Annotated in this window: 45 protein-coding genes; 22 read left to right on the forward strand and 23 right to left on the reverse strand. The window is 67.0% G+C overall.

Annotated features, from left to right (window positions below; genetic code table 11):
* Positions 1-65 precede the first annotated feature (65 nt).
* Positions 66-905 (forward strand): pirin family protein, encoded by an 840-nt coding sequence (locus H5V43_RS21155; RefSeq protein WP_200887622.1) that lies wholly within the window; start codon positions 66-68, stop codon positions 903-905.
* Positions 906-1025: 120 nt separating this feature from the next.
* Here H5V43_RS21155 and acs read toward each other — a convergent pair whose 3' ends face one another.
* The 3 genes from acs to H5V43_RS21170 form a co-directional block, all read right to left on the reverse strand.
* Positions 1026-2978 carry an acetate--CoA ligase gene (acs, locus tag H5V43_RS21160; RefSeq protein ID WP_025549447.1) on the reverse strand — a complete coding sequence of 651 codons (1953 nt, stop codon included), beginning with the start codon at positions 2976-2978 and terminating at the stop codon, positions 1026-1028.
* A gap of 9 nt (positions 2979-2987) precedes the next feature.
* A complete protein-coding gene (locus H5V43_RS21165; protein WP_025549448.1) occupies positions 2988-3455 on the reverse strand; it encodes a pseudoazurin in 468 nt (155 codons plus the stop codon).
* A gap of 61 nt (positions 3456-3516) precedes the next feature.
* Positions 3517-4059 carry a rhodanese-like domain-containing protein gene (locus H5V43_RS21170; protein WP_025549449.1) on the reverse strand — a complete coding sequence of 181 codons (543 nt, stop codon included), beginning with the start codon at positions 4057-4059 and terminating at the stop codon, positions 3517-3519.
* A gap of 105 nt (positions 4060-4164) precedes the next feature.
* Here H5V43_RS21170 and H5V43_RS21175 point away from each other — a divergent pair, with 105 nt between their 5' ends.
* The 3 genes from H5V43_RS21175 (at position 4165) to H5V43_RS21185 (ending at position 6154) form a co-directional block, all read left to right on the forward strand.
* Positions 4165-4938, forward strand: a complete 774-nt coding sequence (locus tag H5V43_RS21175) for a quinoprotein dehydrogenase-associated SoxYZ-like carrier (protein ID WP_037482691.1) — start codon at positions 4165-4167, stop codon at positions 4936-4938.
* Positions 4935-5882 (forward strand): quinoprotein relay system zinc metallohydrolase 1, encoded by a 948-nt coding sequence (locus H5V43_RS21180; protein WP_025549451.1) that lies wholly within the window; start codon positions 4935-4937, stop codon positions 5880-5882. Before H5V43_RS21175 ends, H5V43_RS21180 begins: the two co-directional genes overlap by 4 nt.
* A gap of 65 nt (positions 5883-5947) precedes the next feature.
* Positions 5948-6154: a hypothetical protein gene (locus tag H5V43_RS21185; protein WP_025549452.1), complete on the forward strand. Its 207-nt coding sequence runs from the start codon at positions 5948-5950 to the stop codon at positions 6152-6154.
* Here H5V43_RS21185 and H5V43_RS21190 read toward each other — a convergent pair.
* The 6 genes from H5V43_RS21190 to H5V43_RS21215 form a co-directional block, all read right to left on the reverse strand.
* Complete coding sequence (locus H5V43_RS21190; protein ID WP_025549453.1) at positions 6151-8454, reverse strand: TonB-dependent receptor; 2304 nt, start codon at positions 8452-8454, stop codon at positions 6151-6153. The genes H5V43_RS21185 and H5V43_RS21190 overlap by 4 nt on opposite strands.
* A gap of 117 nt (positions 8455-8571) precedes the next feature.
* Positions 8572-9960, reverse strand: coding sequence for a porin (locus H5V43_RS21195; protein ID WP_044661022.1), 1389 nt, complete (start codon positions 9958-9960; stop codon positions 8572-8574).
* 271 nt (positions 9961-10231) lie between these two features.
* On the reverse strand, positions 10232-12013 hold the full coding sequence (locus H5V43_RS21200; protein ID WP_025549454.1) for a sensor domain-containing diguanylate cyclase: 1782 nt from the start codon (positions 12011-12013) through the stop codon (positions 10232-10234).
* 66 nt (positions 12014-12079) lie between these two features.
* Positions 12080-13546 carry an FGGY family carbohydrate kinase gene (locus H5V43_RS21205; protein ID WP_044661021.1) on the reverse strand — a complete coding sequence of 489 codons (1467 nt, stop codon included), beginning with the start codon at positions 13544-13546 and terminating at the stop codon, positions 12080-12082.
* Positions 13543-15051 carry a glycerol-3-phosphate dehydrogenase gene (locus tag H5V43_RS21210; protein WP_025549455.1) on the reverse strand — a complete coding sequence of 503 codons (1509 nt, stop codon included), beginning with the start codon at positions 15049-15051 and terminating at the stop codon, positions 13543-13545. The genes H5V43_RS21205 and H5V43_RS21210 overlap by 4 nt, the downstream gene beginning before the upstream one ends.
* Before the next feature lie 219 nt (positions 15052-15270).
* On the reverse strand, positions 15271-16485 hold the full coding sequence (locus tag H5V43_RS21215; protein ID WP_025551366.1) for a phospholipase D-like domain-containing protein: 1215 nt from the start codon (positions 16483-16485) through the stop codon (positions 15271-15273).
* A gap of 119 nt (positions 16486-16604) precedes the next feature.
* On the opposite strand from H5V43_RS21215, the gene rpoZ reads away from it, so the two are divergent.
* A complete protein-coding gene (gene rpoZ, locus H5V43_RS21220; RefSeq protein WP_007688625.1) occupies positions 16605-16949 on the forward strand; it encodes a DNA-directed RNA polymerase subunit omega in 345 nt (114 codons plus the stop codon).
* 223 nt (positions 16950-17172) lie between these two features.
* Here rpoZ and H5V43_RS21225 read toward each other — a convergent pair whose 3' ends face one another.
* A complete protein-coding gene (locus H5V43_RS21225; protein ID WP_025551364.1) occupies positions 17173-18144 on the reverse strand; it encodes a PQQ-dependent catabolism-associated beta-propeller protein in 972 nt (323 codons plus the stop codon).
* Positions 18145-18312: 168 nt separating this feature from the next.
* On the opposite strand from H5V43_RS21225, the gene pedF reads away from it, so the two are divergent.
* The 8 genes from pedF to H5V43_RS21265 all read left to right on the forward strand — a co-directional run bounded on the left by pedF (position 18313) and on the right by H5V43_RS21265 (position 26232).
* Positions 18313-18738 carry a cytochrome c-550 PedF gene (gene pedF, locus H5V43_RS21230; RefSeq protein WP_025551362.1) on the forward strand — a complete coding sequence of 142 codons (426 nt, stop codon included), beginning with the start codon at positions 18313-18315 and terminating at the stop codon, positions 18736-18738.
* A 5-nt stretch (positions 18739-18743) separates the two neighbouring features.
* The gene (locus H5V43_RS21235) at positions 18744-19601 is read left to right on the forward strand and encodes a substrate-binding periplasmic protein (RefSeq protein WP_025551360.1); all 858 of its coding nucleotides are present in this window, start codon (positions 18744-18746) and stop codon (positions 19599-19601) included.
* Positions 19602-19743: 142 nt separating this feature from the next.
* Entirely contained in the window at positions 19744-21486 is a 1743-nt protein-coding gene (locus tag H5V43_RS21240) for a methanol/ethanol family PQQ-dependent dehydrogenase (protein ID WP_044661020.1), read from the forward strand.
* Between the two features lie 13 nt (positions 21487-21499).
* Positions 21500-22276 carry a response regulator gene (locus tag H5V43_RS21245; protein ID WP_025551358.1) on the forward strand — a complete coding sequence of 259 codons (777 nt, stop codon included), beginning with the start codon at positions 21500-21502 and terminating at the stop codon, positions 22274-22276.
* A 100-nt stretch (positions 22277-22376) separates the two neighbouring features.
* The gene (locus H5V43_RS21250; RefSeq protein ID WP_025551356.1) at positions 22377-22910 is read left to right on the forward strand and encodes a GNAT family N-acetyltransferase; all 534 of its coding nucleotides are present in this window, start codon (positions 22377-22379) and stop codon (positions 22908-22910) included.
* A gap of 178 nt (positions 22911-23088) precedes the next feature.
* Positions 23089-23553, forward strand: a complete 465-nt coding sequence (locus H5V43_RS21255) for an aminoacyl-tRNA deacylase (RefSeq protein WP_025551354.1) — start codon at positions 23089-23091, stop codon at positions 23551-23553.
* A 162-nt stretch (positions 23554-23715) separates the two neighbouring features.
* Positions 23716-25938, forward strand: a complete 2223-nt coding sequence (gene katG, locus H5V43_RS21260) for a catalase/peroxidase HPI (RefSeq protein WP_025551352.1) — start codon at positions 23716-23718, stop codon at positions 25936-25938.
* A 132-nt stretch (positions 25939-26070) separates the two neighbouring features.
* Positions 26071-26232, forward strand: a complete 162-nt coding sequence (locus H5V43_RS21265; protein ID WP_162195987.1) for a hypothetical protein — start codon at positions 26071-26073, stop codon at positions 26230-26232.
* Positions 26233-26347: 115 nt separating this feature from the next.
* Here H5V43_RS21265 and H5V43_RS21270 read toward each other — a convergent pair whose 3' ends face one another.
* From H5V43_RS21270 to H5V43_RS21315, 10 genes are all read right to left on the reverse strand, one after another.
* Positions 26348-27040, reverse strand: a complete 693-nt coding sequence (locus tag H5V43_RS21270) for a phytanoyl-CoA dioxygenase family protein (protein ID WP_025551350.1) — start codon at positions 27038-27040, stop codon at positions 26348-26350.
* Between the two features lie 116 nt (positions 27041-27156).
* Positions 27157-29364 carry a hybrid sensor histidine kinase/response regulator gene (locus tag H5V43_RS21275; protein ID WP_193666839.1) on the reverse strand — a complete coding sequence of 736 codons (2208 nt, stop codon included), beginning with the start codon at positions 29362-29364 and terminating at the stop codon, positions 27157-27159.
* On the reverse strand, positions 29361-30503 hold the full coding sequence (locus H5V43_RS21280) for an FIST N-terminal domain-containing protein (protein WP_044661018.1): 1143 nt from the start codon (positions 30501-30503) through the stop codon (positions 29361-29363). The genes H5V43_RS21275 and H5V43_RS21280 overlap by 4 nt, the downstream gene beginning before the upstream one ends.
* Positions 30504-30551: 48 nt before the next feature.
* Complete coding sequence (locus H5V43_RS21285) at positions 30552-30941, reverse strand: DUF779 domain-containing protein (RefSeq protein ID WP_044661017.1); 390 nt, start codon at positions 30939-30941, stop codon at positions 30552-30554.
* Positions 30942-31189: 248 nt separating this feature from the next.
* The gene (gene adh / locus H5V43_RS21290; RefSeq protein WP_044661016.1) at positions 31190-32710 is read right to left on the reverse strand and encodes an aldehyde dehydrogenase; all 1521 of its coding nucleotides are present in this window, start codon (positions 32708-32710) and stop codon (positions 31190-31192) included.
* Between the two features lie 110 nt (positions 32711-32820).
* Positions 32821-33504, reverse strand: coding sequence for a hypothetical protein (locus H5V43_RS21295; protein ID WP_025551455.1), 684 nt, complete (start codon positions 33502-33504; stop codon positions 32821-32823).
* A gap of 82 nt (positions 33505-33586) precedes the next feature.
* The gene (locus tag H5V43_RS21300; protein WP_025551453.1) at positions 33587-33889 is read right to left on the reverse strand and encodes a hypothetical protein; all 303 of its coding nucleotides are present in this window, start codon (positions 33887-33889) and stop codon (positions 33587-33589) included.
* Positions 33890-34033: 144 nt separating this feature from the next.
* Positions 34034-34192, reverse strand: coding sequence for a hypothetical protein (locus tag H5V43_RS21305; protein WP_157009794.1), 159 nt, complete (start codon positions 34190-34192; stop codon positions 34034-34036).
* Positions 34193-34254: 62 nt separating this feature from the next.
* The gene (locus H5V43_RS21310) at positions 34255-34545 is read right to left on the reverse strand and encodes a DUF1330 domain-containing protein (RefSeq protein ID WP_025551451.1); all 291 of its coding nucleotides are present in this window, start codon (positions 34543-34545) and stop codon (positions 34255-34257) included.
* A 69-nt stretch (positions 34546-34614) separates the two neighbouring features.
* Entirely contained in the window at positions 34615-35325 is a 711-nt protein-coding gene (locus H5V43_RS21315; RefSeq protein WP_025551449.1) for a GntR family transcriptional regulator, read from the reverse strand.
* A 196-nt stretch (positions 35326-35521) separates the two neighbouring features.
* On the opposite strand from H5V43_RS21315, the gene kce reads away from it, so the two are divergent.
* The 4 genes from kce (at position 35522) to H5V43_RS21335 (ending at position 38634) form a co-directional block, all read left to right on the forward strand.
* Positions 35522-36451, forward strand: a complete 930-nt coding sequence (gene kce, locus H5V43_RS21320; protein WP_193666840.1) for a 3,5-dioxohexanoate:acetyl-CoA acetone transferase — start codon at positions 35522-35524, stop codon at positions 36449-36451.
* A gap of 162 nt (positions 36452-36613) precedes the next feature.
* On the forward strand, positions 36614-37795 hold the full coding sequence (locus H5V43_RS21325) for a thiolase family protein (RefSeq protein WP_025551447.1): 1182 nt from the start codon (positions 36614-36616) through the stop codon (positions 37793-37795).
* Positions 37796-37826: 31 nt separating this feature from the next.
* Positions 37827-38246, forward strand: coding sequence for a PaaI family thioesterase (locus H5V43_RS21330; RefSeq protein ID WP_226870507.1), 420 nt, complete (start codon positions 37827-37829; stop codon positions 38244-38246).
* A gap of 130 nt (positions 38247-38376) precedes the next feature.
* A complete protein-coding gene (locus tag H5V43_RS21335; RefSeq protein ID WP_044661013.1) occupies positions 38377-38634 on the forward strand; it encodes a hypothetical protein in 258 nt (85 codons plus the stop codon).
* A gap of 5 nt (positions 38635-38639) precedes the next feature.
* Here the strand turns inward: H5V43_RS21335 and H5V43_RS21340 are convergent, their stop codons facing one another.
* Positions 38640-39305: a TetR/AcrR family transcriptional regulator gene (locus H5V43_RS21340; RefSeq protein WP_025551441.1), complete on the reverse strand. Its 666-nt coding sequence runs from the start codon at positions 39303-39305 to the stop codon at positions 38640-38642.
* A gap of 253 nt (positions 39306-39558) precedes the next feature.
* Between H5V43_RS21340 and H5V43_RS21345 the strand changes: the two genes are divergently transcribed.
* From H5V43_RS21345 to H5V43_RS21355, 3 genes are all read left to right on the forward strand, one after another.
* The gene (locus H5V43_RS21345; protein ID WP_025551439.1) at positions 39559-39774 is read left to right on the forward strand and encodes a hypothetical protein; all 216 of its coding nucleotides are present in this window, start codon (positions 39559-39561) and stop codon (positions 39772-39774) included.
* A 120-nt stretch (positions 39775-39894) separates the two neighbouring features.
* The gene (locus H5V43_RS21350; RefSeq protein ID WP_025551437.1) at positions 39895-40731 is read left to right on the forward strand and encodes a TIGR00266 family protein; all 837 of its coding nucleotides are present in this window, start codon (positions 39895-39897) and stop codon (positions 40729-40731) included.
* 414 nt (positions 40732-41145) lie between these two features.
* Positions 41146-42723, forward strand: a complete 1578-nt coding sequence (locus H5V43_RS21355; protein WP_025551435.1) for a glycoside hydrolase family 16 protein — start codon at positions 41146-41148, stop codon at positions 42721-42723.
* A 131-nt stretch (positions 42724-42854) separates the two neighbouring features.
* Here the strand turns inward: H5V43_RS21355 and H5V43_RS21360 are convergent, their stop codons facing one another.
* Positions 42855-44195, reverse strand: coding sequence for an anti-phage deoxyguanosine triphosphatase (locus H5V43_RS21360; protein ID WP_025551434.1), 1341 nt, complete (start codon positions 44193-44195; stop codon positions 42855-42857).
* Positions 44196-44394: 199 nt separating this feature from the next.
* Here H5V43_RS21360 and H5V43_RS21365 point away from each other — a divergent pair, with 199 nt between their 5' ends.
* Entirely contained in the window at positions 44395-45591 is a 1197-nt protein-coding gene (locus H5V43_RS21365) for an AAA family ATPase (protein ID WP_013054122.1), read from the forward strand.
* A gap of 53 nt (positions 45592-45644) precedes the next feature.
* Positions 45645-46754 (forward strand): ParB/RepB/Spo0J family partition protein, encoded by a 1110-nt coding sequence (locus tag H5V43_RS21370; protein WP_044661012.1) that lies wholly within the window; start codon positions 45645-45647, stop codon positions 46752-46754.
* A gap of 91 nt (positions 46755-46845) precedes the next feature.
* Here the strand turns inward: H5V43_RS21370 and H5V43_RS21375 are convergent, their stop codons facing one another.
* On the reverse strand, positions 46846-47013 hold the full coding sequence (locus H5V43_RS21375) for a hypothetical protein (RefSeq protein ID WP_157009793.1): 168 nt from the start codon (positions 47011-47013) through the stop codon (positions 46846-46848).
* Positions 47014-47142: the final 129 nt, after the last annotated feature.

The following is a 47142-nucleotide window of genomic DNA, read 5'->3' on the forward strand; positions in this document are numbered from 1 at the left end:
GCATCCCGATTCCCGCCGCCATAAATCATCGTCTCGATCGCTGCGGAGCAGGAACAGGAAGCATTATGGCAACCCTTCATGGAATGATGGCCGGCACGGCGGCCCCCCGCCCGGTCGTTCATCGCACGCGCGGCAGCGGACATGGTTCGATCGTCCGGCTGATGAGCCCGTCCGATCTGGGCCGCTATCTGAAGCCCTTCGTGTTCCTCGACCTGTTTGCAGGCGACATGCGGCAGCTTTCCGCCGCCATGCCGCTGCATCCCCATTCGGGCATCGCGACCGTCACCGTCTTCACCGAAGGGGACGTGACCTATGACGATCCGCAGGCGGGCACCGGCACGCTGGCCTTCGGCGGCGTGGAATGGATGCGCGCGGGCGGCGGCGTCTGGCACGGGAAGGAACTGTCCGCCGGACGCTCGGCGCTGATGCAGGGCTTCCAGCTCTGGATCGCCCTGCCGCCCGAACTGGAGAACGGACCGGTCGACAGCCAATATATAGAGGCGGACCATATGCCCATGGCCGGCCCCGCTTATGTGATCCTGGGCCGACACGCGGGCGCGCAGAGCCCGGTCCGCGCGCCTGACGGGATCACCTATCTGCTGGTCCGCCTGCAAGCCGGGGAAAGCTGGACCTACGCACCGCCCCCCGGCCATTCGCTCGCTTGGGCGGCGGTAGCGAAGGGCGGTCTTTCCGGCTCCGCCCCGATAGCGCAGGGCGAGATGGCGCTGTTCGAGCCGGGAGAGGAGGCGATCACGCTCCAGGCGGGCGATGCGGGCGCGATCTTCGTCCTGGGTCCGCACGGCCGCATCCCCATCCGCTTCACCTCGGTTCCTATTCGGTGCACACGACAGCCGCCGCCCTTGCGGAGGGCGAAGGGCGGATCGCGGAGATCGCCCAGCGGCTGAGGCAGGAGGGCCCTGCAAGGACGGCATCGGGAAGCGTGCCGGTCTTCCGCTAGAGCGATTTCCAGACGATCGGAACCCGCCAAGGCTGCGGGTTTCGATGAGACCCAGGGGCCGAAAGCATCACCGGGCCCGGTTCCGGATCAATTCCTCCACAATGGCCGGCTCGGCCAGCGTCGATATGTCCCCCAGCGCCTGGGGCGACACCTCGCCCTCCGCGATCTTGCGCAGGATGCGGCGCATGATCTTGCCCGAACGGGTCTTGGGCAGGCCGGGGGCAAACTGGATCACGTCGGGCGTCGCGATCGGCCCGATCTCGCTGCGCACCCATTTCACCAGCGCCTGACGCAGTTCGTCGGTCGCTTCCTCGCCGCTGTTCAGCGTCACATAGGCGTAGATGCCCTGTCCCTTTATGTCGTGCGGGAAGCCCACCACCGCCGCCTCCGCCACCGCCTCGTGCAGCACCAGCGCGCTTTCCACCTCCGCCGTGCCCATGCGATGGCCCGACACGTTGATCACGTCGTCGACGCGCCCCGTGATCCAATAGTCCCCGTCCGCGTCGCGCCGGCAGCCGTCGCCGGTGAAGTACAGGCCCGGATAGGTGGTGAAATAGGTCTGGAAGAAGCGCTCATGATCGCCCCACACGGTCCGCGCCTGCCCCGGCCAGCTCCGCGCGATGCAGAGATTGCCTTCCCCCTCGCCCTCCACGGCGACGCCATTGCCGTCGACCAGCAAGGGCTCGACCCCGAAAAAGGGCTTGGTCGCCGCGCCCGGCTTCAGGTCCGTCGCGCCCGGCAGCGGCGTGATCATGTGGCCGCCCGTCTCCGTCTGCCACCAGGTATCGACAATGGGGCAGCGCCCCTCGCCCACCACCTCATGATACCAGCGCCAGGCTTCGGGATTGATCGGCTCCCCCACCGTGCCCATCAGCCGCAGCGAGGCGCGGCTGGTGCGGGTCACATGTTCGTCCCCCTCCTTCATCAGCGAACGCAGCGCCGTCGGCGCGGTGTAGAGCGTCGTCACCCGATGCCGGTCGACCACTTCCCAGATGCGGCTGGGCGTCGGCCAGTTCGGCACCCCCTCGAACATCAGCGTGGTGCCGCCATTGGCGAGCGGTCCATAGACGATATAGCTGTGGCCTGTGACCCAACCGACATCGGCGGAGGACCAGAAGACCTCGCCCGGCCGATGGTCGAAGGCAAGGTCGAAGGTCATCGCCGCCCAGAGCAGATAGCCGCCGGTCGAATGCAGCACGCCCTTGGGCTTGCCCGTCGATCCGGAGGTGTAGAGCAGGAACAGCGGGTCTTCCGCCGCCATCGCCTCTGCCGGACAGTCGGCGGAGACCTCAGCGGCCAGTTCGTCATAATAGGCGTCCCGCGCGGGGTCCATCGCGACGTCCCCGCCCGTCGCCCGGACGACAATCACGCGTTCCAGCCCCGGCGCCAGAGCCGCCGCCGCGTCGACATTGCGCTTCAGCGGCACGATCCTGCCGCCCCGCCGCCCCTCATCGGCGGTGATGACGATCCGGCTGTCGCAATCGCTGATCCGTCCCGCCAGCGCCTCGGGCGAGAAACCGCCGAACACCACCGAATGGATCGCCCCGATCCGCGCGCAGGCGAGCATGGCGAAGGCCGCCTCCGGAATCATCGGCAGATAGAGCGTCACCCGGTCGCCGCGCCCCACGCCCGCGCCTTTCAGCACATGGGCGAAGCGGCACACCTCTTCATGCAATTGCCGGTAGGTGAAGCGCCGCGCCGGTTCCTCCGGATCGTCCGGTTCCCAGATGATCGCCGCCTGATCGCCGCGCGTCTCCAGATGGCGGTCCACGCAATTGGCCGACACGTTGAGCATGCCGTCGCTGAACCAGCTTATGCCGAAATCCCCTTCCGCAAAGCTGCTCTCGTCGGCGCGGGTGGGTTCGCGCAGCCAGTCCAGCCGCCGCGCCTGCTCCAGCCAATAGGCGTCGGCGTCATCCAGCGATCGGCGATAGCCCGCGGCATAGGCGGCGGCATCGACCTTCGCCTCCGCCGACCAGGCCAGCGGCACGGGATAGACAGGGGGAGCTGTTGTCAGCATCGGCGGATCTCACTTCACTTTGGCGAGCGCGGCGGTCATCCGCCTGGCGGCGAAGGGCGGCAGCTTCACCGCCTTGGCCGCCGCGAGATCGGCCGGGGCCACCTTGCCCACCTGCACCAGCGCGACCATGCCCATCGAATAATGCGGCATGCACTTGATGCCGTAGAGGCCGGGCTTGGTGACGGTCAGCACCGCCTCCTTGTTCATCGCGCCCTTCATCGGGGTCGCGCCGGCCGGCAGCATGTTCGCGATGGTTTCGGCATTATGGCTGGGATTGGTCGGCTGGAAACGGATGGTGTCGCCCACCGCCGCCTTCACGAAGGACGGCTCGAACACCATGGCGCCGTCCGCGCCCTGGTTCTTCATATGGACGACGATGTCCTTCGCCTGCGCCGACAGCGGCGCCAGCGTCAGGAGCGCGGCGGCGGCAACGCCGCCCAGGGTGATGCGAATGCGGATCAAGGCTCTCTCTCCCATGCAAACATGCTTGGGCAAGTGATGACGCAGCGCAGCGGACCCCCGCAATGGGCCATTGGTCCTAGGGCGCGCGCCCCTCCGGCGCCACTCGAACCAAGGGCCGCCCCAGGTCGCGCCAGCCGTCCGTCCCCTCCGCCAGCCACCAGACATTGCGATAGCCCATGGCGCGCAGCCGCCGCGCCGCGTTCCAGCTCATCCAGCAATCGGACCGGCAGAAGACGACCAGCATGCGATCGCGCCGGCCACCCGTCAGCCGCCGCACGCCGGCCGCGAACCAGAGCGCGATGTCGGGCTCCGGCACGCCCCTTCCCGCTTCGGGGAACCAGCGAGCGCCCGGAATGCTCTCATGCTGCGCCGCCAGCCGCCAGCGCCCGTCGCTCTCCCGATGCCCGCCCTCGGCCGGCAGGACGTCGAGGAACAGCGCATCCCGGCCCGGCCGCAGGGCTGCGGCGGCGGCCGGCGCGATCCGCCCGACCCCGGCGGGCGGGCGGGAGACCGGCGCGCGATAGGCGGCGATCCGATAGCCGTCAGGCGCGAACAACGGCTCCGCCGCCACGGGCGCCGCGCAAAGCAGCAGAGCACCGGCCCAGATCGTCCTCCTCATCCCGCTTCCCTCCCCATCCGACCCAAGGACCAATGGTAGCGCATTGCGCCAGCCTTTAGACCTGCACCAAGGGAGAAGGATGTGAAAAGGCGAAGCTACGCAGCCATGACCCTGGCCCTGCTCGCGCTGGCGGCGGGGGCGGGCGCATCCACGCCCGCCGATCCGCTGGAATCGCCGATGTGGGAAGCCCATGCAAAGCTGCTGTTCGGCAACGATCCGGTCCGCTTCGACCCGCGGGTGAAGGTCGATTTCCCCCAGATCGCGGAGAACCAGCGCAGCTTCCCGGTCGCCATCGACGCCCGCGCGATCCCCGGCGTCCGGCGCATCGTCCTGATGGCGGACCTCAACCCGATCCCGATCGCGGTCGACTATCGCCCGACGGACAGCGAAGCCTATCTCGCCACCCGCATCAAGCTGGACCAGCGCACCCCCGTGCGCGGCGCGGTGCAGTTGGCGAGCGGCGAATGGCTGGTGTCGGGCGGCTGGATCGACGCGGCGGGCGGCGGCTGCTCGACGCCCCCGGTCAGCCGGGTCAAGGGCGACTGGGCGGACCATCTGGGCGAGATCAGGGGCGAGGCCTGGCCCGTCGCGGGGCCGGTCGACGCCAGCCGCCTTCGCCTCAACTTCCGGCACCCGATGGACACCGGGCTGGTCGACGCCATTCCCACCTATCATCTGGAACGACTGACCGTCAGCGACGCCGCCGGTCGCGAACTGGGCCGGATGGAAATCTGGGCCTCGGTCGCGGAAGATCCGGCCATCACCCTGATCCCCCATGCGGCGGCGGGCGACATGCTGGCCGTCGATGCCCGCGACACCAATGGACGCGATTATCACGCGGCGCTGGCCGTCGCGCGCCAGTCGCCCCTGCCGCGATGATGCTGACCCGGCGCAGGCTGATCGCGGGGAGCATGGCGCTGGCCGCCATGCCCGCGCAGGCGCGGCGCAGCTATGCGATTGCCCCCGTCCCGGTCGCGGACGGCATCTGGATGATCCACGGCGCGGACGCCCCCATAGAACCGGCCAATGGCGGCGCCATCGCCAATATCGCCATCATCGCCACGCCCGCTGGAACAGTGCTGTGCGACTGCGGCCCGTCGCTCGCCTATGGACAGGCGCTGCGCAAGGTGGCGGAGGGACTGACCGGCCAGCCGGTGGTCCGCGTCTATGTCACCCATCTGCATCCCGACCATGGCATGGGCATCGCCGCCTTCGATCCCCGGATCGTCGCGGCCCTGCCCGGCACGATAGAGGCTCTGGCGCGTGAGGGGCGCGGCTATTTGGACGCCATGTACCGGCTGCTGAACGACTGGATGCGCGGCACCGAACTGGTGCTGCCGGGCCGGCCGATCGCCGCCGGACGGGAGGAGTTCGGCGGGCGAGGGCTGCGGCTGCTGGCGCTTTCAGGCCATAGCGGCGCGGACCTGGCGCTGCTCGACGAACGCAGCGGCGTGCTGATCGGCGGCGACCTCGTCTTCCACGACCGCGCGCCCAGCACCCCGACCGCCGACCTCCCCGGCTGGCGCGCCAGTCTCGACCGGCTGGCGCGGGAACCGCATGGCGGCCTGATCCCCGGCCATGGCCCGTTCGATCCCAGCGGCCGGGCCGCCATTGCCCAGACCCGCGACTGGATCGACTGGCTGGACGAGGCGCTGACGCAGGCGGTGCAGTCGGGCCTCGACATGGTGGAGGCGGGCGAACTGCCGATACCGGCGCGCTTCTCCACCATGGCGGCGGCGCGCTATGAGCTGCAACGCAGCGTCTCCCACCTCTATCCGGGACTGGAGGCGCGGCTGCTGCCCCGCATCGACCGGCCCGGCTGATCCGCCCCCGGAACTAACGCCCCGTTCGCGCGTTCGGGCGCTGGTTAAAAAGGGGGGAGGATGCGATGCCCACGTCGGAATTCTTCAGGGAACAGGCGGAATTGTGGGAACGCCGCGCGGGCGCCGAAATGTCCCGCCACGCGCAGGACGCCGCCCTGGCCGCCGCGCGCAAATGGCATGACGACGCGAACTTCGCGGAGATGATGACGATCGGCCTCGTCGCCACGCCGCAGCCGGAAGCCCTCGTCGACCAGCCAGTCATCAAGGCCTAGAACCGCGCCTTCACCCCCGCATACCAGCGGCGCGGCGCGCCCGGCCCATAGGCGCGCGGATTGGACGCATCGGGGGCCTGCGCCATCTCCACCTCCCCGACGTCGCTGAACGTGCCGAAGGTCGCATATTTGCGGTCGAACGCATTGTGCAGTTCCCCGAACAGCGTCACCCCCGGCGCCATGTCGATCCCGGCGCGCAGGTTGACCAGCGCATGGCCTTTCAGCCGCGGCTGGTCATTGCCCTCGTCACCCACCAGATATTGCCCCGTCCGCGCGATCAGGTCGCCGCCGACCGACCAGCCGCGCCCGGCATAATCCAGCGACAGCGTCGCACTGTGGCGCGGAATGCCGGGCAACCGGTCCCCCGGCTGGACAAAGATCACCCCGTCCCCGTTCGCCGCCGGATTGGCGGGGCTGGAAAGCGCCAGGTCATGACGGTAGGTCGCATCGGTGAAGGCATAGCTGAACGCCCCCGAAAGGCCGCCGCGCACCGCCTTCAGGGTGAATTCCACGCCCTGCCGCCGGGTCGCGCCGATATTGCGGAACCAGGCGCGCCCCCGAATCGCCGACGCGACAAACTGAATGTCGTCGCGGTTGCGCGTGCGATAGGCGGACAACAGCCATTCCAGTCGGAACCCGCCCCATCGGCCCCGCCCGCCCGCGCCCGCTTCCCAGCTCCTGGCGACGATCTGCTTCAATGGCGGATCGGCGATGAAGAAATTGGCGAGGCTGCACGGCGCATTCTCGTCGGCGCAGGACAGTTCGGCCGGCGTCGGGGCGCGATTGCTCTCCGCATAGCCCACCCTCAGGTTCAGCCCCTCCGTCAGCCGGTAATCCAGTTCCAGCCCGGGGTTCAGCCGCCTGAACCGATGATCGCCGTTGAGCGCCGTGCCGATCCGGTCGCGCATCGCAATCACCACATGATTGTAGCGCAACCCGATCTCCGCCGAGAGCCGGTCGGTCAGCGGCAGCCGGTCCTGCGCGAACAGCCCCCAATAGCCGGCATGGGCGACCAGACCCACCGGCCCGATCGCGCCGTCCGCCTGCACGATGGCCGGCCCCAGCCCCTCGACGCCGCGATCCTCCGTCAGCGCAGCCAGTTCGGTCGAGGCGCCGAAGCGGCTGCGGCTCGTGTCATAGCTCATGCCGATGGCAAGGTGATTGCGCCCGCCCCACAGCGGCCGCTCGTCGATCATCTGGACCAGCACGCCCATCGCCCGGCTGTCCAGCCTTCCCCGATTGAGCACGCCATAGCCCTCGCCGCCCAGCACATCGGCAATCGTGCGGCCGTCCGCATCGGTCAGCAACGCCTCGTCCGCCCCCTCGACGGTCTCCAGGCAGAGCAGCCCGTCTTCGCACCCCTCTATGTCGGCGGCGTCGCCGTTCACCGTGCGCAGCTTCAACCGTTGCGCATAGAGCGTGCCCTCGATCCGCATCCCTTCCCCCAGCGCGACCCAGGGATGCAGGCTGATCCGGCCATAGCGCGCCCTGGCATTGTCCGGCCAGGTGAAGACGGCGCGCCGGTCCACCGCCAGCAACTCGACCGGCGCGACGCCATTGCCCGTCAGGTCCGTGTCGGCGCCGATCCACTTCAGATGCAGCCCGCCGCTCGCGGTGTCGAAACCCAGATCGGCATAGCCATTATGGAGGGTGGAGGGCGAATGGTCGCGCCAGCCATCCTCATGGCTGTACTGGAACGCGCCGAATGCGCTGAAATCGCCCTTCCGGAACCCGCCCGCCACGCTCGCCTCCCGCGAACCGAAGCGTCCGCCGGTCAGGCTCGCCTCCAGCCCCGGATCGCTGGTCCCGGTCTTGGTGTCGATCACCATCGCCCCGCCCAGCGCGTTCAGGCCATAGACGGCGCTGCTGTCGAACAGGGTAAGGCTGCGGATCGCCGCCTCCGGCAACAGGTCGAAGGCGACCGTGTCGCCAAAGGGCTGGTTGAATCGCGCGCCGTCGAGATAGACCGCCAGCCCCTGCGCCTGCCCCTGCAGCGGGGAGGCGGTGAAGCCGCGATAGACCAGATTGGGCTGCCACGGATTGCCCTGCGCGTCCTGCAGGGTGACGCCGGCGATGGACCGGGTGAGCGCGCCCAGCAGATCGGGCGTTCCCGCGCGGCTGATGTCCGCGCCGGTCAGGCGCAGCGCATCGTCGGCATCGATCGCGCCGCCGGGGGCCGTGACGACGATCGGCTGCCGGTCCGCATCGGCGCCGGCGGTATCCGCCCATGCGTTCTGCGCGGTGGCCTGCCCCGCCAGAATCGCCCATGCCGCGCCGGCCAGCCACATGCCCTTCCTCATCCCCGTGCCTCTTCTTCTTTGTTCCCCAACGGCCAGGCCATTGTCCAGCCATGAAAATGGGGCCGCATCCCTGTTAGGATGCGGCCCCGCCCCGTGACATTGTTCCTTCGGTCGGGATCAGAAGAACAGGATGGCCCCCGCCGCGATGGCGTCGGAACTGGCCTGATTGCCGTTATGCGCTTCCGATCTGGTGTGGACATATTCGCTCAGCAGCGTGACCCAGCTTGTGAGGCCGTAGCGGACCTGCCCCACCCAGCTCGAATTCTTGTCCACCAGCGTCGGGTTCGCCAGCGCGTCGGCGGCATTGGCATAGTCGAGATTGCTCTCGCCATAGCTGCCCCCGACAGAGAATTTTCCGAAGCTCGCCAGCCCCTGCAGATAGAAGCCATGGCTGTCGCGCTTGTTGCCCAGCCCATCGGTGTCGAACAGGTTGAGCGCCGTCGTGCCAAGGCCCGAAGCGTCATAATAGGTGCCGACCAGCGTCAGCGGCCCCACCGTCACCTTCGCGCCCGCGTCCCAGCCCCAGCTCGTATAGTCCGGCCCGGCGATCACATCATGCTTCTGCCGGATGCCCGCCGCCCACAGGCGGGTGCCCACGCCGCCGAACTTGCCGTCATAGACCAGCTTGCCCTGGAAGCCCGGCTCCTTGTTGGCCTCGTCCGGTCCGGTCAGCGAGGACAAGGGCTCGAAAATGCCGATGCTGGCGGTGAAGCCGCTGAAGCTGGGCGTGGTATAGGTGATCTGCGGCTGGAAATCGGTGTAGATATAGCCGACGCCGATCCGCCCCAGCGTGGTGTTGGACGGCGCGACATTGCCCGCCGGCGTGCCCGACGACAGCAGGGTGATGTCGTTCAGGATCTGCTCCGAGGCGAACAGGCCGATGTCGCGGCCGATCTTCACCTCGCCAAAGCCCGGACGGCCGAAGGTCAGGTAGGTCTGGCGGAAATCGATGCCCGCCGTCTGGAGCCCGCGCGGATTGCCGGGGCTGTTCGCGCCGCTGCCCGCATAGCTGACGGAGTTGATGCCCGGATACATGCCGAAATGCGCGCCGACGTCCCAGCCGCCCTGCCTGGTCATGACCTCCACCTTCAGGAAGCCGGGCAGCAGACCGTTGCGGATGGCCGAACTCTTGCCACCCACCGTCGCCACGCCGCCGACGACGCTGTTGGTGGCGCTGGGCGCCTCGCCATTGTCATGGACGTAGAAGCCATTGACCGATCCGGAGAATTTGAGCGTGACGTCGCCCATTTCGAAGCCGACACCGCTGTCGGTCATGCGGACGCTCCGACCGCCGCCCGACGCATCCGGCGTCACCGGCGGCGCGGCCGGCGCGGCAGCGGCCTCCGCGCTCTCATTCTTCAGCAGTTCCTGATATTCCTCGTCGGAGAGGATTCCCTTTTCATGCAGCCGCTTCAGCAGATCGGCGGTGGTCCCGGCCATCGCCGGCGTGGCAGTCGCGCAAAGCAGCCCCATGGCCGCGCTCGCGAGGAGCAGCGTCCTTTTCATAACATCCTCCCTCTTTTGTGCCGGTCAATGCCCCCGGCTGAAGAGAGATTGAGGCCGGCAGGGCGCGGCGGAAATTGGACTTAGGGCCTCCTCCCTTGGGAGGAAGGGACGCATGGCTCCAGGCCGCAGGCGGCGCCTGCGCGGACGCTCGAAGCAAGGGCGCGGCGCGCAAGAGCCCGGTTCAGACAGGAGGAATCAGGCACTACTTTGGTCGAAGGGCGCATGGATGTTCGCGCGGAGAGCATCCGCGGCAAGGGTCAGGATCTTGACCTTACGCCGCCAATCGCAGGCAGTTGCGTCCGCTATGCTTGGCGTTGTAGAGCGCCTTGTCCGCGGCCTCCAGCACGGCCTGCCCCTCGCTCTGGCCGCCCAGCGCCACCAGTCCCGCGCTGAACGTCACCGGGATCACCTCGCCCGAATCGATCTGCACCGGATGGGCCGTGACCATTTCGCGCAGCCTTTCGCAGATCATGCTCGCCCGCACGACGTCGGTGCCGCTCAGCAGGATGGCGAATTCCTCCCCGCCCAGACGGCCGATGCTGTCGACGCTGCGCAGTCCGGGACGCAACCGCTCGACGAAGCCCGCCAGCACGCGGTCGCCCGCGCCATGGCCGTAGCCGTCGTTGACCGCCTTGAAATGATCGATGTCGATCAGCAGCAGGCAGGCCCGCGCGCCATGCCGGACGCGCAGCATCTCCTCCTCCAGCTTTTCGAGGAAGGCCCGGCGGCTGTCCGCCCCGGTCAGCGAATCCAGCGCCGCCACCTGCTGAAGCGCGCGTTGCCGCGCCTTGTGCCGGGACATGTCGCGGATCGTGCTGACAAGGCCGGTGGGCAGGCCGCGCTCGTCGACCACGGCGCGGGCCACCATCTCGCACCAGTCGCTGCCTTGCGCGGAAATGAAGGGGCGGAATTCCACCGTCTGCACCTCGCCCGGCTGCTCCAGCGCCCGGTCCAGCGTCGCGATCACCTGTTCCCGGTCCGCCGGGTCGACCAGATTGGCCGCGTCCTGCCCGACCAGCAGTTCCGGCGCGCAGCCGATCTGTTCGGCCGCCGCGGGGGAGGCATATTCGATCACGCCGCCAACGCTGATGTTGAGCACCACGTCGCCGCTATTTTCCGCAATGGCGCGATAGCGGGCCTCGCTTTCCTGCAACATCTGGAACAGGCGGCGGCGGCTGTTCAGCTCCGCAGCGATCGGCATCGACAGCAGGAAACTGAAGGCCAGGAAGAGCTGGAAGAACTGCATCCGCTCGCCCAGCGTGCCGGGGATCATGTACAGCGGCCCATGACCGGTCATGGTCGCCATGCCGCCGATGATGGCCAGGATCATGACCGAAGCCGCCGCGCCCAGATTGCCCAGGCGGAAGACCATCGCGACCATCGGCAGCAGCAGCGCGAACAGCATCGGATAGCGCGCCGCGTAGAAGACGAAGGCGGTCGCCAGCGCGAACAGCAGCAGCAGCGCCAGCGCTTCCCACTTGCCCCTGCGCGAAGTCTGGCCGAACCAGCGCCGCAATTCGCCCTGCATCAGCATCATCAGGATCGGCGTGCAGGTCAGCGCGCCCAGCACATGCCCGGTATACCATTGCAGCAGCGATGCGCCGAAGGACACCGTCGTCAGCGCCGACGCGACAGTGGCGGCGGCCAGGCCCGCGATCAGATTGGCCGGACCGCACAGCGCCAGGATGAAGACGAACAGCGGCTGCATCGAACCGGCGAACTTCCCGCCTCGCGCGAAGCGGCGGCAGATCAACGCGACGATCAGCGCTTCCAGCAGGTTGATGCCCGCCATCGGCACGGCGGCGAGCGTCCCCATCCCCCACAGCGCGGTCGACAGCGCGCTGGCCATGCCGCAGGCGATCAGCGCCCACGGCCAGGAAGCGGTTCGCGATGTCAGCAGATAGGCCATCAACAGCGCGTTGGCGCCCCAGATGAAGGCCAATCCCCCTTCGAATCGTGAACTGGCAAGCGCCAGCGACGCCGCCAGGAAATAGGCGCAACCCAGGGCAACCGGTTCCACGCGGGAAGAAGGATGTCGAAGAGACGTCTGCATGTTCGCCCCGCCCTAGACGCTTATCGTTAAGATATACTCACGATGATGATTTTACACAGGGGAAAATCATGCCGACGCCAGCAATGCCTGCCATCGCCCCAGCCTTTCGCCTCTGACATCGTCCGGCAGGGCCGGGGCGAAGCTTCGCCGTTCCGCCCCCATGGCCCCCGCCGCCTCGGCAAGGGAGGGAAACAGGCCCGCGCCCACCGCCGCCAGCATCGCCGCGCCCCGGGCGGTCGTCTCCACATCGGCGGGGCGATCCACGCGCAGCTGCAGAATGTCCGCCAGGTCCTGCGCGATCCAGTCATTGGCGCTCATTCCTCCGTCGATGCACAGGGCGCGCCAGGGCATGCCGTCGGCCGCGAATGCGCCAGCCAGGTCGTGAAGCTGGTGCGACAGCGATTCGAGCGCCGCGCGCACGATATGCGCCCGCTTCGTGCCCAGCGTCAGGCCATGGATCGCCCCCCTGGCGTCGGCGCGCCAGTGCGGCGCGCCCAGCCCCGCCAGCGCGGGCAGCATGGCGACGCCGCCGCTGTCGGGCACCGAACGGGCCATCGCTTCGCTTTCCTCCGCCGTTGCGATCAGGCGCAGTTCGTCGCGCAGCCACTGGATCAGGCTGCCCGCGACGAACAGCGACCCTTCCAGCGCATAGCTCGTCTCGCCCGGCAATCGACAGAGCAATGTGCCGAGCAGGCGGTGCCGCGATACCGGCACGCTACTCCCCATATGGGCAAGGACGAAGGCGCCGGTGCCCAATGTCGCCTTGGCGTCGCCGGGGGTCAGGCAGGCCTGGCCGATGGTCGCCGCCTGCTGATCCCCCATCAGTCCCCGGATCGGGATCGGCCGGCCGAACCATTGGTCCTGCGTCTCGCCAAAGGGGCCGATATTGTCGACGATCTCCGGCAGCGCATGCGGCGGCACGCCGAACAGGTCGCACAGCCCCCGGTCCCAATCGGCGGCGTCGAGCGCCATCAACTGGGTGCGGCTGGCGTTGCTGGCATCGCTGACATGCAGGCCGCCGGTCAGCTTCCACATCAGCCAGCTTTCGACCGTGCCGAAGGCCAGCGCGCTGCCCGCCGCCGCCACGGCGGGCGCATGATCGAGCAGCCAGCGCATCTTCGTCGCGGAGAAATAGGGATCGATCACCAGCCCCGTCCGCCGCTGGATCGCCTCCTCCTTGCCCGCCTCGCGCAGGGCGGCGCAATGATCGGCGGTGCGGCGGTCCTGCCAGACGATGGCGGGGGCCAGCGGCTCGCCCGTCCGCCGGTCCCACGCGACCACGGTCTCGCGCTGGTTGGTGATGCCGATGGCGGCGACACGGTCGGCCCCGCCCGCCAGCGCCACCATGTCGCGCGCGCAGGCCAGGGTCCTGTCCCAGATCTCCGCCGCATCATGCTCGACCCAGCCGGGCCGCGGATAATATTGGCTGAGGTCCGCCTGCGCCATGCCCAGCCGCCGCCCGTCCGGCGCATAGAGCATGGCCCGCGTCGACGTCGTGCCCTCGTCCAGCACCAATATCGGCCGTTCGCTCATGCCTTCTCCCCCAGCCATTCCCGGACATGCGCGGTCTGGCGCGCATCCAGACGCAGCCCCAGCTTCGTCCGGCGCCATAATATGTCGTCGGCCGTCATCGCCCATTCCCGCGCCACCAGATAGCGCAGCTCCGCCTCGGTCAGGCCATGACCGAAATGCGCGCCCAGCGCCGCCATGTCCCGCGCCCCGTCCAGCCACTCCCAGGCGCGGGTGCCATAGGCGCAGGCGATCCGCTCCGCCGAGGCATAGTCCAGGAAAGGATAGTCGCAGCCCAGGTCCGCGATCAGCCGGTCGCGCCCCTGCATCGGGAAGTCGCCGCCCGGCAGCGCCGCCTTCGCGGTCCAGTCGCCGCCCGACAGGCTGGGGAGAAAGGGCTTCAGCATCGCCACCGCCTCCGCGGCGAGGTGGCGGTAGGTGGTGATCTTGCCGCCGAACAGGCTCAGCAGCGGCGCCTCTCCGTCCGGCGCATCAAGCTCCAGCCGATAGCCGCGCGTCGCCGCCTCCGGTCTTCCCGAACCGTCGTCGACCAACGGGCGGACCCCGGCATAGGACCACAGCACATCCTGCGGCGCGATGCTCTTCCGGAAATAACGGTTCGCCCCTTCGCAGAGATAGGCGATCTCGTCGGGATCGGGCCGGACATCGTCGACCGGTCCCCGATGATCGCGATCCGTGGTGCCGATCAGGGTGAAGTCCCGCTCATAGGGCAGCGCAAAGAAGATGCGGCCATCGGGCAGTTGGAAGAAATAGGCGAAGCCATGGTCGAACAGGCGCGGCACGACGATATGCGATCCGCGCACCAGCCGCATGTGGCGGTCCGTTTCGCCATGGGCGCGATGGAGCAGGTCCAGCGCCAGCGGCCCGGCGGCGTTGACCACGGCGCGCGCGCGGAAGCGCGGCATCGTTCCGTCCGCCGCCCGCGCATATATGGTCCAGCCGCCGCTTTCCCGTTCCAGCCGCCGCACCTCCGTCCGGCTGTGCACCTCCGCGCCCCGGTCGGCGGCATCGCGGGCGTTCAGGATGACCAGGCGCGCATCGTCCACCCAGCCGTCGGAATAGACGAAGGCCGTGCCGAAGCCGGTTTTCAGGGGCCGGCCCGCCGGATGACGGCGCAGGTCGACGCTCTCGGTCGGCGGCAGGGCGCGTCGGCCGCCGATATGGTCATAGAGGAAGAGGCCAAGCCGCAGCATCCAGCGCGGCCGCAGCCCCGGCACCCAGGGCAGCACGAAGCGCAACGGATGGACGATATGCGGCGCGATCGCCCAGAGCCGCTCGCGCTCCGCCAGCGATTCGCGCACCAGCCCGAATTCCCGATGCTCCAGATAGCGCAGCCCGCCATGGATCAGCTTGGTGGAGGCGGAGGAGGTGCCCTGCGCCAGATCGCCGCGCTCCAGCAGCAGCACCCGCGCACCCCGACCGGCCGCATCGCGCGCCACGCCGCAGCCGTTGACGCCGCCGCCGATCACGGCAAGATCATGGGCCGCCGGGTCCTTATCCCTTGTCACGCCGCCACCCTAGCGCGCTTCGGGGACGGGGGGAACCGAAACGGACCCGCCCCGGACAAGAGGCCGGTTCCGATGCTAGAGCCAATCGACATTCAGCCCTGACGGCTTGCAAATGACGCTTTTCCGTGCTTCCGGTGCTCACATACCTTGAGTAGGCTGCGCGCCGGGTCACGGAAAACCACCATTTTCGGCTCGTCATCATCTGAATGTCGATTGGCCCTAGTCGGCATCCGGATCGCGGAAATTGAGCCGGCGGGTCACGGTATAGTCCAGCACGCCGACCAGGAAATAGCTGATCCACTGCTTGACCAGCGTCGGCAGGCTGCGCTGGGCGCGGTGCGTTTCCAGCGTGATCTGGCGGCTTTGCGCGACCCGCCGGTCGATCAGGGCGCGCATATCCTGCGCGAAACCGGCGTCCTCGACGCGCAGCATGATCTCCAGGTTGAGGAACAGGCTGCGCATGTCGAAATTGGCCGATCCGATATAGACCGCGTCGTCCACCACGATCAGCTTCATGTGCAGCTTGCAGGGCTGATATTCCCATATCTCCACCCCGCGCCTCAGCAGCGGGCCATAGAGCAGGCGGGCCGCCGCGACGGTCGCGCCATTGTCGGACCTGGAGGGCAGTACGAGGCGCGACCCCTTTCGCCGCGCCGCCCGGGCGATGCGCTTCAGCATGCCGCGACCCGGCGAGAAATAGGCCTCCACCATGTCGAGCCGCCGCGCCCGCTCAAGGTCATGCTTCACAAGCTGCGCCCAGGGACTGAGCCGGCGGGTGGGACCGCCGATCACCCAGCGCATCGGCTCGCCCGGCGCGGTGTGGAGAGGGCTGTGCCAGTTGCGCACCATGCGGCGCAGCGTGCGGAATCGCTGCTTGCGCGTCGACACCCAGCGCCAGAGCTGGCCGTACCAGCTTGTCATCGCCTGCACCTGCGGCCCTTCCACCAGCAGGCCCAGGTCGTGCCAGCAATCCTCCGCCGGAATCCCGAAATAGCCGTCCTCGACGTTGAAGCCGCCCGTCAGCAGCCGCCGGTCGTCGGCGATCGCCAGCTTCTGATGGTTGCGGATCAGGTAGCGCGTCGAGCGCCGCGCCCCGAAGCGGCCGAAATGCCCGCCCGCCGCCACCAGCGGATCGAAGAAGGCAAGCGGCGTCGATCCCGATCCGAAGGCGTCGATCATCAGCGTGACCGCAACGCCGCGCCCCCGCGCCGCGATCAGCCGGTCGAGGATGAGTTGCCCGCTGCCGTCGGCGGCGAAGATATAATAATAAAGCTTCAGGCTCTCCCGCGCGCCGTCGATCAGGTCGACCAGGGCCTGCCGCAACGCCGGTCCCGTCTCGATCACGCGCAGGCGGTCGGCGTGCAGCGACAGGCCGATCTGTCCCTCGCCCTCCCACCCGCCATCACCCGGCCCTGCCTGCTGGATGCTCGCCATATTCCGTTCATGCCCGCATTCGGGGCGGCTGGCCACAGTTTATGGGCTTTTCATTGACTCTTAAGGCCTGCGCTGTTAGGCGCGCATTTCACCATTTCTCTTGGTTCAGGAGCGCCCGTTTGGCCCGCGTTACCGTCGAAGATTGCGTCGACAAGGTTACCAACCGTTTTGACCTCGTCCTGCTTGCCGCGCAGCGCGCCCGTGAGATTTCGGGCGGCGCCGAGCTGACTCTGGACCGTGATCGCGATAAAAATCCCGTCGTCGCCCTGCGCGAGATCGCGGAAGAGACCGTCCTGCCGGTGGATCTGCATGATTCGCTCGTCGCCTCGCTGCAGAAGGTGCAGATCGATGACGACGACACGCCGGACGAAATCGGCTCGATCGCCCAGTCGGCGGAGGCCCTGCGCCTGACCGCCGCCGCCCCGCCGCGCAACCAGAATATCGGCGGCGACTACGACGGCTGATCCAGTCACCAGTTTGGAGAGGGAATGAGGCCCGGCCTGCGCAAGCAGGACCGGGCCTCACCGTTTTGGATGCAGCTGGGCATGGCGTGCTTGGCCAATTGTCGCCACGGGTCGGTATGGCTCCTGCGAAGGCAGTGGCTCAGCGCCGCTTCCCGGGACTGCCTTGTGCGATCAGCCTCTAATGGGCCAAAACTCTCCTCCGAATGCCGGCGCAGCCGCCATTTCAGGGAACCGCCACGATCCCCCACGGCGCCGCCCCCACCGGGATCGTTCCCGTGACCTCGCCCCTGGCCAGATCGATCACGCTCACATTGTCCGAAAGGCCATTGGCCGCATAGGCCCGCGCCCCGTCGCCGCTGACCGCGACATGCCACACCCGCTTGCCCACGGGAACATAGGCGCGCACCTTGCGGCTCGCCACGTCGACCAGCGCGACATGATCCGCCCGCCCCAACGCCACCACCGCCGTCCGGCCGTCCGGCGTGAAACGGATGCCGCAGGGCAATATGCGATGCTCCGCCACGCCCGGAATGGCGAAATGCAGGGTCTCCACCACCTTGCGGGAGGCCGTATCGACGATCTGCACCGTCCCGCCCACCTCCGCCGCGACCCACAGCTGCGCGCCATCGCCCGTGAACTCCACATGCCGCGGGCGCAGGTCGACGGGCGTCGCGTCGATCATCTCCTTCTTCGCCACATCGACCCAGTTGACGACATTCTCCTCCTCCGAAGTCACCGCGACCCACCGGCCGTCCGGGCTTTGCGCCACGCCCTCGGGCTCGCCGCCGACGTCGACCTGGAAGGCGACGGTCCGGTTCGCCAGGTCGATGGCGGTCAGCGCAGCATTGTCCTCATTGGCGACGAACAGCGTCCCGCCATCGCGCGAGAGGAAGAATTGCTCCGGGTCCTCCCCGGACGGCAGCTCCGCCACGACCTTCCCCGTCGCCCGCTCGATCACCTGCACCGCATGATCTGTCGATGCGCAGAGATAGATATATCTGCCGTCCTTCGACACGGTGATCCCCCGTGGCCGGCCGCCGACCGCCCAGGTCGCGATCACCTTCGCGCTGGCCGCATCGATCACGGTGACGCTGTTGCCCCGCTCGTTGGAGACATAGAGCGTCTCCGCCCACGCGCTCACTGGCTGCGCGCTCATCGGAACCAGCATCAACCCCGCCAGAATGATGCGCTTCATATGCCCCGATCCTCTCCGCCGTGCCTCGTTATGCGTCATGTTCCTGCGCATAAGCGCTTATGGCTCTATAGCGCGCACAGCGTCACCGGGATTGTACCAACGGCCAATAGGGACGCAAAGCGCGCTGCCCTACACTCGCCCCAATCAATTCGGGTGAGGATTTCGAGCATGAATCTGGGACGCATTTCGCTGCTGGGCGCCATCGCCATATTGGGCGCGACCACGGCAACCGGCCTGATGGCGCACGGCAATGTGACGCCACAGGCCGTCGACACCTCCGCCCTGCCGGACATTGGCGAGGAATGGCTTGCGAAAAACCCCTATAGCGGCAATGCCAAGGCGATAGAGATCGGCCAGTCCGCCTATGGCCAGAATTGCGCCCGCTGCCATGGGCTCGACGCGGAAAGCGGCGGCATCGCGCCCGACCTGCGCTATCTCGAACAGGGCGAATCGGGCGACCAGTGGTTCGTCGAACGCTTCCGCCACGGCTCCAGCCATGATGGGAAGGTCTATATGCCGCCCTTCGGCGACGTGCTGGGCCAGAAGGCCGGCTGGGCGATCCGCGCCTGGCTCGAAACCAAGTTCCAGGGCTAAAGGCCATGCTCAGCCGGCGTGGCCTGATCGGCGGAGCGGGCGCGGCGATGGCGCTGGGGCTTTGCCCCGGCATGACCCACGCCGCGCCGCTGGGCAAGGTCAAGGAACTGGGCGTGCTGCGCGTGGTGGTCTACAAGGACAACCGCCCCTGGTCCTGGGAGGAGGGCGGGAAACTGGTCGGCCTCGACGCCGACCTGGCGAGCGCCATTGCCGGGAAACTGGGCGTGCGCGCCGACCTCGCCCAGCTCGTAGCGGATGAAAGCGCCGACGACGATCTGCGCCATGGCGTGTGGAAGGGCGGGCTGCTGGGCTTCGCGCCGGGCGACCTGATGTTGCACGTCCCCTTCGACCGGACCTTCGCCGCCCGCAACGACCAGGTGGCGATCATCGCGCCCTATTATCGCGAAAGCTTCCGTTTTGCGGGTACGCAAAACGCCATCGATCTGGAAGCGCCGCCCACCGGCTGGCGCGGGCACAGGCTGGCGGCCGAACTCGACTCCATCCCCGATTTCTACCTGATCGGCTCCTTCGGCGGCATATTGGCGAAGGATGTGGCGCATTATCCCAGCGGCTCCGACGCGGTCGCGGCGGTGGCGGCGGGCAAGGCGGACGCCGTGCTCGCCAGCCGCGCCCAGATCGAGGAAGGGCTGCACCGCGGCGCGAAGGGCCTCACCCTGCGCAAGGGGCCGCTGCCCGCCTTCACCTCGCCCGGCTGGGACATCGGCATGGCGGTCAAGGAAAACAGCCGCACATTGGGCGATGCGGTGGAGGAGATTGTCGCCGCCATGGCCGCAAGCGGCGAGATGAAGGCGCTGTTCGCCACCTATGGCGTGCAGTGGACGCCCGCGCTGGCGGCAGGATGAACCCTGCCCTTTCCCTCCTCTGGAGGGGAAGGAGCCAAAGACGGAAGGACCGACCCAAGGTCCAATTGCTGCGCACAACGGGTGCAATAATCTGAAACAGTCGGGGGCGCGGAGCACGCCCTTTCAACAGAGGGAGGATGGAATGAAAGGACGTTTGACGCGAGCCCTGTCCGGCGCCGCGATCCTGGGCCTGGCGATTGCCGCCGCGCCATTGCTGGCCGAAGGCCCCACCGATGCGGACCTGATGAACGACGCGGCGACGCCCGGCGACGTCCTGACCTATGGCATGGGTCCGCAGGCGCAGCGCTTCAGCCCGCTGAAGGCGATCAACGCCTCCAACGTCGCGAAGCTGGTCCCCGCCTTCGCCTCCTCGCTCGGCGGGGAAAAGCAGCGCGGGCAGGAAGCGCAGCCGATCGTCTATGACGGCACCATCTACGTCACCGGCAGCTATTCGCGCCTCTTCGCCTTCGATGCGCGCACCGGCGAGGAAAAGTGGCAATATGACGCCCGCCTGCCCGAAGCGATCATGCCCTGTTGCGACGTGGTGAACCGGGGCGCGGCGATCTATGGCGACAAGATCATCTTCGCCACGCTGGACGCGCACATGGTCGCGCTCAACCGCCACACCGGCAAGGTCATCTGGAACAAGCAGACCGCCGATTATCAGGCGGGCTATTCCGCCACCGCCGCGCCGATGATCGTCAAGGGCAAGGTGATCTACGGCAACTCCGGCGGCGAATTCGGCATCACCGGCGCAGTGGAGGCCCGCGACGTCAACACCGGCGAACTGATCTGGCGCCGCCCGACGATCGAGGGCAATATGGGCACCCTCAACGGCAAGGATAACGGCATCACCGGCAAGACCAACGCCAGTTGGCAGGGCGACCTGTGGAAGACCGGCGGCGGCGCGACCTGGCTGGGCGGCACCTATGATCCGGAAACCAACCTGCTCTTCTTCGGCACCGGCAACCCCGCGCCCTGGAACAGCCATCTGCGCCCCGGCGACAATCTCTACACCAGTTCCACGCTGGCCATCGACCCCGACACCGGCGTCATCAAATGGCATTTCCAGACGACCCCGCATGATGGCTGGGACTTCGACGGCGTCAACGAATTCATCCCCTTCGACGCCACGATCAACGGCAAGCCGATGAAGCTGGGCGCGAAGGCCGACCGCAACGGCTATTTCTTCGTTCTGGACCGCACCAACGGCAAGTTCATCAGCGCCAACAAGTTCGTCGCGCAGACGACCTGGGCCAATGGCTTCAACAAAAATGGCCGTCCGAACTATAACGACGCCAACCGTCCCGGCGCGCCGGGCGAAGCGGCCAAGGGCCAGTCGGTCTTCGCCAGCCCCAGCTTCCTGGGGGGAAAGAACTGGATGCCCATGGCCTACAGCCAGGACACCGGCCTCTTCTACATTCCGTCCAACGACTGGGGCATGGACATCTGGAACGAGCCCATCGCCTACAAGAAGGGCGCGGCCTATCTGGGCGCCGGCTTCACCATTAAGCCCATTGCCGAGGATCATATCGGCGCGCTGCGCGCCATGGACCCCAAGACCGGCAAGATCGTCTGGGAATATAAGAACAAGGCGCCGCTCTGGGGCGGGGTGCTCTCGACGGCGGGCAACCTGGTCTTCACCGGCACGCCGGAGGGGTATCTGAAAGCCTTCGACGCGAAGACGGGCCAGGAATTGTGGAAGTTCCAGACCGGCTCCGGCGTGGTGGGCAGCCCCGTCACCTGGGAACAGGATGGCGAGCAATATGTGGCGGTGATGTCCGGCTGGGGCGGCGCGGTGCCGCTCTGGGGCGGCGAAGTCGCCAAGAGCTTCAAGGACATAAACCAGGGCGGCGCGCTCTGGGTGTTCAAGCTGCCCAGATAAGAGGACAAGAACGATGATCGTCATGGGACGCGGCAACCACATGCACTCCATTCCGGCGGTTCCGCCCGGCGCGATGCGGCTTGCCACGGCCCATGACTTGTCCGATGATCCGGGTCGAGGGGTGGGCCAGTATATGGGTGGCGAGGCAATCATGGAGCGGGTGCTGATCGTCGACGATCACCCCCTCGTGCGCGACGGGCTGCGCAGCGTGATCGCGATCAGCTTCGACAATTGCGACATCTTCGAGGCGGCAAGCATGGACGAGGCCGTCTCGCTGCTGGAGAAGCAGGATAATTTCGACCTCATCCTGCTCGACCTCAACATTCCCGACGTCCGCCGCCTGGACGGCCTGAAACTGCTGCGGGACCGTTTCCCGATCCTGCCGGTGGTGATGGTGTCGGGCGCCTTCGACCGCGCCATCGTGCAGGAGGCGCTGGCCGCCGGCGCGGCGGGCTTCATTCCCAAATCGCTGAAGCGCAGCGCCATCGTCGATGCGCTCCATCGGGTGGTGTCGGGCGAAATCTATCTGCCGGAGGCCATGGGAGAGAATGTCGCGCCCACGGCGGAGGAGGATGAGATCGCCCGCCGCATCGACAGCCTGACGCCGCAGCAGAAGACGGTGCTGGCGCATCTGGTGCGCGGGCGGCTGAACAAGCAGATCGCGCACGATCTGGGCGTGTCGATGACCACGATCAAGGCGCATGTCTCCGCCATCCTCCAGAAGCTGGGCGTGCTCAGCCGCACCCAGGCGGTGATCAAGGCCAATCAGGTGCATTTCCGCGCCGATTGAGCCCTTTTCCCCGATTTCTTCCCTTCTTCTCCAGCCGGTGGCCGGTTGTGTCGCCGCCCGGCGTCGGGCAGGATGGCGAAATGGTGGAGGCGACAGGGCAATGAGCGTCACGGTCCGGAAGGCGACGGTCGGGGATGCGGCCGCCATCGCCGCCATCTATGCGCACCATGTCCTGCACGGCACCGCCAGCTACGAGCTCGTGCCGCCGTCCGTTGCGGAGACAGTGGCCAGGATCGAGCGCGTGACCGGCCGGGGCTGGCCCTTCCTCGCGGCGTGCGACGGGGCGGAGGTGGTCGGCTATTGCTATGCGACGCAGTTCCGCGACCGGCCCGCTTATGCCTTTGCGTGCGAAAACAGCATCTATGTGGCGCAGGACCGGCGCGGCGGCGGCATCGGCCGGGCGCTGCTCGATGCCCTGCTGGACGCGGCCGGGGCTTTCGGCTTCCGCCAGATGGTGGCGGTGATCGGCGGCGGCGAACCCGCTTCGGTCGCGCTCCACGCCGCCTGCGGCTTCCGGCAGGTGGGCCGCCTCACCGGCATGGGCTGGAAGGCGGGCCGCTGGCTCGACACCGTCTACATGCAGATCGCGCTGGGCGGCGGCAATGCCACCGCGCCCGACGCCGCCCGGCCGTAACCGCGCGGCGGAGGGGGCAGCCGGGGCGATTGGTTATCGGCCGCAAATCTGCTATTCCTGATCCTATCGACGGCATTGGCCAGACCCGCCGCCCGCCCTTGTGCCGGCACCCGTTCCCGGCACCGCGCACGACGCCCCCCTGACCCATGTCCGCGGGCACAGGCCGATGGAGGATGTCATGGCGATTTCCCAAAGATTGCGCGGCTATATGGACCGCTGCGGCACCAGCTTCGACGAATGGCCGCATGAACCCTCGGCGGAGATGGCGCGGGCGGCGCAGGCGGCGCATGTCCCCGGCCGGCAGGTGGCGAAAGCGGTGCTGGTGCAGGCCGGCGACGAATATCTGCTGGCCGTCCTGCCCTCCTCCAAGCATGTCAGCTTCAACTTCCTGCAGCAATGGCTGGCCCGCGACGTCTCGCTGGCGGAGGAACATACGACCGCGGCGCTGTTCCCCGACTGCGAACTGGGCGCGCTTCCGCCGGTCGGCGCGGCCTATGGGCTGAAGACGATCATCGACGACGACATGCTGATGGATCAGGATGTCTGGTTCGAGGGCGGCGACCATCACACCCTCGTTCATATGAATGCGGAAAACTGGCGGCGGCTGCAAAAGGGCTCCGGGCATTTCGCGTTCAGTATTTAGAGAGGAAGGGGTGCCCCCTCCCGCGGCGGGAGGGGAGTCATGGTCCCCTTTCATCTAATAAATTCCACACTGTTATCGGAAAAATAACATGGCCTTCGCAGTTCCCCCTTCGCGGGGCATGGCCTAGAATCCGGTCCCGGAGAAGCTGAAAGGAATCGTGCAATGGACGCAAAGACGAGCAATGATCCGCTGGCCTGCCCCGTGAAGGAGCCTGCGGCGCTGCGATCCCTGCTGGGGCGCACCAACCGCGACTGGTGGCCGAACCAGCTCTCGCTCGACATCCTTCAGCAGAACGGCCTGTCCGGCAATCCGCTGGGCGACGATTTCGATTATGCGGCCGCCTTCAAGTCGCTGGACTATGACGCGGTGAAGAAGGACCTGACGGCCCTCATGACCGACAGCCAGCCCTGGTGGCCGGCGGACTATGGCCATTACGGCCCCTTCTTCATCCGCATGGCCTGGCACTCGGCGGGCACCTACCGCACCGGCGACGGGCGCGGCGGCGCCTCCTCCGGCTCGCAGCGCTTCGCCCCGCTCAACAGCTGGCCGGACAACGCCAATCTCGACAAGGCCCGCCGCCTGCTGTGGCCGGTCAAGCAGAAATATGGCCAGAAGCTGAGCTGGGCGGACCTCATGATCCTGGCCGGCAATGTCGCCATTGAATCGATGGGCGGCCCGGTCTTCGGCTTCGGCGGCGGCCGCGCCGACGTGTTCGAGCCGGAAAAGGACGTTTATTGGGGCACGGAGGAGTTCTGGGTCGGCCAGGAGGGCAATGAAACCCGCATCCAGCCGGAAAAGAACATGGTCCTCGAAAGCCCGCTGGCCGCGATCCAGATGGGCCTCATCTACGTCAATCCGGAGGGGCCGGGCGGCAACCCCGACCCGCTGCAATCGGCCCGCGACATTCGCGAAACCTTCCTGCGCATGGGCATGAACGATGAGGAGACCGTCGCGCTCACCGCCGGCGGCCACACCTTCGGCAAGGCCCATGGCGCGGGCGATGCATCGAAGGTCGGCAAGGAACCCGAAGGCGCCGACATCGCGCAGCAGGGCCTTGGCTGGCAGAGCGGCTATGAAAGCGGCGTGGGCGATCACACCATCACCAGCGGCATCGAAGGCGCGTGGACGCCGACGCCCCGGGCCTGGGACCACAGCTTCTTCCACATGCTGCTCGACTATGAATATGAGCTGGTGCGGAGCCCGGCGGGCGCCAAGCAGTGGCAGCCGGTGAACCAGAAGCCCGAAGACCTGGCCCCCGGCGCGCACAGCCCCGACAGGCGCGTGCCGACGATGATGACCACGGCCGACATGGCGTTCAAGATGGACCCGGAATATCGGAAAATCTCCGAGCGGTTCCGCAACGATCCCGCCGCGTTCGAGGATGCCTTCGCCCGCGCCTGGTTCAAGCTGTGCCATCGCGACATGGGACCGAAGGCCCGCTATCTCGGCCCCGAAGTCCCCGCCGAAGACCTGATCTGGCAGGACCCGATTCCGGCGGTCGACCATCCACTGGTCGACGCTTCGGACATCGCCGCGCTCAAGCAGAAGATATTGGCGTCCGGCCTCAGCGTCGCGGAACTGGTGACGACCGCCTGGGCGTCGGCCTCCACCTATCGCGGGTCGGACCATCGCGGCGGCGCCAATGGCGGGCGCATCCGGCTGGCTCCGCAAAAGGACTGGGACGTGAACCAGCCCGAACAGCTTTCCCGCGTCCTCTCCGTACTGGAGAAGATCAAGGCCGAGTTCGACAGTGCGGGCGCGAAGAAGATTTCGCTCGCCGACCTGATCGTGCTGGGCGGATCGGCCGCGATCGAGAAGGCGGCGGCGGATGGCGGGCGCAGCATCGAGGTGCCCTTCACCCCCGGCCGCGCCGACGCCTCGCAGGAACAGACGGATGTGCAGAATTTCGAGGTGCTGGAGCCGAAGGTCGACGGCTTCCGCAACTATCTGCCCGTGCCGTTCAGCGTGCCGGTCGAGGAACTGCTGATCGACCGCGCCCAGTTGCTGACCCTCAGCGCCCCGGAAATGACGGTGCTGGTCGGCGGGCTGCGGGTGCTGGGCGCCAATCATGGCGGGTCCGGCCATGGCGTGTTCACCGACCGTCCGGGGACGCTCAGCAACGACTTCTTCGTCAACCTGCTCGACATGGGCACGGCGTGGAAGGAGGTGGAGGGTCACAAGGACATCTTCACCGGCACCTGCCGCAAGTCCAATGAACAGAAATGGACCGGCACGCGGGTCGACCTGGTGTTCGGATCGAACGCGCAACTGCGCGCCCTGTCGGAAGTCTATGCCTCCGCCGACGCGGGCGACAAGTTCGTGAACGACTTCGTCGCCGCCTGGACCAAGGTGATGAACGCCGACCGTTTCGACCTGGCGGCATAAGGGGTCGGGCCGCTCCTTCGGGGGCGGCCCTTTCCACGGCGCCCTGCATGGGGTCGACGCTAAGCCTTTCGCTGAATTGAGCTTGCCCGCTTTTCATGCGACAGTGCCGCCGCCATGATGCGGAGACTCGCCGTGCATGATCATCTGAAGGATGCTGCCGAGGCAGCGGCCCTCACGGACAAGGAACTGGCCGCCATCCGCCGCAGGATGGGCGACCCGAAGAACCCGTCCGGGTTCGAGCAGGCCGTGCTGGACGAAATGGAAAGACGCCATCTGCAACCGCGCCACTGGTGATCGCCCCGGCGCTTGCTCCTGCGCCATGCTATTCCGCCAGGACGGTGCGCGGCGCGATCCCCAGCCCGCGCTTGATCGCGCGTTCCATCCGGCCGAAGCGGCTGAACTGGATGATCTAGGCTCCCCGCGCCCTGGGCGTAAGGTTGGCGCCGGTATAATGCAGGGTAAGCGGCGTATGGATGGTCAGCCCACCCGCCTCGATCGGGCATGCGACCCGCTCGCCGGCTTGCGGAACCGCCGCCTCCCGGCCCAAAGTGCCCGATATGCGCGTAAAGGGCCGATGCGGCATGACCCCGGCGCGATGGCTGCCGGGGACGAACTCCATGCAACCTTGCTCAAGGCTGGTGTCCTGAAGCGGAATCCACAGGTGGAGCCGGGCAAGGCCCCCGGCATGCGCCCCGCCGCCCAGCTTCCGATAGGCGATGTCCTGATGCCATGGCGTGGTCGTGGCGGAATGCCCGGGCTTGAAGATGATATGGTCGAAGGCGAAGTGCATCGGCCCCGCAATGGCATCGACCAGCCGCTGGCTCCGCACGAACACCTCGGTCGCCATCAGGCGCGGCGCCAGGTTGGAGGCATAGCGTATCTCATGCTGGCTGAGCCGCGCAGGGCCGGCGCCCGCCAGCCCGCGCCCCATGTCCATCCGGAAACGGTCGCCGGGACGGACAGGATCATCGAGCGCCGCGACCAGCAAGCGGTGGATTTCGACGATCTCCTCCACGGAACGGGCGGAATAGGCGTCCCTGATCACGGTGAACCCATCCCGGATCAGTGAGGATCGAGCCGTCGCGACGTCGAAAGCGCTCATAGCCCGCTCCATGATGTGGGGGATTCAGCCTATCACCGATGGCAAGGACGGGCGATCAGTGGGAACACCTAAAGCATCCGACCGGATCGACTTTCAGCCCCGACAGAAACAACCGCCTATTTCAACATCGTGCGCAGCAAGGCGCGCAGTTGCGCAGGCTTCACCGGCTTGCCCAGCAGCGGAATGCCCCAGCCGTCCATCCGGGCCTTCAGCGCCTCGCCCCGGTCGGCGGAGATCATCACCGACGGCACCGCCCGCCCGAAATGGCCGTGCAACCGCTCGATCACGGCATCCCCTGTCTCGCCGTCGTTCAGATGATAGTCGACCAGGATGACATCGGGCGCCTCGCCTTCCGAAAAGGCGGCGACCGCCTCCGCGAATCCCCCGGCCGTCGCCACGGTACAGCCCCATCCGCCCAGCAGGGTCGACATGCCGGTCTGGATCGCCCGCTCATTGTCGACCACCAGCACCTTCAGCCCGCGCATCGACCGGTCGCTGCGCGGCGCGCTGCCCCCATCGCCCTCTTCCACCACCGCCTCGCCCTGCGGCACGCGGATGGAGAAGGTCGCGCCCTGCCCCGGCACCGATTCCAGCGTCACTTCATGGCGCAGCATGTCGCTCGCCCGGCGGACGATGGCGAGGCCCAGCCCCTTGCCGCCCGCCCCCCTGCCCCCCGGCGTGTCGAGGCGGCGGAATTCCTCGAAGATCAGTTGCTGCTTGTCGACGGGGATGCCGGGACCGCTGTCGGCGACGCTCAGCCTTATCCCATCCGCCTCCGCGACGCAGGCGACGCGCACCGACCCGCGCTGGGTGTAGCGCAGCGCATTGGACAGGAAATTCTGGAGAATCCGCCGCAGCAGCCGGATGTCGGAGCGGACCCAGACCGGGGCCGTCTCCACCGCCAGCACCAGCCCCGCCGAACGCGCCATCGGCGCGAATTCCGTCCGCAGCGTATCGAGCAGCCGATCGATGCGGAAATCGCTGATCTCCGGCTGGATCGCGCCCGCGTCGAGGCGGCTGATCTCCAACAGCGCCTCCAGCAGATCCTCGACGGAATCCAGCGCGGTGGACGTCTGGTTGACCAGCGCCCGCGTCGGCAGCGCCAATCGCCGGTCGCCCAGCGCCGCGACGAACAGCCGCGCCGCGTTCAATGGCTGCAACAGATCATGACTGGCCGCCGCCAGGAAGCTGGTCTTGGACAGGTTCGCCTTCTCCGCCGCCGTCTTGGCGTCCATCAACTGCGCCTCGATCTGGCGCCGCTCGGCCACCTCCGCCTCCAGTTCGGAGGTGCGCTCCGCCACCCGCCGCTCCAGCGTCTCCGCCGTCTCGCGCAGCGCCGCCTGCGCGCGCAGCATGTCGGTCACGTCGGTGAAGCCGATCACCTGCCCGCCCCGCTCCATGGCGTTGCTGCGAATCTCGAAGCTGCGCCCCCCGGCATGGACCAGTTCGCTGCGATGGCGCGCCCCGCCCCGGTCGAGGCAGCCCCTGTCGTCCATCCCCAGATTGCCCCGGCACCAGTCCAGCAGCGCGGCATGGCTATCCCGCTCCTGCGCCCAGTCCTCCGGCAGTTCCAGCAGCCGTTGCAGCGCCTCGTTCCACGCCGCCAGCCGCCCCTCGGCATCGAACAGGCACACGCCTTCGGAGAGGTTGTCGAGCGTCGCCTGCAGCACAATGTTGCGCTCGGCCAGTTCCCGCGCGCGGTCGCGGGCATCCTCCGCCTTCACCTCGGTGATGTCGGTATAGATGCCGACGATGCCGCCCTCGCTGGTGCGCAGTTCGTTGATCTGCACCCAGCGCCCGTCGGACAGCGCCTGCACATGCCCGCCCTCCGCCACGCTATGGCGCGCCAGCCGGTCCGACACCCATCGGTCCTGTCCCACCGGGCGGTGATGCGCCGCCGCCAGCTTGGCGATCTCGTCGAAGCTCATGCCCTCGCGGATATGGTCCGCAATCTCCGGCCAGAAACCCAGATAGGCCTCGTTATAGAGGACCAGCCGGTCCTCCGCGTCGAACAGGACGAAGCCTTCGTTGATCGAATCGATCGCGTCGCGCATCCGCATCCGCGCCGCGTCCGCATGGCCATGGGCGGAGGCGAGGTCGGCATTGGCCTCCGCCAGCTTCGCCAGCGCGTCTTCGAGCTGCACGGTCCGCTCGCGCACCATGGCTTCCAGCGAGATCGCGGTCTCGAACATCGAAAAGGCGTTGCCGGCCATGTCGCTCGACCGTTCGACCCGGTCGATCAGCGCCGCATTGATCTTGCGCAACTTGCGGTTCTCTTCCCGCAACGCCTCCAGTTCGGCGGAAGAGAGGGCCGCGTCGGTCATCGGCCGATGGCAAGGCCGCTGAAGGTCTGGTTGACGTGCAGCGCATGATATTGCTCGCCATAGGTGTTGAAGCCGATCACCCGATGCCGCCCGTACAGCTCCGACACGGCGCGGCTGATCTGCCGCTGCTCGGCATCGATGCGGTTCAATACGCAATCGAAGGCGATGATCCGGTCCACCGGTCCCACCTCCGCCGCAATGTCCGCGAACAGCGCGTCCATCCGCGCAATACGGTCCACCGGCTCGCCCACGGTCATCACGATCCCCTCGTCGATGGCGCAGTAGAAGGTAAGGCTGCCGTCGGGATTCGCGCTCTGGATCGACCGCACATGATAATCGCCCCCGGCCCGCACCATCAGCGGATGCGCGGCATAGAAGGCGACGCCCAGCGCCTCGCCCGCATGACCCGCCAGCCGCAGATATTCCTGCGCGGCGGGCTCCGCATTGATCTCGGTCACGATCCGGTCGTTCGGGATCGCCCCGGTGACGACCATCTTCGCCTCGCTCGGCCGGTAGTGCTGCGCCTTGAACACATGCAGCGGGCGCGGCGTGGACAGGATCGCCACCACCGCCGCATGGCCATGGAAGCGCCCGCCATGGAAGACCGCCGTCTCCCGAAAGGCCATGCCGTCGCCCGACGACCCGCCGATCAGCGCAATGTCGCCCAGCGCGTCCTGGATCGTCATGGTCAGCAATTCTTCCCGATGCGACAGCCCGTCGACCAGGAACAGCGCGACATGATTGACCTTCCCGCCCAGATGGCGGCTCTCCCGCTCCGCCTGCGCGGCCAGCCCGCGCACCGCCTGCCGCGCGGCGGCGGGATCGAAATTCTCGATGTCGTCGAAACAGAGCGAGGTCATGTGAAAGGCCGAAGCCGGAAAGCCGATGACGCTCAGGCTGTCCTCATCATAGCCATTTTCGGTCAGCTCGCCCGAACTGGTGCAGCCGATCGCCACCACGCCCTCCGTCCGGCGGTTGACCGCCCGCGCCAGCGCCTCCCGGTCGAAACGATGCGAACAGAACAGCAGCATCCCGGCCAGCGGTTCGTCCCCCAATTGACCGGCGACTTCCGCCATGGCCTTGGCCGGATCGCCCGCATGGCTTGACGCAAAGGCGATCTCCGATGCCAGCACCGTCATGTTCCTCTCCCCGCATTTTCTCCCTGTTCTTTTCTTGTCTAATGGGAATCAGCCGCCGCGCAAAGGCTCTCCCGCCGCTTCCAGCGCCGCATTCTCCTCATCGGTGAAGACGCGCGAGCGGACGATGAAGCGCATCCCCTCCGGGCTTTCCAGCGACATGCCCGCGCCCCGGCCCGGCACGACGTCGATGGTGACTTGCGTATGCCGCCAATATTCGAACTGCGCCGCGCCGATCCACACCGGCACGTCGCCCGCGATCTGGCCCAGCAGCACATCCTGCCCGCCGGTCCTGAACTCGCCCCGCGGAAAGCACATCGGCGCCGACCCGTCGCAACAACCGCCGGACTGGTGGAACATCAGCGGCCCATGCCGGGCCGCCAGCCGGGCGATCAGGACTTCGGCTTCCGGCGTGGCGAGGATGCGGGGTGGAAGGTTCATAATGATCTCCAGTCCCCCTCCCGTAAACGGGAGGGGTTAGGGGTGGGCGCGACCCCGGACTTGATCCGGGGGAGCTTCCAGCTTAGCCATTGCAGAATGGCGCTGAGGTTGCGCCCGCCCACCCCCCGGCCCCCTCCCGCCTGCGGGAGGGGGAAGAAGAAAAAGGCGGACGCCCGGGAGAGGCGCCCGCCGAACCGAAGGCGTGAAGGGGGAAGGACCCGCCTTCGGCATGCGATCCGCCCCTCGCCTCAGAAGAACCCCAGCGCCTTGGTCGAATAGCTCACCAGCAGGTTCTTCGTCTGCTGATAATGATCCAGCATCATCTTGTGCGTCTCGCGCCCGATGCCCGACTGCTTGTACCCGCCAAAGGCCGCATGCGCCGGATAAGCATGGTAGCAGTTCGTCCAGACCCGCCCGGCCTGGATGTTGCGCCCCATGCGATAGGCCGTGTTCCCGTTCCGGCTCCACACCCCGGCGCCCAGCCCGTACAGCGTGTCATTGGCGATATGCAGCGCGTCCGCCTCATCCTTGAAGGTCGTGACCGACAGCACCGGGCCGAAAATCTCCTCCTGGAAGATGCGCATCCGATTATGCCCTTCCAGCACGGTCGGCGTCACATAATAGCCCTGCTCCAGCTCACCGCCCAGATGCGCCCGCGTGCCGCCGGTCAGCACCTTCGCGCCCTCGTCCCGGCCGATGTCGATATAGGAAAGGATCTTCTCCAACTGGTCGTTCGACGCCTGCGCCCCGATCATCGTCGCGGGGTCGAGCGGGCTGCCCTGCACGATCTTCTGCACGCGGGCGACGGCGCGCTCGATGAACTTTTCGTAGATGCTCTCCTGCACCAGCGCCCGGCTGGGGCAGGTGCAGACCTCGCCCTGATTGAGCGCGAACATCGCAAAGCCTTCCAGGCATTTGTCGAAATAATCGTCGTCCGCATCCATCACGTCGGCGAAGAAGATGTTGGGCGACTTGCCCCCCAGTTCCAGCGTCACCGGGATCAGATTCTCGCTCGCATATTGCATGATCAGCCGCCCGGTGGTGGTTTCCCCGGTAAAGGCGATCTTCGAAATCCGCTTGTTGGTGGCGAGCGGCTTGCCCGCCTCCACGCCAAAGCCGTTGACGACGTTCAGCACGCCTTCGGGGATCAGGTCGCCCACCAGGTCCATCAGCACCATGATCGACATCGGCGTCTGCTCGGCGGGCTTCAGCACCACGCAATTGCCCGCCGCCAGTGCCGGGGCCAGCTTCCACGCCGCCATCAGGATCGGGAAGTTCCAGGGGATGATCTGCCCCACCACGCCCAGCGGCTCATGGAAATGATAGGCCACCGTGTCATGGTCGATCTCCGCGATGGAGCCTTCCTGAGACCGCACGCAGGCCGCGAAATAGCGGAAATGGTCGATGGCGAGCGGAATGTCGGCGGCGGTCGTCTCGCGGATCGGCTTGCCGTTGTCGATCGTCTCCGCCATGGCGAGCAGGTCGAGATTCTCCTCCATCCGCTGCGCGATGCGATTGAGGATATTGGCCCGCTCCGTCGCCGAACGCTGGCCCCAGCCTTCCCTGGCCCTGTGCGCGGCGTCCAGCGCCAGCTCGATGTCCTCGGCCGTCGAACGGGCGATCTTGCACACGCTCTGCCCCGTCACCGGCGAAAGATTGTCGAAATATTCCCCGCGAACCGGCACCACCCACTGGCCGCCGATGAAATTCTCATATTTATCGCGGATCAGCGTCTTCCCCGCGAACCGCGCCATTGCCTGCTGTAACATCATCCTCTCCCGGACTCGTCTGAAAGTTGAGGGACAGGATGAACCTTTCGGACAAATGGACAATTAGACCTTGGGTCGGGCCTGCCCATGAAGCCGGAAAACCGGGACGCTCAACCCCCGCCGCCATTCATCGCCGCCTGCACCCGCAACCGGGGGAAAACCGCTTCCAGCGGCTTGGTGTCGGGCAGCACATAGACATAGCCGCCCTTTTTCCGGAACAGCGGGCTGACGTTCTTGCCGTAAAAGGCGGTGGGCAGGTTGATGCAGCCGAAGGTGATGCGATTGTCGTCGCCGGTGGGCGAGAGCATCCGCTCGCGTCGGCGTTCCCTTTTCGGCGCGCCCTTGGGAATGGGGTGCAGCGCCACCGACGTGGCATAATCGACCCACAGCACCTTCTGCCGCCCCGCCGCCAGCCCGAATTTCGCCAGGAAGCGCCCGGCGGGCGTCGTCTTTTCCGCCGGGCCGATCTCCGCCAGATTCTTCGATCCGATGCCGGGGCTCGCCTCGTCCCCGACGGCCACGCCGATCAGGACCGGCGCATGACCCAGCGATTTCCCGCTGGCGTCATAGAGCGAGAGAACCGCCGCCTTCTTGTCGACGATGATATAGGGCAGCGCGCCATTGTCGCGGGACGCGGCGATCCAGTCGGCCACGCGCGCCGCTTCCCCGGACAGCTTCGCTCCCGCCTCCTGCGGCATGTCCGCCTGCGGTTTCGCCGGCTCCGCCGCCCGGACGCCCTCCGTCGCGGGAATGGCCGGCGCAAGCACCGCCAGCGCCAGGAACAGTGGGATCATCGCTCAATGCACTCGAAGGAAAGCGCCGGCGCCCAGGACGGACGCCGGCGCGGGAACACCGGATTCGGCCCCGTTCCGGGCGTCAGTTGCGCGGCCGCTTGCGCTGATTTTCCTGCATGCGCTGCTCGATGCCGTCGACGCGGGCATTGATCTGGTCCAGCCGCTGGCCATTGTTCTGCGCCTGGCCGGATGCCGCCTGCGCCTCCGCCAGCGCCGATTTCGCGGTGGCGTCCGTCGCCTGCAGGCGCGAGTCGAGCGCATCGACGCGCTGGTTCACGGCGGCGACCTGTTCCCGCACGAAGCCCTTGGTGGCACAGCCCCCCAGCGCCAGCGAACCCACCAAAATCACCGCCAGAGGCGCGAATTTCGTGAAAGACCGCGACATCTCCATTCTCCTTATAGTTAACGAACCGTCCCCGTCCCAAGCCGAGCGCCGGATTCCGGACAATGGGATTCTGTCCGGCTGTGCATCCGCTCGGGTGAATGGATGGGACTGCCCGGGTGGGCCAACCGGGGGCGCGGGATTTCGTCAGCGGCGCGCGCCCGGCCGCCGCCATTTCCGGGGCCGTTCCTCCTCCCCCAGCAGCAGCATGATGTCGCCATAGCCGGCGAGCAGGCTTTCCAGCGACCGCACCGCCTGCCAGCCCCCCGGGAAAAGCGCGCGGAAAATATGCGACTTGTCCTTCATCGGCATCCTCCCACAATAAGTCCTGTCCGGCGCGCCTCTTGGCGGGCGTGCCTTGCGGCGCTTCAGCGAGCGCCGTCGACCAGGATCACGCGATATTCCGCACCGGCAAGCCGATGCTGCAATGCTTCCTGATAAGCGGGCGAGTGGTACCAGGCCCGCGCCGCATCCAGATCGTCGAACTCCAATACGGCGACGCCGTCGGGATCGGGCCCTTCCACCGCATCATGCTCCCCATAGAAGGCGAGCCGCCGGGCCGGCTTTTCCCCCCGCGCCTTGACCGCCAGCGCGGCATAGGCGGCCATCTCCCCGGCATCGTTCAGCCGGTCGCGGATCATGACGACATAAGCGGGCATGGACGGTCCTCTCCTCTTCCTGTCATGCGCGGGGGCGGCAGGGCGGGAAGCGCGCCCGGCCGCAATCCCCTACGCCCCTTCCGTCACCTTGGCGGAGGCCTTGCGGGTCCGGGCAGGCTTCTGGTCCTTGCCCAGCACGATCTTCGTCGTCATCAGATAATGTTCGCGCATCAGCTTGATCGCCAGATCGGCGTCATGCGCCAGAAAGGCGTCGGCCAGCTTGCTATATTCCTTCTCCAGATTCGAACGCTTGGACGGCGAGGAGATGGAGAGCCAGCGATAGCGCTCGCTCTGCAGCAGCAGCATGTCGCGCACCCGGAGCAGCCAGGGATTGTCGCATGTGGCGACCAGCGCGTGATGGAAGGCGTGGTGCGCGTCCGCCCATTCCTGCGTCACCTTGCCGTCATCGTCGTTGCGCGGCGTCCGCAGCAGGCCGTGCAGCGCCGCGACGATCCCCTTTTCCCAGGCGATGGTGGCGTTCGCGATGGCGGAGCGGATGCAGGGCTCCTCGATCAACAGGCGCACATCCGTCAGATGATGCAGGTCCTCGGCCGCGATCTCGCTCACGCGGAAGCCGCGCTGCGGTTCGGCGGTGACCAGCCCTTCTGCGGTGACCCGCGCCAGCGCCTCGCGCACCGCGCTCTGGTTCGCCCCCAGATTCTCGCACAGGTCGGAAATGACGAGCTTCTGACCGGGCGGAAGCGCGCCGTTCAGCAGCCGGGACCGGATCTGCTCGTAAACGCGGTGGGTGCGGCTGGGCGCCGGTGATTTCTCTGCCATTCGCCCTTGATAGTTCACTTTTCCCCCATCTACAACCGTTACAACAAAAAGTGCACTTTCTGTTGACTCATGGACAATACTCGCACATCGTCCGCGCGACCGCCCGCCTCCCCCGGGGCCGGTTTCGGGCCGGGACCGCGAACGGGCAAATGGCATGACATGGCCGACCACTCGTCGGCTGGAATCGGGATCAAGCATGAAAGACAAGGTCATCATCTCCTGCGCCGTCACCGGCTCCATCCACACGCCGACCATGTCGGACGCGCTGCCGGTCACGCCGTCCGAAATCGCGGAACAGGCGATAGAGGCGGCGGAGGCCGGCGCCGCCATCCTCCATCTCCATGCGCGCGATCCCAGGGACGGCCGACCCTCGGCGGACCCCGCCCAGTTCATGGAATTCCTGCCGCGCATCAGGCAGGGCTGCGACGCCATCTGCAACATCACCACGGGCGGCAGCCTCACCATGACGGTCGAGCAGCGCCTGGCCGCGCCGCTGCTGGCGTCGCCCGAAATGTGCTCGCTCAACATGGGCAGCATGAATTTCGCGCTCTATCCGATGGCGGATCGCTACCGGCAATGGAAGCATGACTGGGAGGAGCCCTATCTGCGGGAATCGTACGATTATATCTTCCGCAACACCTTCCGCGACATCGGCAAGATCGCCCATGCGCTGGGCGATGCCCATGACGTGAAGTTCGAACATGAATGCTATGACGTCGGTCATCTGTACAATCTGGCGCATTGCATCGACCGCGGCTTCTTCAAGCCGCCGGTCTTCATCCAGTTCATCTTCGGCATATTGGGAGGGATCGGGGCGGAGGTCGACAACCTCCTCTTCATGAAGCGGACCGCCGATCGCCTGTTCGGACAGGATTATCACTGGTCGGTGCTGGGCGCGGGACGCCATCAGATGCCGCTCGCGACGCAAGCGGCGCTGATGGGCGGCCATGTGCGCGTGGGGCTGGAGGACAATCTGAACATCGCCCAGGGGCGGCTCGCCTCCAGCAATGCCGAACAGGTGCGCAAGGTGCGCGCGATCATCGAAGATCTGGGCCTGGAGATAGCGACCGCCGATGAAGCGCGCGCCCGGCTCGGCCTCAAGGGCGGGGACAAGGTCGCCTTCTGATGCCCGCGCGTCGATAGCGCCGGATCGGCCGGCCCGGAATCCGTGGCTCGATTCGCGCCCCGCCCTTGAAAAGACAGGCGACGATCACGATCAATGATATTATAGACATCATGTGATGGTCCGCCGCTACCGGTGCGGACGACAAGAGAAGGAAATGCCAGAGTGACCGCGGAAATCATCCTCGCCCATCCCGTCCGCACCCCGATCGGGAGCTATAACGGCACGCTCAAGGACGTGCCGGCGGCCGAACTGGGCGCCGTCGCCATCCGGGAAACCGTGCGCCGCGCAGGGCTGTCGCCGGATGCCGTCGGCGCGGTCACCATGGGCAATGTGATCCAGGCCGGCAACAGGATGAACCCGGCGCGCCAGGCGGCGATCCACGCCGGGCTGCCGGTCTCGGTCCCCGCCCTCACCGTCAACCGGGTCTGCGGATCGGGCGCGCAGGCGATCGTGACCGCCGCGCAGGAAGTGCAGCTTGGCCTGCACGACGTCGCCATCGCCGGCGGCATGGAGAATATGGACCGCGCGCCTTATCTGATGACCGGCGGCCGCTGGGGTTATCGCATGGGCGACGCCGCGATCATCGATTCCATGCTGCATGACGGCCTGAACGACGCCTTTTCCGGCCAGCATTCCGGCTGGCATACGGAGGATCTCGTCACCCGCTCCCAGATTTCGCGGGATGCGCAGGACCGCTGGGCCGAACGCTCGCAGAAGCGCTTCGTGCAGGCGCAGTCGGAAGGCCGGTTCGCGGCGGAGATCGCCCCCGTCACCATCAAGGGCCGCAAGGGCGACGTCAGCTTCGCCAGCGACGAGGCGCCCCGCGCCGATACGACGCTGGAGGGACTGGCCCGGCTGAAGCCCGCCTTCCGCCCGGACGGCACGATCACCGCCGGCAATGCCCCCGGCCTCAACAGCGGCGCATCCGCGATGCTGGTCGCCACCCGCGCCTGGGCCGAGGCGAACGGCGTCGAACCGGCGGGCCGGATCGTCTCCTACGCCGTCGCCGCGCTGGAGCCGGGCCTCTTCGGCCTCGCGCCGGTCCCTGCCGTGGTGAAGGCGGTCGAACGCGCCGGCTGGAAGCTGCCGGACGTGGAGCGGTTCGAGATCAACGAAGCCTTCGCCGCCGTACCCCTGGCCATCATCAAGGAACTCGGCCTGCCGGAGGACATCGTCAATGTGGAGGGCGGCGCGATCGCCCATGGCCATGCCATCGGCGCGACCGGCGCGGTGCTGACGACCCGGCTGCTGCATTCGATGAAGCGGGACGGCGTGCGGCGGGGCCTTGTCACGCTTTGCATCGGCGGCGGCCAGGGTATAGCGCTCGCACTGGAAACGCTGTGACGGCGGCACGGATGCGGGGGAAAGATCGGTCATGAACGGTTTCGATACGATAAGCGCTCTGGCGCGGGGCGAACTGCCCCGCCCGCCCATGGCCGATACCGTGCCCTTCACCCTTCTTCCGCCCGAAATGGGGCGCGTGGAGCTGAGGGCGACGCCGGGCGAACGCTTCCTCAACCTTGGCGGCGTCGTCCATGGCGGCTGGGCGCTGACCATGCTGGATTCCGCCATGGGCCTCGCGGCGGCAACCACCTTGGACGAGGGCGGTTTCGCCCCCACCTATGAAACCAGCGTCAAGTTCCTGCGGCCCATCCCCGCCAATATCGGGGAAATGCGGGTGATCGGCACCGTCATCTCGCGCGGCCGGTCCCTTGTCGCGTTGGACGGACGCATCGAAAGCCTCGACAACCGGATCTTCGCGCACGGCACGTCCACCTGCGTCGTTCCCCGCTGAACGCGGGGCGCACCATCTTTCAGGAGCATCGCATGCTGAACCGAAGCATCCGTTCCGCGACGATCTGGACGATCAGTCCGTCCTCCACTCCACGGTCACGCGCAAACCGATTGTCGGCCGCGACAGGATATTGCGGACGATCCAGGCGGCCGGCGCGTCCTATGACCATATGCGTCCGACCTATCATGAAGCGATCGGCAACAGGAGCTTCGCGGAATATGACGCGAGGATCGCGGGCGGGCCGGAACTTCACTGCGTGGCGGCGATCACCCGGAAGGAATCGGGCGCGGTGGAGACCATTGCCTTCCCGCGGCTAAAGCTTCCCCCGATGGGCAGTTCCCATCTGGCGGAGCAAGAAGGCCAAGAAGGCGAAGGCAAGCCACCCTGACTTCTTCAGTTGCTCGTTTCGGTCTTTCCCGACTCCGCCTCTGAACTGTTGGCGAAGCGGCGACGCAAGGGAATGCGGGTATCGACATCCGCGACGCCCAGCCGTTCCTTGACGGATTTCCGCGCCCGCTGGAGGATTTTCTCCGCGGTTTTCAGGTCGGTCGTCATCCGCGCCATTACCAGCGCGCCCAGCGCTTCGGAAAAGGCGGCGTTCGCGGCCTCCTCGGGATCGTCGACCCCGGCGCGCTCCAGCAGCCGGGTCACGCCGTCGATCAGTCCGCGCATGCCATTGCTCAGCCGCCCACGCCCATCCTCCGAAAGATGGGCCAGCTCGCTGGTGAGCGACGGGATCGGGCACCCCGTCTCCGGATGGCTGCGATGGGTCATCGACAGATAGCCGTCGAAGAATTTGGCGATCGCCGCGCGGGGCTCTCCGACATCCAGCAGGCCCAAGAACCGCTCATAGCGTTCGTGGAACATATGCTCGACCGAATGGGCGACCAGATCGTCCTTGGACGCGAAATGGGCATAGAAGCCGCCGACGGTAAGCCCGGCCGCGGACATCACATTCGCCACCGCCACCCGGTCAATACCCTGGCAACGGATCGCCCGCGAAGCCTCCGTCAGGATGCGCTCCCGCGTACGCGCCTTATGGTCGCTTGGATATCTCATGCATAATCCCATAAGTGACCTGACCACAGCCGCTTACAGGAAAAAACGCGCCTCTTTCCCAAATGACTGTTTGCAGCCAACATAATATTATGGCCGTTCAGTTCAAGGGGTTTTCCCAAGGAGCGACCTACTCCGCTGTCAATCGTTGCATCCGGGCCAGATCGGATTGAAGACATTAGGCGACCAGCCGATATTCGGTGTCATTGACCAGCCGGATCGCGCCGCCCCCGCCTCGAACGTCTAGATCGGCAGAATGGCAGCCGAAAACCTCCACCTCCAGCAACAAGCTGCCCGGACGGAAGCCGCTCTGCAAGGTCGGCTCCAACTGCCGGGCCGCTGGGCCGCCCATTTCGCCTATGAATGGGTACGCAAGGACGATGTCAGGATCGACACCGATCTTGTCGACCTCTTCGAATTCAGCGAGACTTCCGGATTGATCAAGAGCCTGAAGATCATCTTCGACCGGTAATCCCGCGCGCCTGCCTTCCGGGCCACGCTCCCCCGGCAGAGCTTTGCGTACACGCAAAGACTGGCCCAACCCGGCCGGGAACGGCTATGATCGGCCGGAACCATTCAGGAGCCCGCGACCATGCCGAACCCCAGTCCCTGGCAACATCATCGTCAAGCCGGCCTGGCCGACGACATCGATTTCGAGATCAAGGGCCAGGAACTGCAATTTCTGGAAATAGAACTCGATCCCGGCGAAAGCGCCGTGGCGGAGGCCGGCGCCCTGGTCTGGAAGGACGCGGCCGTCGGCATGACCACCGTCTTCGGCGACGGCAGCGGCGGCAGCGACGGCAGCTTCATGGGCAAGCTGCTGGGCGCGGGAAAGCGGCTGGTGACGGGGGAAAGCCTGTTCACCACCGTCTTCACCCATAATGGCCGGGGCAAGGCGCGGGTCGCCTTCGCCTCCCCCACCCCCGGCGCGATCCTGCCGATTCGCCTCGACCAGGTCGGCGGGCGGCTGATCTGCCAGAAGGACAGCTTCCTCGCCGCCGCGAAGGGCGTATCGATCGGCGTCCATTTCCAGCAGCGGATCATGACCGGCCTGTTCGGCGGCGAAGGCTTCATCATGCAGAAGCTGGAGGGCGACGGCTGGGTGTTCGTCCAGATGGGCGGCACCATCGTGGAGCGCGAACTGGCCCCCGGCGAACAGCTTCACGTCGATACCGGCTGCGTCGCCGCCTATACCGACACGGTGGATTTCGACTTGGAGCGCGCGGGCGGCGTGCGCAGCATCCTGTTCGGCGGCGAAGGCCTGTTCTTCGCGCGCCTGACCGGGCCGGGCAAGGTGTGGATACAGTCCCTGCCCTTCTCGCGCCTCGCCGGCCGCATGCTGGCGGCGGCGGGCAGCCGCGGCGGCCAGAATCGCGGCGAAGGCTCCGTGCTCGGCGGCCTAGGCGACCTGATCGGCGGCAATAATTAGAGCATCGTGCGCAAAAGTGGGAACCGGTTTTCCGCTCAAACCGATGCGACAGAAACCCGCAGCGCGCGGCCCGCGCCCGATTTGAGCCATCGCGCGCCATAGCCGTCCGCCGCTCTTCCCCCCACCCCCAAACCCCACCGCAAGCCCCCCCATCGGCGCGCCGCACAACCGGCCCGCCGGTGGCGCGCCCCCGCGCATGACCGCCATCCCCCTTGAGCCGATATGTGCATGAACATCGACACATGACGTCCGCAGCCTTTTCACGGCCATGAAAATCCATTATTATTCAAAGCCATAGCGGACGAATCCGCACCAACCATCTTGCGAACCCGCAACGGCGCCGGGGCAATCCGCCGTTCCGGGAAGGAGGTTCAACAAAGGCGGCACAGGGCCGCTCAACAACGGGGTCGTACCATGCGCATTTTCTCTCTTCGCCCGCTTGCGGGCGTGCTGTTCGCGTGCGTGCTCATATTCTGCATGAGCGAATGGGGCCTGTCCCTCACCGCCGACACGGAAAAAATCTCCGCGCCCACGCCAGCGGCGAAAGACCCGCCGGGCATCGCCTCCATCCTCACCAACGGCTTTTTCGGCCGGACCGCCAACCCGACGCCACAGATCGACTTCTCCCGCCCCTCCCCCAGCCCCTGGACCACGGCGCTGGGCAGCAGCAATCCCGCCGCGCTCTTTCCCACCACCGCCGCCGCCGCCCGAACCGGCGGCCCGGCCGGGCGCGCCGCCGGACCGATGGCGCCGGTCAGCACCATGCTGGCCCTCTCCACCGCCGCCACCGCCGCGCAGGCAGGCGATTTCGCCAATTTCGACTTCGCCGGCGGCACCCGCTACCCTGAACAGGCGACCGCGTCGGTCGGCCCCGCCTTCTACCGCCCCGGCGCGACCGTCGCCTATGTGCCGATCACGCTCGACCGCCCGACGCCCAACACCGTGATCGCGCGGGTGATGACGGAGGATGGACCGGGCCTCGTCCGCGGCGTGGCGGGCATCAACTATCGAAGCATCTACAAGGCGGTGATCTTCCGCCCCGGCGACCCGCTGACCAAGACGGTCTCCGTCCCCATATTGCTCGGCGTGCCGCAGGCCGACTTCATCGTCCGCTTCGTGGAGGCTCCATGGGGCGGCAAGATGGGCACCGACCGCGCCTTCGTCCAATGCGATTTCCAGCAGGAACCGACGGCGGAACAGGTCGCGGGGCGCGAACCCCGCGCCTTCCAGCCCACGGGCACGCTCCAGTGGAGGATGAGCCGCGAAACCCTCAAATGGTCCGACGCCGGCCATGACAAGGCCTGGTCGACCAAGCTGCCCAATGGCCGCTCGCAACCGGGCAATCAGGAAACCGGCATCTATCTCGACGGCTGGGTCTATCGCGACTATGGCATAGAGGCGCCCCTGCGCTACACGGACGATGGGCTCGTCATGCACACGCAGAAGCTGAAGCAGCCCATCGCCTGGGACGGCGTCCCCTATGACTATGGCGCGGTCGTGCTCAGCGGCCACAACACCCGGCCGGTGCAGATCGGCTACGGCCAATATGAATTCACCGCGAAGATGCCGAACCGGCGCGGCTCCTGGCCCGCCTTCTGGCTGATCTCGACCGCCGGCTGGCCGCCGGAAATCGACATTTACGAAGGGTTCGGCTTCGAAAGCTGGTGGGATTTCGACCGCTACACCGCCAACACGCTGCACGGCGGCGCCAACATCACCCGCACCTTCCAGCAGGGCGTCTTCATGAACACCGAAGAGGTCTACGGCATCGGCGGCTTCACCACGGGCTTCCACAGCTTCGCCGTCGACATCCAGCCCGACTATATCACTTGGTTCATCGACGGGAAGGAGACCTATCAGGCGGTCAATCCCTTCGCCGGCTTCCGCTGGTACCCGATCATGAACGTCGCGGTGAAGACGACCGGCGACTATGCGGACGGCACCGGCGACATGATCGTCCGCGACATCAAGGTCTATGCGGACGGGGGCTGAACGAAGGCGTCGCGCGGCCAGGCCCGACCATCCCACCCCCGTTCCGGGCCCGACGGATATTCGGCAACCCCTCCGCCTTCATGCTCCCGCCCCGCGCGGGAGCATGCGACGGATAGGGAAGACCGCGCCCCTCAGAACTGATCGAAGATCAACCCCATGCGCGGACTGAACAGCCGGTCATAGGCCTTCAGCAAGGCCCCGTCGGTCATCCCGGCGATATAGTCGCAGATCACCCGCGGCGCCTCCTCCCCCGCCCGCACCAGCGCCCATTGCTCGGCCGGCAGCAGGGTCTCCGGCTCCGACGCCAGCGCCTCGAAGACGGACACCACCATCTTCTGTCCCTTGAACTCCAGTTGCTGCACCCCGGCGCTGCGGATCACCTCCTGATAGACCGCGTTCCTCAGCGCGCCCAGGAACCGCGCCGGCCCCTCCTGCATCCCCGCGCGGTATCGGACCAGCGGCTCCTCGAACTCCTCCCGCGTGTCGATGCGGCAATGGGTGATCAGGTGATGCACCATCCGTCCGATGCAGCGCTTGCGCCCGCCGCCCTCGCCGAACAGCGTCCCGACCAGCCGCTCATAGACATTATTCTCGGATTCGCCGGGATATTTCCGCTTGAGGTGGACCAGGAAGGACGCGCATTCCTCCTCCGGCACCAGCCTGCGAAAGGCCTCCTCCCCGATCAGGCGCAGCGCCAGCGCATCCTCCAGGTCATGGACGCCGAAGCCGATGTCGTCGGCCACGTCCATGATGCTGCAATCGAAGGATTTGTGGATCGCCCGGTGGTGCCTGCCGACCTGCGGCTCGATCGCCGTGAACGCCTCCCGGTCGGCGCTCGACAAGGGCGCCAATATCCATTGCACCGCCTGCCGCTCCGTATCGAGATAGCATTTGGGCGGCTTGCTGGCGGCCCGGTCGATGATGCGGATGGAAGAAGGCCTGCCGCTCAGCCGGGGCGCGCAGGCGGGATTGCAGGCCTGCGCATAGGGGACCGGATATTTGAGCACGCCCAGCAGCGTCCGCCGCATGAGATTGGCCCCCGCCCCGGCCGAAAATTTCTCCAGCCGGGCCAGGATGCGCAGCGTCTGGCCATTGCCCTCGAACCCGCCCGCCTGCCGCATGCAGTAATTCAGCGCGACTTCCCCGCCATGGCCGAAGGGCGGATGGCCCAAGTCATGGGTGAAGCCGATGGCCTGGATCAGGCTGTGGTCGGGCAGATGCGGGATCGCCGGGTGGTCGGGGAAATCCTGCCGCAACTGCCGCGCTATGCCGCCCGCGATCTGCGCGACCTCCAGCGAATGGGTCAGCCGCGTGCGATAGAAATCGCTGTCGCCCAGGTTCAGGATCTGCGTCTTGCCCTGCAGGCGGCGGAAGGACGCGGAATGGATGACCCGCGCATAGTCGACATCCGCTTCATTGCGGGCGTCCTCGCTCTGCGCCTGCCAGTTTTCCTGCCGTTCATACCAGTTCATGCCACTCTTCTCCGGCGAATCCCGACCGCCTGTCGCTTGGCCGGAATATAGGCCGCTTCTCCCGCGCAGGCGCAGGAAAACCGGTGCATGCTGCTTCCTCCATGCCGATCCTCATCCCACCCCGCCCTCATTTGCCTATTTGAACTATTTATGCCACATCTATCCCAAACAAGCTTCAACTTCGCGCAAGAGGGCAGGAATGAACGCAGTGGTAACCCAGATCGGCGATCTGGCGGAGGCCGGCGAAAAGATGGTCGAACGCCTGCGGCGCAAGGCTTTTCTGCCGGATAGCCGCAAGGAACTCAACATCCGCTTCGGCATCGCTGAAGCCGCGCAACTGCTCGGCTGCTCCACGAATCGCATCCGCATGGCGGAGGAGGACGGACGCCTTCCCCCTGCCCCGCCGACCGAAAACGGCCGCCGCCCCGGCTACAAGGTGGAGGAACTGCTGAACATGCGGCAGGTGCTGGGCGCCTCGCCCGAACGCGCCCCCTTGGACATTCCCGCCATCATCGCGGTGCAGAATTTCAAGGGCGGCGTCGGCAAGTCGACCGTCACCACCCATCTCGCCCATTATTTCGCGGTGCAGGGCTATCGCGTGCTGGTGGTCGACTGCGACAGCCAGGCCACCACCACCACGCTGTTCGGCTTCAACCCGCATTTCAACATCCAGCGGGAAGAAACGCTCTACCCCTATCTCTCCATCGACCCGACGCAGGTCGACCTGCTCTACGCGGTCAAGCACACCGCCTGGCCCAATGTCGACCTCATCCCATCCAATCTCGAACTGTTCGACGTGGAATATGAGCTGGCGGCGGCGGGCAGCGACGGCGGCTCCGTCCTTGCGGCGCGCTTCCGCAAGCTGAAGCAGGGCCTGATGGACCTTGCCCGCCATTATGACGTGGTGCTGCTCGATCCGCCGCCGGCGCTGGGCACGATCAGCCTCGCCGTGATGCAGGCGGCCAATGCCCTGCTGGTGCCGCTGGCCGCGACCACGCCCGACTTCTGCTCGACCGTCCAGTTCCTCTCGATGATGGATCAGGTGATCGGCCAGCTGCAGCAGGCGGGGATAGAGGTCGACTATCAGTTCGTCCGCCTGCTCTGCTCGAAATTCGACAGCAACGATCCCAGCCATTCGATGGTCCGCGCGATCATGGAACAGAGCTTCGGCCCGGCTCTCCTGCCCATTCCGATCCTCGACAGCGCGGAAATCAGCCATGCCGCGCTGCGCATGATGACCGTCTATGAACTGGAAAAGCCGATCGGCACGCCGCGCACCCACAAGCGCTGCCGCGCCAATCTGGACGAGGCCATGGGCCAGATCGAGGCGCTGGTGCGTCAGGGCTGGGGCCGCGTCGCCCCTGCGCGGGAAGAGGACATCGTCAATGCGGCATGAAGCCCCTTTCCGCATGTTCATGATATGTTCCCGGTTTGCCGAAAGGGAATGCCATGGCGCGTAAGCAATCCGACTATCTGGCCGCCCTTCTCTCCGACGAGCCCGAGGCGGCAGCGGCAACGCCCGTCGAGCCGGAGGAGGCAGGCCCGCCCGCATCGCCCCTCTCCCCCTCCTCCTCCCCCTCCTCTGGCCCGGCCGCGCCGCGCCAGGATCGCGCCCGCGGCACCACCCTGCTCGGCCGCGAATCCGCCCTTGCCCGCCTGGCCTCGGGCGAGGTGCGGCAGGTCACGCAATTGCTGCTCGACCCGGCGAAAGTCCGGATCTGGAGCGGCAATGCCCGCCTCTATGCGCATCTCAATGAGGAAAATTGCCGCGAACTGATCGACTCGATCATCGCGGAGGGCGGGCAGAAGGTGCCCGCCGTGGTCCGCCGGATAGAGGGCGATCCCGATCATGATTATGAGGTGATCGCCGGCACCCGCCGCCACTGGTCGATCAGCTGGCTGCGCGCCAACAGCTATTCCGACATGATGTTCGTGGCGCAGGTCGCCCAGCTCGACGATGAGGCCGCCTTCCGCCTCGCCGACCTCGAAAACCGCGCCCGCAAGGACGTCTCGGACCTCGAACGCGCGCGCAACTATGCCGATGCGCTCAAGGCCCATTATGGCAGCCACCTGACCCGCATGGCCGAACGGCTGAAGCTCTCCAAGGGATGGCTCAGCAAGATGATCAAGGTGGCGGGCATCGAGGACGCGGTGATCGACGCCTTCGCCTCCCCGGCCGACGTCCAGTTGAAGCCCGCCTATGCGCTGGCCCAATCGCTCGACGACCCCAAGGGCGCGCCCGCCATCCGCGCGGAGGCGAACCGCCTCGCCTCCGAACAGCGCGCGCTGCGGTCGGCGGGCGCCGCGCCCATCCCGGCCTCGGATGTGCTCAAACGCCTGCTCGACGCCCCCCGCGCCGCCCAGTCGGCCCCCAGGGAAGAACCCTTCACCTGGACCACCCACTATGGCCGTCCGGCGCTGACGGTCCAGTCGGTCAACCGCCAGGGCGTCACCATCCGCCTCCACGCCGGTTCGGGCGCGGACATGGAAACGCTCGCCACCGCGCTGCGCGACACGCTCGAACATCTCGAACGGCAGGGCATGGGGCTCCAGCGCTGATGGAAAGCGGGGGGCACAGGACATATGACGGAAGCGAAAGGCCGGTCGAACCGGCGGCTTCCGCCCTGCCCCCCGTTTCCCCGGGGAAACATCAGCCCCTTGTCCCCGCCGCCCCATGGGAAACACGTCCGCTGTTTCCCCGGGGAAACAGCCGATCCCCCATCCCCCCGGCCACCAGCCCGCCCTCGCCGGCATCCCCGGCCAGCGCCGCCAGCTTGGCCTGGTCGCCGCACGGCCGCAGCCACGCATCGGCTCCCATCCCGACATGCGCCCCTCATTCCATAACTCCCGTCCATTCTCCGGAACGTTCTTGGAATAGCCCCCGCGCGCCCCTCCCCTCCTCTGCCGCATCACGCCATGGGCTGACGCTCATCTTCAGGACCCGCCC

Source organism: Sphingobium fuliginis, assembly GCF_015074805.1.
Classification (GTDB): domain Bacteria; phylum Pseudomonadota; class Alphaproteobacteria; order Sphingomonadales; family Sphingomonadaceae; genus Sphingobium; species Sphingobium fuliginis.

Coding starts and splice junctions, on each gene's coding strand:
- H5V43_RS21250 (WP_025551356.1), top strand. CDS start 22,377: ATGAGCGTCACGGTCCGGAAGGCGACGGTCGGGGATGCGGCCGCCATC.
- H5V43_RS21200 (WP_025549454.1), bottom strand. CDS start 12,013: ATGCAGACGTCTCTTCGACATCCTTCTTCCCGCGTGGAACCGGTTGCC.
- H5V43_RS21235 (WP_025551360.1), top strand. CDS start 18,744: ATGCTCAGCCGGCGTGGCCTGATCGGCGGAGCGGGCGCGGCGATGGCG.
- H5V43_RS21315 (WP_025551449.1), bottom strand. CDS start 35,325: ATGGCAGAGAAATCACCGGCGCCCAGCCGCACCCACCGCGTTTACGAG.
- kce (WP_193666840.1), top strand. CDS start 35,522: ATGAAAGACAAGGTCATCATCTCCTGCGCCGTCACCGGCTCCATCCAC.
- H5V43_RS21345 (WP_025551439.1), top strand. CDS start 39,559: ATGGCAGCCGAAAACCTCCACCTCCAGCAACAAGCTGCCCGGACGGAA.
- H5V43_RS21375 (WP_157009793.1), bottom strand. CDS start 47,013: ATGGGAGCCGATGCGTGGCTGCGGCCGTGCGGCGACCAGGCCAAGCTG.
- H5V43_RS21310 (WP_025551451.1), bottom strand. CDS start 34,545: ATGCCCGCTTATGTCGTCATGATCCGCGACCGGCTGAACGATGCCGGG.
- H5V43_RS21185 (WP_025549452.1), top strand. CDS start 5,948: ATGCCCACGTCGGAATTCTTCAGGGAACAGGCGGAATTGTGGGAACGC.
- H5V43_RS21175 (WP_037482691.1), top strand. CDS start 4,165: ATGACCCTGGCCCTGCTCGCGCTGGCGGCGGGGGCGGGCGCATCCACG.
- H5V43_RS21350 (WP_025551437.1), top strand. CDS start 39,895: ATGCCGAACCCCAGTCCCTGGCAACATCATCGTCAAGCCGGCCTGGCC.
- H5V43_RS21180 (WP_025549451.1), top strand. CDS start 4,935: ATGATGCTGACCCGGCGCAGGCTGATCGCGGGGAGCATGGCGCTGGCC.
- H5V43_RS21275 (WP_193666839.1), bottom strand. CDS start 29,364: ATGACCGACGCGGCCCTCTCTTCCGCCGAACTGGAGGCGTTGCGGGAA.
- katG (WP_025551352.1), top strand. CDS start 23,716: ATGGACGCAAAGACGAGCAATGATCCGCTGGCCTGCCCCGTGAAGGAG.
- H5V43_RS21255 (WP_025551354.1), top strand. CDS start 23,089: ATGGCGATTTCCCAAAGATTGCGCGGCTATATGGACCGCTGCGGCACC.
- H5V43_RS21155 (WP_200887622.1), top strand. CDS start 66: ATGGCAACCCTTCATGGAATGATGGCCGGCACGGCGGCCCCCCGCCCG.
- H5V43_RS21170 (WP_025549449.1), bottom strand. CDS start 4,059: ATGAGGAGGACGATCTGGGCCGGTGCTCTGCTGCTTTGCGCGGCGCCC.
- H5V43_RS21270 (WP_025551350.1), bottom strand. CDS start 27,040: ATGAGCGCTTTCGACGTCGCGACGGCTCGATCCTCACTGATCCGGGAT.
- H5V43_RS21245 (WP_025551358.1), top strand. CDS start 21,500: ATGATCGTCATGGGACGCGGCAACCACATGCACTCCATTCCGGCGGTT.
- H5V43_RS21280 (WP_044661018.1), bottom strand. CDS start 30,503: ATGACGGTGCTGGCATCGGAGATCGCCTTTGCGTCAAGCCATGCGGGC.
- H5V43_RS21240 (WP_044661020.1), top strand. CDS start 19,744: ATGAAAGGACGTTTGACGCGAGCCCTGTCCGGCGCCGCGATCCTGGGC.
- H5V43_RS21190 (WP_025549453.1), bottom strand. CDS start 8,454: ATGAGGAAGGGCATGTGGCTGGCCGGCGCGGCATGGGCGATTCTGGCG.
- H5V43_RS21300 (WP_025551453.1), bottom strand. CDS start 33,889: ATGTCGCGGTCTTTCACGAAATTCGCGCCTCTGGCGGTGATTTTGGTG.
- adh (WP_044661016.1), bottom strand. CDS start 32,710: ATGTTACAGCAGGCAATGGCGCGGTTCGCGGGGAAGACGCTGATCCGC.
- H5V43_RS21215 (WP_025551366.1), bottom strand. CDS start 16,485: ATGGCGAGCATCCAGCAGGCAGGGCCGGGTGATGGCGGGTGGGAGGGC.
- H5V43_RS21205 (WP_044661021.1), bottom strand. CDS start 13,546: ATGAGCGAACGGCCGATATTGGTGCTGGACGAGGGCACGACGTCGACG.
- H5V43_RS21285 (WP_044661017.1), bottom strand. CDS start 30,941: ATGAACCTTCCACCCCGCATCCTCGCCACGCCGGAAGCCGAAGTCCTG.
- H5V43_RS21165 (WP_025549448.1), bottom strand. CDS start 3,455: ATGGGAGAGAGAGCCTTGATCCGCATTCGCATCACCCTGGGCGGCGTT.
- H5V43_RS21225 (WP_025551364.1), bottom strand. CDS start 18,144: ATGAAGCGCATCATTCTGGCGGGGTTGATGCTGGTTCCGATGAGCGCG.
- pedF (WP_025551362.1), top strand. CDS start 18,313: ATGAATCTGGGACGCATTTCGCTGCTGGGCGCCATCGCCATATTGGGC.
- H5V43_RS21330 (WP_226870507.1), top strand. CDS start 37,827: ATGAACGGTTTCGATACGATAAGCGCTCTGGCGCGGGGCGAACTGCCC.
- H5V43_RS21360 (WP_025551434.1), bottom strand. CDS start 44,195: ATGAACTGGTATGAACGGCAGGAAAACTGGCAGGCGCAGAGCGAGGAC.
- H5V43_RS21295 (WP_025551455.1), bottom strand. CDS start 33,504: ATGATCCCACTGTTCCTGGCGCTGGCGGTGCTTGCGCCGGCCATTCCC.
- acs (WP_025549447.1), bottom strand. CDS start 2,978: ATGCTGACAACAGCTCCCCCTGTCTATCCCGTGCCGCTGGCCTGGTCG.
- H5V43_RS21355 (WP_025551435.1), top strand. CDS start 41,146: ATGCGCATTTTCTCTCTTCGCCCGCTTGCGGGCGTGCTGTTCGCGTGC.
- H5V43_RS21365 (WP_013054122.1), top strand. CDS start 44,395: ATGAACGCAGTGGTAACCCAGATCGGCGATCTGGCGGAGGCCGGCGAA.
- H5V43_RS21305 (WP_157009794.1), bottom strand. CDS start 34,192: ATGAAGGACAAGTCGCATATTTTCCGCGCGCTTTTCCCGGGGGGCTGG.
- H5V43_RS21195 (WP_044661022.1), bottom strand. CDS start 9,960: ATGAAAAGGACGCTGCTCCTCGCGAGCGCGGCCATGGGGCTGCTTTGC.
- H5V43_RS21340 (WP_025551441.1), bottom strand. CDS start 39,305: ATGAGATATCCAAGCGACCATAAGGCGCGTACGCGGGAGCGCATCCTG.
- H5V43_RS21370 (WP_044661012.1), top strand. CDS start 45,645: ATGGCGCGTAAGCAATCCGACTATCTGGCCGCCCTTCTCTCCGACGAG.